This is a genomic window from Bacillus sp. 5B6 (genome assembly GCF_000259405.1).
Lineage (GTDB): Bacteria > Bacillota > Bacilli > Bacillales > Bacillaceae > Bacillus > Bacillus velezensis.
Window position 1 is genome coordinate 3,742,501 of sequence record NZ_AJST01000001.1, and the last position, 57,671, is coordinate 3,800,171.

A 57,671-nucleotide genomic window follows, 5' to 3' on the forward strand; every position below is an offset into this window, starting at 1 on the left:
GCGCTCACTGTTCTTAAACGCATATCGTTTTGGTTCTTCCATGCCGCTTTCTGTATAGACTTTATTTAGAAATTTCTGGGAAGATTCTACAGAATAAAATAATGATAACTCTTTCCACTCATGATCTCTCATATGTATTTTTAAACCCTTTCCTTTATCTAAATATTTCAACTCTTTTTCGCTTCCTTGACATGCTGTTTTCTAGTTGATAATCTACATATAATATTTTGCCGAAAAGAGGGGGATTTACTAATGTGGGAAAGTAAATTTTCAAAAGAAGGCTTAACGTTCGATGATGTACTGCTCGTACCGGCTCAATCAGACGTACTTCCGCGTGATGTGGATTTATCTGTTGAACTGACAAAGACGTTAAAGCTTAACATTCCTGTCATCAGTGCGGGAATGGATACAGTAACAGAATCAGCTATGGCGATTGCGATGGCCAGACAGGGCGGCTTGGGCATTATCCATAAAAACATGTCCATCGAACAGCAGGCTGAACATGTTGACAAAGTCAAACGTTCTGAACGGGGCGTTATTACAAATCCCTTCTTTTTAACACCTGATCATCAAGTATTCGATGCGGAGCATTTGATGGGGAAATACAGAATTTCCGGTGTTCCGATCGTAGATAATAAAGACGATCAAAAGCTTGTCGGTATCATTACAAACCGTGATCTTCGCTTTATCTCTGATTATTCAATGAAAATCAGTGATGTCATGACAAAAGAAGAGCTGGTTACGGCTTCTGTGGGAACCACATTAGACGAAGCAGAAAAAATCTTACAGAAACATAAAATTGAAAAACTTCCGTTAGTGGATAACCAAAACAAATTAAAAGGTCTTATCACGATCAAAGATATTGAAAAGGTTATCGAATTCCCGAATTCATCTAAAGATGAACACGGACGCCTTATTGTCGGCGCTGCGGTAGGCGTGACAGGCGATACAATGACACGCGTCAGCAAGCTTGTTGAAGCGAATGTCGACGTTATCGTGGTTGATACGGCTCACGGACATTCCAGAGGCGTACTGAACACAGTTGCGAAAATCCGTGAAACATATCCTGAACTGAACATTATCGCAGGAAATGTTGCAACGGCTGAAGCGACAAAAGCTCTGATTGAAGCCGGAGCAAATATTGTCAAAGTGGGAATCGGACCTGGTTCTATCTGTACGACACGCGTCGTTGCAGGTGTAGGCGTACCGCAGATCACTGCCATTTATGATTGTGCCACTGAAGCGAGAAAACACGGCGCGACAATTATCGCAGACGGCGGTATTAAATTCTCCGGAGATATTACAAAAGCGTTGGCTTCAGGCGGACATGCCGTAATGCTCGGAAGCCTGCTTGCAGGTACTTCAGAAAGCCCGGGAGAGACTGAAATCTATCAAGGCAGAAGATTTAAAGTGTATCGCGGTATGGGTTCTGTCGCTGCCATGGAAAAAGGCAGTAAAGACCGATATTTCCAAGAAGAAAATAAGAAATTCGTCCCTGAAGGTATCGAAGGACGGACTCCGTACAAAGGTCCTGTAGAAGAAACAGTGTATCAGCTTGTCGGCGGTCTTCGTTCAGGTATGGGATATTGCGGTTCAAAAGACTTGCGCGCTTTAAGAGAAGAGGCTCAATTCATCCGTATGACAGGTGCCGGTCTTCGCGAAAGTCATCCGCATGATGTCCAAATTACGAAAGAATCACCAAACTACACAATCTCATAATTGTTACAAATAAAAAACATTTGACAGGGTCGCTGACTCTGTCTATTTTTTTTATATCGAGTGTGATAAAATTTATACTGTTGTGTTTTGAATTTGAATATGTCCTTAACGGCTTAATTATAGATTTAAAATGAATGACGGAGGTCGTAAGATTGAACATCACGAAATGGAAACAGCTGTTGGTGTCATTAGTGGTACTGGCACTGGCCGCAACTTGCTTTGTTCCAATGTCTAAAGCGGAGGCAGCCGGCAATGACCCGATTGATGTCAACGCATCAGCTGCGATAATGATTGAGGCTTCATCAGGAAAAATTTTATACAGTAAAAATGCAGACAAAAGACTGCCGATTGCCAGTATGACAAAAATGATGACTGAATATCTGCTTCTGGAAGCTATTAAAGAAGGAAAAGTGAAATGGGATCAAACGTATACTCCTGATGATTATGTCTATGAAATTTCTCAAGACAACAGTTTATCAAACGTCCCCCTTCGAAAAGACGGCAAATACACGGTTAAAGAACTGTATCAGGCTATGGCGATTTACTCTGCCAACGGAGCCGCGATTGCAGTTGCCGAAATTCTTGCCGGAACTGAAACGAAATTTGTCGCTGAAATGAATGCGAAAGCCAAAGAATTAGGCATGACAAACTATGATTTTAAAAATGCCACCGGGCTTGTGAATGAAGACCTTCACGGCAAGCAGCCGCAAGGAGAAGGCGTTAAAGAAGAGAGTGAAGTTTCTGCTAAAGACATGGCGCTTCTTGCAGACCGCCTGATCACTGATTATCCGGAAGTTCTCAAAACAACAAGCATTGCTAAGACGAAATTCAGAGCCGGCACTGATGATGAAATGGACATGCCGAACTGGAACTTCATGTTAAAAGGTCTTGTTTCTGAATACCCTGGCGTTGACGGCTTAAAAACGGGTTCTACCGATTCTGCGGGATCTTGTTTTACAAGCACAGCACAGCGGAACGGAATGCGGGTCATCACCGTTGTATTAAACGCAAAAGGCAACCTGCATACCGGACGTTTTGATGAAACAAAAAAAATGCTCGATTACGCATTTAAAAGCAATTTCTCAATGAAAGATCTTTACCCTGAAGGCTCTCAAGTAAAAGGGCACGAAACGATTGACGTTGAAAAAGGGAAAGACAAGCAAGTCGATATTGTTACTGACAAGGCGCTTTCTATTCCTGTGAAAAGCGGGGATGAAAAGAATTATAAAGCCGAAGTGACTTTAGATAAAAAAGAAATCACGGCTCCTGTGAAAAAGGGAACGAAAGTCGGAACGCTGACAGTTACATACAAAGGCAGTGACAAAGACTATGGCTTCCTCAAATCCAAAGAGTTCAGCGTGAATCTTGTAACGAAAAATGATGTTGATAAAGCAAACTGGTTTGTTCAGATGATGCGCGGCATCGGCGGATTCTTCTCCGGAATCTGGAACAGCGCCGTTGACACGGTAACAGGCTGGTTTTAAGAAATAAGAAAGAGCTCTGATGAAAGTTAGGGCTCTTTTGCTTAATATACTGAAAAAACCAAATTATTAGTAAAAAATGATATCTATCTTATTCATCTCGCTGTAAAATAAGAATACCCATATGAAATATTGTATTTCTGGGATACAATAAGAGATAGAAATTATCTAACTATACATTGACTAGGGGGACCAAATAATGGCTCAAACAGGTACTGATCGTGTAAAACGCGGCATGGCGGAAATGCAAAAAGGCGGCGTCATCATGGACGTTGTAAATGCTGAACAAGCGAAGATTGCGGAAGAGGCGGGAGCTGTTGCCGTAATGGCGTTAGAACGCGTTCCGGCTGATATTCGCGCTGCCGGCGGTGTTGCCCGCATGGCTGATCCGACAATCGTTGAAGAAGTAATGAATGCTGTATCCATTCCCGTAATGGCAAAAGCGCGTATCGGACATATCGTTGAAGCGCGTGTCCTTGAAGCAATGGGAGTAGATTACATCGATGAAAGTGAAGTTCTGACTCCGGCTGACGAAGAATTTCATTTAAATAAAAATGAATATACAGTCCCGTTCGTATGCGGCTGCCGTGATCTCGGCGAAGCAACGCGCCGTATCGCCGAAGGAGCTTCCATGCTTCGTACAAAAGGCGAACCGGGAACAGGAAACATTGTGGAAGCTGTCCGCCATATGAGAAAAGTAAACGCGCAAGTGCGCAAAGTTGTTGCGATGAGCGATGATGAGCTGATGACTGAAGCTAAAAACCTCGGCGCTCCTTATGAACTGCTTCTTCAAATCAAGCGTGACGGCAAACTGCCTGTAGTGAACTTTGCTGCCGGCGGAGTAGCGACGCCTGCTGACGCGGCATTGATGATGCAGCTTGGCGCTGACGGCGTATTTGTCGGTTCAGGTATTTTCAAATCAGACAACCCTGCTAAATTCGCCAAAGCAATTGTTGAAGCAACGACTCATTACACAGACTACAAACTGATCGCTGAGCTTTCTAAAGAATTAGGCACAGCAATGAAAGGCATCGAAATCTCAAATCTATTGCCGGAACAGCGTATGCAAGAACGCGGCTGGTAAAACCATAGGAGAGTTGGAAGCATGTTAACAATTGGTGTACTTGGACTTCAAGGAGCAGTAAGAGAACATATTCGTTCAATTGAAGCATGTGGTTCAAAAGGTGTCGTCATTAAGCGTCCTGAACAGCTGAATGACATCGACGGCTTAATCCTGCCGGGCGGGGAAAGCACGACGATGCGGCGTTTAATGGATACGTATCATTTTATGGAGCCGCTTCGCGAGTTTGCCGCCCAAGGCAAGCCGATGTTCGGCACATGCGCCGGTCTGATTATTTTAGCCAAAGAGATAGCGGGAACGGATAACGCTCATCTAGGGCTGTTGAACGTTGTCGTCGAGCGTAATTCCTTTGGCCGTCAGGTCGACAGCTTTGAAGCTGATCTGACGATTAAAGGCCTTGATGAGCCGTTTACGGGTGTATTTATTCGCGCGCCGCATATTTTAGAAGCCGGAGAAGATGTTGAAGTGCTCTGTGAGCATAACGGACGCATCGTGGCTGCAAAGCAGGGGAATTTCCTCGGCTGCTCGTTCCATCCTGAACTGACGGATGATCACCGGGTGACAGAGCTGTTTGTGAAGATGGCGGAAAAGCATAAGCAGGAAACAGCTGTATAAAACAGTTGAAAACCGCTGATACTTATAGTACATTATAAACACAAATAAAGATCGAAAAGCGTTGACAGGAAGCAGTAGGGAGCCCCTCTTTCAAAGAGAGCCGATGGGTGGTGCGAATCGGTGAAAGATGCTGTCCGAATCCGTCCTTGAGCGAAATGCTGAAAACAAGTAGGCATTTACGGGAAAACCGTTATGTGTTAAAGCGGGAAGCAAGTGTGAGCTTGTTTTCAATCAGGGTGGCAACGCGAGAGCTCTCGTCCCTTCTAGGGGATGAGGGCTCTTTTTTATTTTCGATAAAAACAGATAGGAGTTGTTAGGCATGATTGATACGAAGGTGCTGAGAGCCAATTTTCAAGAGGTAAAAGCGAAGCTCATTCCAAAAGGCGAAGACTTATCTGACTTTGACAAGTTTGAAGAGCTGGACGAAAAGAGAAGAGAGCTTATCGGTAAAGTAGAAGAACTGAAGGGAAAACGCAATGAAGTGTCTCAGCAGGTCGCCGTTTTGAAACGGGAGAAAAAAGACGCTGATCATATTATTAAAGAGATGCGTGAAGTGGGCGAAGAAATTAAGAAGCTTGATGAAGAGCTTCGTACTGTCGAAACGACGCTCGAAACCATCCTTCTGTCTATTCCGAACATCCCGCACGATTCAGTGCCCGTCGGGGAAACGGAAGATGATAACATTGAAATTCGCAAGTGGGGAGAGGCGCCGGCATTTTCATATGAGCCGAAACCGCATTGGGATATCGCAGACCATTTAAACATTCTTGATTTCGAACGCGCTTCAAAAGTAACAGGCAGCCGGTTTGTGTTTTATAAAGGATTAGGCGCCCGCCTCGAACGCGCGCTCTACAACTTTATGCTGGATCTTCACGTTGATGAATATGATTACACAGAAGTCATTCCTCCTTATATGGTAAACCGTACGAGCATGACAGGTACGGGACAGCTTCCTAAATTTGAAGAGGATGCTTTTAAAATCAGAGAAGAGGATTATTTCTTAATTCCGACGGCGGAAGTGCCGATTACAAATATGCACCGCGATGAAATCTTATCCGGTGAGAACCTGCCGATCAATTATGCCGCATTCAGCGCCTGCTTCCGTTCAGAAGCGGGATCTGCCGGCCGTGATACACGCGGTTTGATCCGCCAGCATCAGTTCAACAAGGTTGAGCTTGTGAAATTCGTGAAGCCGGAAGATTCTTATGAGGAACTTGAAAAACTGACAAATCAAGCCGAGCGGGTGCTTCAGCTGCTCGAACTGCCGTATCGTGTCATGAGTATGTGTACCGGTGATCTCGGCTTTACAGCCGCGAAAAAGTACGATATTGAGGTATGGATTCCGAGCCAAGACACATACCGTGAAATTTCTTCTTGCAGTAACTTTGAGGCCTTCCAGGCGAGACGCGCAAACATTCGATTCAGACGCGAAGCGAAAGGCAAGCCGGAGCATGTGCATACATTAAACGGTTCAGGCCTTGCAGTCGGCAGAACAGTAGCTGCCATCTTAGAAAACTACCAGCAGGAAGACGGAAGTGTCATCATTCCGAAAGTGCTTCGTCCTTATATGGGAAATAAAGAAGTCATCAAACCGTAAAAGGTGCGCCCTAGAGGCGCGCCTTTTTTGCTGCCCGGTATAGAGCGGCGGTATTCCGGGCTGTGCTTTCAAGGTTAAAACGGCCGGATGCTAAGGCGTCTTCAAGACTTACAGCGCCGGGCACGATAGAAAATACAGCTGTTATTCCTGCGCTGTAAACATGCTCGAAATTTTTGCCTAAGGAGCCTGCCAATGCGATAACGGGAATTTCTTGAGCAGATGCGCGTGCGGCGATCCCGGCGGGGGTTTTGCCGAATATCGTTTGTCCGTCTATCTGCCCCTCTCCGGTAATGACAAGGTCAGCGCCTCTTATCTGATCTGAGAAGGACAGTGTATCTAATACAACATCAATCCCGCTTTGGAGTTCTGCCTGTAAGAAAGCGATCAGTCCGGCGCCCAAACCTCCCGCGGCGCCCGCGCCTTTTACGGTATCCGCTTCGATATCGTGCTGACGTCTCAATACATCAGCGAAATGGCGTAAGTTGCGATCCAATACAACTTTAGTCTTCTCGGACGTCCCTTTTTGCGGGCCGAAGACAAATGACGCACCGTTTTCGCCGGTCAGGGGATTTTCGACATCACATGCGGCACGGATACGGATATGTTTCAGTTCAGGGGAGAGACCGCTTATATCAATAGAAGCTAGGGTGTGCAGAGCGCCTCCGCCGTCAGGTATCTCCTGACCTTCCTCATTTAAGAAACGCACACCGAGCGCGCTCGCCATTCCTGTTCCGCCGTCATTGGTTGCGCTCCCGCCAAGCCCGATGATGATCTCACCCGCCCCGCGGGAAGCTGCATCTGCTATCAGTTCACCCGTTCCTCTTGTCGTTGTGTTCAACGGATCTCTGAGATGGCGGGGAACGAGATGAAGCCCCGATGCTTCTGCCATTTCAATGACTGCCGTGCGTCCGTCTCCCAGAAGTCCATATGCGGCATTTACCGGTGTTCCCAACGGACCGGTCACAGTTTTTTTGATGATGCTTCCGCCAGTGGCATCCGTCAAAGCCTGAACGGTTCCTTCTCCGCCGTCGGCCGCGGGTATCTTAATATATTCCGCGTCAGGGAAGACCGCTTTGAATCCTTTTTCTATGCTGTCAGCGGCTTCTTTTGATGTCATGCTTTCTTTGAAAGAATCCGGTGCAATAATGATTTTCATTATGTTCTCCACCTTTATGAGCAGGTTATCTGTTTGAATCTATTCTTGATTTTTACTGTGATTTCCTGCCCGTATGGCATACTGAGGTTGAATTGGACGCAAGACTTTTGTATGATAGTAAAGCTGACGGACAAGCCGTTTAAGAAAAAGAAATAAAAAATATGAAAAAGCGCTTGACTGAAATTTAGGTCATGTGGTATATTATTAAATGTCGATACGGAGGAATACCCAAGTCTGGCTGAAGGGATCGGTCTTGAAAACCGACAGGGGTGTCAAAGCCCGCGGGGGTTCGAATCCCTCTTCCTCCGCCATATTGATTTTAAACCTAATGAAACTCGAGCATATAATGGAGATTGTTTTGTCCGCTGCATGTGATGCAGCGGATTTTTTATATGCAAAAAAAGCGATTTTCTCTGTTCGGGGAAAATCGCTTTGCTATTTTCATTTATTTCTGTTTTCGTTGATCACGTGACTGATTTTTTCGATCAAAGGTTCCAGTGACTGTTCATCAGCTTCAAGGTCATAATCTTCAATGCGTACTTTCAGCACAGGGCAGGCGTTAAAACCGCTGATCCAGTCTTCGTACCGTGTATACATCTCTTCCCAATAAGAGCGGTTTGTCTGCAGCTCCATCTCGCGGCCCCGCTTTTCAATCCGGTTTATAATGTTTTCAAGGTCGCCTTCTAAATAGATCAAAACATCAGGATGCGGGAAGTACGGCGTCATGACCATCGCTTCAAATAGGCTTGTGTATGTTGTGTAATCTGTCAGCGACATGGTTCCTTTATCGGCATGCATTTTTGCGAATATGCCTGTATCTTCATAAATCGAACGATCCTGCACGAATCCGCCGCCTGATTCAAACATGTTTTTCTGCTCTTTGAACCGCTCAGCCAGAAAATAAATTTGCAAATGGAAGCTCCAGCGTTCAAAATCGTGATAAAACTTCTCTAAATAAGGGTTTTCATCCACTTCCTCAAGTGAGGTATGAAACCCGAGCCGTTTTGCTAAAGCTTTGGTCAAAGTCGATTTTCCGACTCCTACCGTTCCTGCTACTGTTATAATGGCGTTGTTTGGAATATGAATGTCTTTCATTTAATAAGCTCCTTTACCTGACGGGCAATTCTTTCATAGTCTGTCTTATTCAAAACAAAGTCTTCAGTATCACCGTCAATGGTCAGTACAGATATATCCGGATTTTCTTCCTGAAGCTGTCTGATGGCTGTGTCGTAATCTGCAATGAGACGTTCCAGATATTGATGTTCGATATTTTTCTCAAACGGGCGCCCGCGTTTTTCAATGCGTTGAAGCAATGTCGGCAGGCTTGCCTTTATGTATACAATAACATTCGGTTTCGGCAGGTCGTGAGTAAGCAGATGATAAATCTGCTTATATTTCTCAAGCTTTTGGCCGTGCAATGTACGCTCTGCGAAAATAACATTTTTATAAATATGATAATCGGACAAAACGGGCTGTCCTTGTTTTAAATAATCTCGGTCGGTGTCTTCAAGCTGTTTATACCTGTGACATAGAAAAAACATTTCAAGCTGGAAACTCCACTCCTCGATATTGTCATAAAACTTATCGAGATAAGGGTTGTCTTCCACAATCTCATTAATCATAGGAAAACCGAGCTCTTCAGAAAGCATCGTAGCGAGTGTCGTTTTTCCTGCCCCGATAGGACCTTCTACCGCGATAAAAGGGGCTCTGTTCATTGAAAATCCTCCTTAATTCTGCAAACATCCGTCAGCTGCCGGCCTTTATATTGTATCACACTCTCAGAAAAGCCCATGAAAAAAGACGCTTCCAATTAACGAAACGTCTCTTTCACAATATGAAATTGATCACCGAGCAAAAGCCAGTTTTGCGGGAAGGAGAGGCCGAGTTTCCAATAGCTGATTCCTCTTAAATGAAGTTCTTTAATTAAATTGAATTTCGCTTGAATGGATCGTGCGTCTTCAAACCATACTTCATGCCGTCTCTGATTTTCATCCGTGTAACGAAAGAATGGAGCCTGGGCGGTTTCGTCATATTGAATGTCGACTTTATGGCGTGCTGCCAGAGCGATTGCCTGCTGAGGACTGACGGCTTTGGCTGTCGTTCCCTGTTTAAAAGGCAGTGTCCAATCGTAGCCGTACATGTTCTGGCCCATGACGATTTTTGAAGAAGGCATTTCCGTCAGCGCGTACTCAATGACATTTCTTACAGGGCCGATAGGTGATACGGCCTGAGCCGGGCCTCCGCTGTATCCCCACTCATATGTCATGATTACGACAAAATCGACGATTTCTCCATGTGCCCTATAGTCATGTGCTTCGTACCATTTGCCGGCCTGAGTCGCGCTCGTTTTCGGAGCAAGCGCCGTTGAAATCTTCCAGCCTTCCCGATGAAAAATCGTCCTCGCTTCACGTAAAAAACGATTGTAGGCTTCTCTGTCCTGTGGACGTAAATATTCGAAATCAAAGTGAATATCACGAAAGCCGTACTTTTTAGCCGTGGAGACGATTTCCTGGAAGAGTTTTGTTTTCACTGTATTGTCATTCAAGATGAGCCGCCCGAGTTCATCGCTGAATGCGTCATTTTCAAGGTTGGTGATGATCATCATCAGTGTGGTGTTGTGCCTGTCACTGATGCTTTTTAAATTGGTCAGGGGCGGTTCCTTTAAAGTCCCGTTCCGCTGCACTTGAAAACTGAATGCGCCGAGGTATGTTAAATAAGGAGAGGCCTCCCTTGCCGCCTGCTGCAGATTAGCGCTTACGCTCGTTCCCCGCGGTTCTATATATGCATTTGATTCGATATCGGGCTTATTCGCCTGCTGCGGAATGTAAAGGCGGGTTCCGACTCTCAATGTGGTGCCGGGCTGAATTCCGTTCACCCTCGCAAGCTCCGCGGCCGATATATGAAAACGGCCGGCGATTGCCGCGAGAGTATCACCTTGTTTCACTTCGTAATATTGACCCTCAATCGGGATGACAAGGGTTTGTCCGACAACCAATGTATTTGGATTAGGCAGTTTATTTGCTTCCGCAATGACATTTGCGGCTGTCCGGTAGCGCGCCGCAATAGCGGAAAGTGTGTCGCCCCGTTTCACTATATAGATCTGAATGAAAAACGCCTCCTTTCATATCCGCTATCAAATATATGAAAAAAGGAGGCTGATCATGTTTATTTTTCGGCGGTAATTTGTTTTTCCGTGGTTATTTCTGCGAAGAGAACATTCTCCATCATGGTCAAAGCGAAATCATTGTCTTCGTCGTTATTGGAAGCGGTGCAGTCTTTCGGAATGATGATGTTGTATTCTCTCATATAGGCGTCGTTGGCCGTGAACAGCACACAAATGTTCCCGGCAATCCCTGTGATGATTAATCGGTTCACTTGTAATTCGGTCAAAAGGGTGTGAAGCGCCGTTTCGTAAAAAGCGGAATGCTTCGGTTTAATAAGAAAATAATCATCAGGCTGAGGCGAAATATCTTTTATAATGGGGGCGCTTCTGTCGTTGCTGCATTCCTCCCTGATGGCATCAATATCAGCCTTCCAGAGCCCGTAATGATCATTAATATAAATAATCGGCCAGTTGCTTTGTTTTGCATGCTTCTTTAATGATAAAATACGGGGAACAATTTGTTTGGTTTTTTCAGCAAGACGTTCGCCCATATCAAATTGAAAATTGTTGATCATATCGACAATCAGAAGGGCTGTGTTGTTAGGTTCAGACAATACCGGCAACTCCTTTCTGCTGGGGTATTCCTATTTTAACCTTTATGAGACATGAAAAAACTTAAGAAGAGAGCTTGAACCGATGAATGATGAATATTATATGAGAGAAGCCATAAAAGAAGCGAAGAAAGCCGAAGCGAAAGGTGAAGTGCCGATCGGAGCAGTTCTTGTTCTGCATGATGAGATCGTGGCGCGGGCGCATAATCTGCGGGAGACTGAACAGAGGTCGCTTGCCCATGCCGAAATGCTGGCGATTGATGAAGCGTGCCGTAAGCTGGGGACATGGAGACTTGAGGATGCCGTTCTTTATGTCACTTTGGAGCCGTGTCCGATGTGCGCGGGAGCCGTCGTGCTTTCGAGAGTCGATAAGGTCGTATTCGGCGCATTTGATCCCAAGGGGGGATGTACAGGAACGCTGATGAACCTCTTGCAGGAAGAGCGGTTCAACCACCAAGCGGAAGTGGTGAGCGGCGTGCTCGGAGAAGAGTGCGGAGAAATGCTCAGCGCTTTTTTCAGAAAGCTGCGCCGGCAAAAGAAAGACATGAGGAAAAAGTTGTCTGAGTAGTACGGTTGCATTTTCTGCCTGAAGCAGATATACTTATGTGTGCATCATGAATGGTGCGCATATAAAAATTTGATATTTATTTTGCCGTGCTAAGCGGGGAGGTAGCGGTGCCCTGTACCCGCAATCCGCTCTAGCGGGGCCGAATCCCTTCTCGAGGTTCGTTTACTGTAAGGTCTGCCTTAAGTAAGTGGCGTTGACGTCTGGGTCCTGCGCAATGGGAATTCATGAACCATGTCAGGTCCGGAAGGAAGCAGCATTAAGTGAAACCTCTCATGTGCCGCAGGGTTGCCTGGGCTGAGCTAACTGCTTAAGTAACGCTTAGGGTAGCGAATCGACAGAAGGTGCACGGTAAATCAATCATCAAATTTCAGACTCACCTGTTTATGGCAGGTGAGTTTTTTCGTATATGAAAAACGGGTTTTGGCGTTAAAAGCACGTTCATGTATAATAAACATGATGAATAACAGAGGAGGGCGCATCCTGTGGGTTACCAAGCTTTATATCGAGTATTTAGGCCTCAGCAGTTTGAAGATGTGGTCGGACAGGAACACATTACGAAAACGCTGCAAAATGCCCTTTTGCAAAAGAAATTTTCTCATGCATATCTGTTTTCTGGACCGCGGGGAACGGGAAAAACCAGTGCAGCTAAAATATTTGCGAAAGCAGTCAACTGTGAGCACGCCCCCGTAGAAGAACCGTGCAATGAATGTGCGGCGTGCAAGGGGATTACAAACGGCTCTATATCAGATGTGATTGAAATAGATGCGGCGTCGAATAACGGCGTAGACGAAATCCGCGACATCCGTGACAAAGTAAAATTCGCCCCGTCGGCCGTCACCTACAAGGTATATATTATAGATGAGGTGCATATGCTCTCTATCGGCGCATTCAATGCGCTTCTGAAAACGCTGGAAGAACCGCCGGCACATTGCATTTTCATATTAGCTACGACTGAGCCTCATAAGATTCCTTTAACCATTATCTCCAGATGTCAGCGTTTTGACTTCAAACGGATTACATCCAAAGCAATTGTCGGACGAATGAAGACAATCGTCGATGCAGAGCAGCTGAAGGTGGAAGAAGGAGCCCTTGATATCATAGCGAGTGCTGCGGACGGAGGAATGAGGGACGCGCTGAGCCTGCTCGATCAAGCCGTATCATTCAGCGGCGAGGAACTGTCGGTGGATGACGCATTGCTCATTACCGGAGCCGTTTCTCAGCACTATATTGGGAAACTGGCATCTGCTCTTCACCGCAAACAGGTTTCCGAGGCACTGGAAACATTGAATGAATTGCTCCAGCAGGGGAAAGATGCGGCCAAACTGATTGAAGATATGATTTTCTATTTCAGGGATATGCTCTTGTACCAGGCCGCTCCCGGTTTAGAAGGAGTCCTGGAGAAGGTGAAGGTCGATGAAACGTTCCGGAATCTGAGCGGTGATATACCGGCCCCCGCTTTATATGAGATGATTGATATCCTGAATAAAAGCCATCAGGAAATGAAGTGGACGAACCACCCAAGAATCTTTTTTGAAGTGGCTGTCGTGAAAATATGCCAGACGGCACAGCAATCCGCGGGAGATATCCCTGAGGTCGGCATGCTGATGAATAAGATTCAGCAGCTTGAGCAGGAAGTGGAAAGGCTGAAAACCTCCGGTGTGAAGGTTCAGATGGAAAGCGCTCCGAAAGAAGCTCCGCGTCCTCAAAAAGGCGGAAAAAGCCATTATAAAGCTCCAGTCGGAAGAATTCATGAGATATTGAAGGAAGCCACAAGACCTGATCTTGAACAGCTTAAAAGCAGCTGGGGCAAGCTGCTGGCACACCTGAAACAGCAGAATAAGGTGTCTCATGCAGCTCTTTTGAATGACAGTGAACCGGTGGCTGCTGCTCAAAAGGCATTTGTGCTTAAATTTAAATACGAAATCCATTGTAAAATGGTTGCAGAAGACAATAACGGAGTCCGTACGAATCTTGAACAGATTCTCGAATCAATGCTCGGGAAAAGAATGGATTTGATTGGCGTTCCGGAAGCACAATGGGGTAAAATAAGAGAAGAATTTTTAAATGATCACCAGCAGGAAAGTGAAGGATCAAACGAACCGGCTGAAGAAGATCCGCTGATTGCAGAGGCGAAAAAACTTGTCGGAGCGGATTTAATCGAAATAAAAGACTAATAAGATGAAAGAGAGTGATGAATATGCGTGGCGGAATGGGAAACATGCAAAAAATGATGAAACAAATGCAAAAAATGCAAAAGGATATGGCGAAGGCTCAGGAGGAGCTTGCTGAAAAAGTGCTTGAAGGCACAGCGGGCGGCGGAATGGTGACTGTAAAAGTCAACGGCCAAAAAGAAGTTGTAGACGTTGCCATTAAAGAAGAAGTCGTTGATCCGGAAGATATCGAAATGCTTCAGGACCTGATTCTTGCCGCAACAAACGACGCCCTCAAAAAAGTGGATGACATGACGAATGAGACAATGGGACAATTTACAAAAGGAATGAACATACCGGGTTTATTCTAGGGGGATAAATAAACATGCAGTATCCTGAACCAATATCAAAGCTGATTGACAGCTTTATGAAATTGCCAGGGATCGGACCGAAAACAGCGGTTCGTCTGGCTTTTTTTGTTCTAGGTATGAAAGAAGACGTGGTATTAGATTTCGCGAAAGCATTAGTAAATGCGAAGCGCAACCTGACATATTGTTCGATTTGCGGACATATTACAGATCAGGACCCTTGTTATATATGTGAGGACACAAGAAGGGATAAGTCTGTTATTTGTGTCGTGCAGGACCCTAAGGATGTTATCGCAATGGAGAAAATGAAGGAATATAACGGCCAGTATCATGTTCTTCACGGCGCGATTTCACCAATGGACGGCATCGGCCCGGAGGATATTAAGATTCCGGAGCTGCTGAAACGTCTTCAGGATGATCAAGTGACAGAAGTCATTCTCGCAACCAACCCTAATATTGAAGGGGAAGCAACAGCGATGTATATATCAAGGCTGTTAAAGCCCTCAGGCATCAAGCTCTCCCGTATTGCCCACGGTCTGCCCGTCGGCGGTGATTTGGAATATGCTGATGAGGTCACTCTTTCAAAAGCTCTTGAAGGAAGACGTGAATTGTAAGGGAGGAAAAGGCAAGGCATGGGTTTTCTTCGCAGAAATACATTAAGAAAAGAGTTTGACGAGAAGCTGATAGAACAGCTCTTTAAACAAAAAGAAGAATGGAACAGGCAGAAGAGTCTGGTCGAGAAAAGTCTCGAGCCCTCCGCTGAGGTGTTGTTTGAGCTGAAAGTCGCTGAATCTAAATACTTTTTCTATTTAAAAGAAGCGAAGCAGCGGAATTTGAAAATGAGCAGATGGAAGTAAAAGGTCTATTCTCCGGGGTCTTCTCATAAGCTTGTACTAAACAAGCGAGGGGGAAGATTCATGGAGCCTTTTTTCATTATCGGTTTGATTGTCGGTCTGGTTGCTTTGCTTTTTTTATGGGGAGTATCTTCAAAACCTTTAAGATGGATTGGTGTGACTGCGATTAAGTTTATTGCCGGCGCGATTTTGCTGGTGGGTGTGAACTTGTTCGGAGGCAGTCTCGGTATTCATATCCCTGTTAACCTGATTACAACGGGCATCAGCGGGATTCTGGGGATTCCCGGCATCGCTGCTTTGATAGTCATTAAACGCTTCATCATTTAATTTGTCGATTATTGTTGACATGTCGGATTAAGGGTGGTATTCTAATATACGTCGCTGATGACGAAACGATTTTTTTGAAAAAGAAATTTTAAAAAGTTGTTGACGGCACTAACACTGATGTGTTAAGATAATTAAGTCGCTTCAAGAGCGGCGGACAAAGTTCTTTGAAAACTAAACAAGACAAAACGTACCTGTTAATTCAAAGTTTTAAATAAATCGCACAGCGATGTGCGTAGTCAGTCAAACTACTTTATCGGAGAGTTTGATCCTGGCTCAGGACGAACGCTGGCGGCGTGCCTAATACATGCAAGTCGAGCGGACAGATGGGAGCTTGCTCCCTGATGTTAGCGGCGGACGGGTGAGTAACACGTGGGTAACCTGCCTGTAAGACTGGGATAACTCCGGGAAACCGGGGCTAATACCGGATGGTTGTTTGAACCGCATGGTTCAGACATAAAAGGTGGCTTTGGCTACCACTTATAGATGGACCCGCGGCGCATTAGCTAGTTGGTGAGGTAACGGCTCACCAAGGCAACGATGCGTAGCCGACCTGAGAGGGTGATCGGCCACACTGGGACTGAGACACGGCCCAGACTCCTACGGGAGGCAGCAGTAGGGAATCTTCCGCAATGGACGAAAGTCTGACGGAGCAACGCCGCGTGAGTGATGAAGGTTTTCGGATCGTAAAGCTCTGTTGTTAGGGAAGAACAAGTGCCGTTCAAATAGGGCGGCACCTTGACGGTACCTAACCAGAAAGCCACGGCTAACTACGTGCCAGCAGCCGCGGTAATACGTAGGTGGCAAGCGTTGTCCGGAATTATTGGGCGTAAAGGGCTCGCAGGCGGTTTCTTAAGTCTGATGTGAAAGCCCCCGGCTCAACCGGGGAGGGTCATTGGAAACTGGGGAACTTGAGTGCAGAAGAGGAGAGTGGAATTCCACGTGTAGCGGTGAAATGCGTAGAGATGTGGAGGAACACCAGTGGCGAAGGCGACTCTCTGGTCTGTAACTGACGCTGAGGAGCGAAAGCGTGGGGAGCGAACAGGATTAGATACCCTGGTAGTCCACGCCGTAAACGATGAGTGCTAAGTGTTAGGGGGTTTCCGCCCCTTAGTGCTGCAGCTAACGCATTAAGCACTCCGCCTGGGGAGTACGGTCGCAAGACTGAAACTCAAAGGAATTGACGGGGGCCCGCACAAGCGGTGGAGCATGTGGTTTAATTCGAAGCAACGCGAAGAACCTTACCAGGTCTTGACATCCTCTGACAATCCTAGAGATAGGACGTCCCCTTCGGGGGCAGAGTGACAGGTGGTGCATGGTTGTCGTCAGCTCGTGTCGTGAGATGTTGGGTTAAGTCCCGCAACGAGCGCAACCCTTGATCTTAGTTGCCAGCATTCAGTTGGGCACTCTAAGGTGACTGCCGGTGACAAACCGGAGGAAGGTGGGGATGACGTCAAATCATCATGCCCCTTATGACCTGGGCTACACACGTGCTACAATGGACAGAACAAAGGGCAGCGAAACCGCGAGGTTAAGCCAATCCCACAAATCTGTTCTCAGTTCGGATCGCAGTCTGCAACTCGACTGCGTGAAGCTGGAATCGCTAGTAATCGCGGATCAGCATGCCGCGGTGAATACGTTCCCGGGCCTTGTACACACCGCCCGTCACACCACGAGAGTTTGTAACACCCGAAGTCGGTGAGGTAACCTTTTAGGAGCCAGCCGCCGAAGGTGGGACAGATGATTGGGGTGAAGTCGTAACAAGGTAGCCGTATCGGAAGGTGCGGCTGGATCACCTCCTTTCTAAGGATTTTAACGGAATATAAGACCTTGGGTCTTATAAACAGAACGTTCCCTGTCTTGTTTAGTTTTGAAGGATCATTCGATTCTTCGAGATGTTGTTCTTTGAAAACTAGATAACAGAAGTAATTCACATTCAATTAGTAATGCAAGATATCACGTAGTGATTCTTTTTAACGGTTAAGTTAGAAAGGGCGCACGGTGGATGCCTTGGCACTAGGAGCCGATGAAGGACGGGACGAACACCGATATGCTTCGGGGAGCTGTAAGCAAGCTTTGATCCGGAGATTTCCGAATGGGGAAACCCACCACTCGTAATGGAGTGGTATCCATATCTGAATACATAGGATATGAGAAGGCAGACCCGGGGAACTGAAACATCTAAGTACCCGGAGGAAGAGAAAGCAAATGCGATTCCCTGAGTAGCGGCGAGCGAAACGGGACCAGCCCAAACCAAGAGGCTTGCCTCTTGGGGTTGTAGGACACTCTGTACGGAGTTACAAAGGAACGAGGTAGATGAAGAGGTCTGGAAAGGCCCGCCATAGAAGGTAACAGCCCTGTAGTCAAAACTTCGTTCTCTCCTGAGTGGATCCTGAGTACGGCGGAACACGTGAAATTCCGTCGGAATCCGGGAGGACCATCTCCCAAGGCTAAATACTCCCTAGTGACCGATAGTGAACCAGTACCGTGAGGGAAAGGTGAAAAGCACCCCGGAAGGGGAGTGAAAGAGATCCTGAAACCGTGTGCCTACAAGTAGTCAGAGCCCGTTAACGGGTGATGGCGTGCCTTTTGTAGAATGAACCGGCGAGTTACGATCCCGTGCAAGGTTAAGCAGAAGATGCGGAGCCGCAGCGAAAGCGAGTCTGAATAGGGCGAATTGAGTACGTGGTCGTAGACCCGAAACCAGGTGATCTACCCATGTCCAGGGTGAAGTTCAGGTAACACTGAATGGAGGCCCGAACCCACGCACGTTGAAAAGTGCGGGGATGAGGTGTGGGTAGGGGTGAAATGCCAATCGAACCTGGAGATAGCTGGTTCTCTCCGAAATAGCTTTAGGGCTAGCCTCAAGGTAAGAGTCTCGGAGGTAGAGCACTGATTGGACTAGGGGCCCCTACCGGGTTACCGAATTCAGTCAAACTCCGAATGCCGATGACTTATCCTTGGGAGTCAGACTGCGAGTGATAAGATCCGTAGTCGAAAGGGAAACAGCCCAGACCGCCAGCTAAGGTCCCAAAGTATACGTTAAGTGGAAAAGGATGTGGAGTTGCTTAGACAACCAGGATGTTGGCTTAGAAGCAGCCACCATTTAAAGAGTGCGTAATAGCTCACTGGTCGAGTGACTCTGCGCCGAAAATGTACCGGGGCTAAACGTATCACCGAAGCTGCGGACTGTTCTTCGAACAGTGGTAGGAGAGCGTTCTAAGGGCTGTGAAGCAAGACCGGAAGGACTTGTGGAGCGCTTAGAAGTGAGAATGCCGGTATGAGTAGCGAAAGAGGGGTGAGAATCCCCTCCACCGAATGCCTAAGGTTTCCTGAGGAAGGCTCGTCCGCTCAGGGTTAGTCGGGACCTAAGCCGAGGCCGAAAGGCGTAGGCGATGGATAACAGGTTGATATTCCTGTACCACCTCCTCACCATTTGAGCAATGGGGGGACGCAGGAGGATAGGGTAAGCGCGGTATTGGATATCCGCGTCCAAGCAGTTAGGCTGGGAAATAGGCAAATCCGTTTCCCGTGAAGGCTGAGCTGTGATGGCGAGCGAATTATAGTAGCGAAGTTCCTGATTCCACACTGCCAAGAAAAGCCTCTAGCGAGGTGAGAGGTGCCCGTACCGCAAACCGACACAGGTAGGCGAGGAGAGAATCCTAAGGTGATCGAGAGAACTCTCGTTAAGGAACTCGGCAAAATGACCCCGTAACTTCGGGAGAAGGGGTGCTCTGTTAGGGTGCAAGCCCGAGAGAGCCGCAGTGAATAGGCCCAGGCGACTGTTTAGCAAAAACACAGGTCTCTGCGAAGCCGTAAGGCGAAGTATAGGGGCTGACGCCTGCCCGGTGCTGGAAGGTTAAGAGGAGCGCTTAGCGTAAGCGAAGGTGCGAATTGAAGCCCCAGTAAACGGCGGCCGTAACTATAACGGTCCTAAGGTAGCGAAATTCCTTGTCGGGTAAGTTCCGACCCGCACGAAAGGCGCAACGATCTGGGCACTGTCTCAACGAGAGACTCGGTGAAATTATAGTACCTGTGAAGATGCAGGTTACCCGCGACAGGACGGAAAGACCCCGTGGAGCTTTACTGCAGCCTGATATTGAATGTTGGTACAGCTTGTACAGGATAGGTAGGAGCCTTGGAAACCGGAGCGCCAGCTTCGGTGGAGGCATCGGTGGGATACTACCCTGGCTGTATTGACCTTCTAACCCGCCGCCCTTATCGGGCGGGGAGACAGTGTCAGGTGGGCAGTTTGACTGGGGCGGTCGCCTCCTAAAAGGTAACGGAGGCGCCCAAAGGTTCCCTCAGAATGGTTGGAAATCATTCGCAGAGTGTAAAGGCACAAGGGAGCTTGACTGCGAGACCTACAAGTCGAGCAGGGACGAAAGTCGGGCTTAGTGATCCGGTGGTTCCGCATGGAAGGGCCATCGCTCAACGGATAAAAGCTACCCCGGGGATAACAGGCTTATCTCCCCCAAGAGTCCACATCGACGGGGAGGTTTGGCACCTCGATGTCGGCTCATCGCATCCTGGGGCTGTAGTCGGTCCCAAGGGTTGGGCTGTTCGCCCATTAAAGCGGTACGCGAGCTGGGTTCAGAACGTCGTGAGACAGTTCGGTCCCTATCCGTCGCGGGCGCAGGAAATTTGAGAGGAGCTGTCCTTAGTACGAGAGGACCGGGATGGACGCACCGCTGGTGTACCAGTTGTTCTGCCAAGGGCATCGCTGGGTAGCTATGTGCGGACGGGATAAGTGCTGAAAGCATCTAAGCATGAAGCCCCCCTCAAGATGAGATTTCCCATTCCGCAAGGAAGTAAGATCCCTGAAAGATGATCAGGTTGATAGGTCTGAGGTGGAAGTGTGGCGACACATGGAGCTGACAGATACTAATCGATCGAGGACTTAACCAATTTGAATGTATGCTTACTGTTATCTAGTTTTGAGAGAACACTCTCAATGGTTTGGTGGCGATAGCGAAGAGGTCACACCCGTTCCCATGCCGAACACGGAAGTTAAGCTCTTCAGCGCCGATGGTAGTCGGGGGTTTCCCCCTGTGAGAGTAGGACGCCGCCAAGCTATATTATGGTAAAGGCAGCTCATTATGAGTTGCCTTTTTTGTTTTTGAATAAAAACAAAACAAACACCGAAATACGGAAACGCCCATATACTAATTGCAAACTTCAAAAAGGTCCAAATTGTGTATACAATCAACAGCTTAAGGGAAGGCTATTCATACGGAGGTGGGCAAAATGAATGAAACGTCCAGCCATGAAGAAACATGTATTGTGTGTGAAACCAAAAAAAGCAGGGGAATCCATATTTATACGAAATTTATATGTTTAGAGTGTGAGAAGAAAGTAGTTTCCACTCCGACCTCTGATCCAAATTATGAATTTTTCGTTCGTAAACTGAAAAGCCTTCATACACCGACGTTATATTCTTAACCCTGAAAAGGGTCTTTTTTTTGCCTGAAATCAGAGGAGTTTTTACACTTTTTATAAAAGAACTGATACGATAAGAAGAGGAACTTGTTTAGACATGGAATGTAATAGATAATACTGATAAAAGTGAATAAATAGGAGTCGATCAAGTATGAAACCGTTTATTCAATATATGAAATGGACGCTTTGCGGCAGCACAGTTTTTGTATTAGCAGGGATAACCTTCTTTACGATAGGGCATCAGCCTTTTCTGTATTCGCTTTTATACGGGGCAGCCGGCGGAGCCGCTGTCAGTGCGGCCGGCCTGTGGAATGCGAAGCGTCTCTTTTTGAAAAAACACCGGCTGACAAGAAAAGAATATGTTTATATCAAGGAAAATCTTGAGGAAGCAAGGGGTAAAATCATCCGATTACGCAGGGCGCTTTTTCGCTCTAAAAGTATACAAATGCTGAAGCAGAATGCAGAGATACTGCGTATAACCCGACGAATATATCTGCTCACAAAGCAAGAGCCGAAGCGTTTTTATCAGGCAGAGCGTTTCTATTATCAAACGCTTGATTCTGTTGTGGAACTGACGGAAAAGTATGCTCTGCTCTCCTCACAGCCGCGAAAAAATAAAGATTTATCAATGTCCTTGAGTGAGACGAGGATGACTCTAGCAGAGCTTTCCAGAAGGCTGGAAGAAGATCTTCATGAACTGATGAAGGAGGACATCGACGACCTGCACTTTGAATTAGATGTGGCAAAGCATTCACTGAGAAAATAAGAAAGGAAGAAGGAAATGGCCAAAGACCGTTCCGACGACAGCATGGGCGCCCAAAATGACCAGACCCCTCTAAAGCTTGCAGATACGCTGCCGGAAGAAAAAAGAGAAGCGGCACTTCGGCTCGCTGAAAAACTGGACCCTGAGAACATGCAAAGCATTGTTCTGTTTGGTTCACAGGCGCAGGCGAATCTTCTGGAATTTTCCCACACGATGATAGAGCACGTGCAAAGAAAAGATGCAGGAGAGATGGGACAGATACTGGCTGATTTGATGCTGAAGCTTGACCAGGTCAACCCTGATGATCTGCAGATGAAGAACAAAGGGTTTATCGCCCGGCTGTTTAAAAGGATGTCCGGTTCTGTACAGGAAGTGCTTTCGAAATATCAAAAGACAAGTGTGCAGATTGACCGTATCAGCAGAAGGCTGGAACATTCTAAAAATGTGCTGTTGAGTGACAATAAATTGTTAGATCAGCTGTACGCCCAAAATAAACAATACTTTTCTGATTTAACTATGTATATAGCAGCGGGGGAATTAAAAATAGATGAGCTGAAAACAAAGCTGATACCCGAAGCGGCAAGAAAAGCCGAATTACAAGAACACAATCAAATGGCCGCGCAGGAAGTGAATGATCTTCGCCAGTTTGCTGACCGTCTGGATAAGAGGGTGCATGATCTGCTGCTGAGCAGGCAGATTACGCTTCAGAGTGCGCCGCAAATCCGCCTGATTCAAAACACGAATCAGGCACTGGCAGAGAAAATTCAGTCCTCCATTGTTACAGCTATTCCTTTATGGAAGAATCAAGTCGCCATCGCGCTGACGCTTATGAGGCAGCGGAGTGCGGCAGATGTGCAGCAGAAGGCGGCGGATACGACAAATCAATTGCTGCTGAAAAACGCCGAACTTCTGAAAACAAGTACAGTCGAGACCGCCAAAGCCAATGAGCGCGGACTTGTTGAGGCAGAAACCCTCAAAAAAGTGCAGGAAAGCTTAGTCAGCACACTTGAAGAAATCATGTCTATTCAAGAAGAAGGCAGGATGAAACGCAGGCGTGCCGAGGAGGAGCTTGTTATCATGGAAGGCGATTTAAAAAAGAAGCTGCTTGATATGAGGTCCGGCCGGGATAACGGCTAGATGGCAAAAGTCTTAGCTTTAAGTTGGCTCGCAGTCACGATATAATAAGAAAGACAGGCAAAGGATTTGTTTAAAAATGGACACACCTTTATATACAGCGCTGATGAAGCATGCGCACCGAAATACGTATTCTTTTCATGTTCCGGGACATCACAATGGAGATGTCTTTTTTGATGAAGCCAAATCTGTATATCAATCTCTTTTATCTATTGATATGACTGAGATCACGGGTCTTGATGACTTGCATCACCCGACGGGGGTCATTAAGGAAGCGCAGGAATTGGTGAGCAGATTTTGCGGCTCTCAGGAAAGTTTCTTTCTCGTCAATGGAACGACCGCCGGCAATCTGGCGATGATTTTAGCTGTTTGTGAACCGGGGGAACCCATTCTGATCCAGCGTAATTGTCACAAGTCTGTTTTCCATGCGGCGGCATTGGCCGGAGCCAAGCCGGTTTATTTGTCGCCGGAAATCGATGAAAACATGCATGTGCCGGCACATGTATCCCTTTCAGTTATCGAAAAAGCGCTGGCATCATATCCGAACGCGAAAGGACTTGTTCTGACCAATCCGACTTACTACGGGCATGCTGCCGATTTGACTGCGGCAGTTAAAAAAGCCCATTCATACGGCGTTCCTGTACTGGTGGATGAGGCTCATGGGGCTCACTTTGTGTTAGGCCAGCCTTTCCCGCCTTCATCATTGGCTATGGGGGCGGACGCCGTTGTTCAATCGGCTCATAAAACGCTTCCGGCTATGACAATGGGGTCTTACTTTCATTTGAACAGCACCAGAATTGACAGAGATCGATTAACTTATTATATAAGCAGTTTGCAAAGCAGCAGCCCGTCATACCCGATTATGGCATCTTTAGATACGGCGCGCGCTTATGTGCAGGATATTGCTGAAAAAGGGACACTTCCCGTTCATATGGAGCACATTGAGAAAATCAAACGAAGATTCGCATCAATTTCTTCTATTGAAATAATCGAGCCTTCCGGATATGGACTGCGGGCGGACCCGTTAAAATTAATTCTTCGGTCAAAGCTCGGACATTCCGGCTATTCATTACAACGCATTTTGGAGAGTGAAGGCATTGTTGCCGAGCTGGCTGATGAGTACCAAGTATTGCTCGTGCTGCCGATAGGCGGCCGGCGGATGATAGAACAGGCAGCCGTAAGAAACATACAGCAGAAACTGGAGAATACACCGCCCGATAAATTGCCGGATGCCGTGAGATGGACATTTCCGTCCATATCGACACTTGAATACCCGCAAAATGAGATGCGGAAGTTTAAAAAAGAGCTTACAGATATAAATAAGGCTGCCGGGCGCTTGCATGCGGGGAACATTATTCCTTATCCGCCGGGAATTCCGCTGATCATGGACGGAGAACGGATAACAGAAGAGATCGTACAAAAGCTTTCCCGTTTAATCGGCATGGACACGCATATTCAAGGCTTGTTAAACGGGGAACAATTACTTGTCTATATAGAAGAGGAGAAATCATGAGCGGTTTATTTATAACATTTGAAGGTCCTGAAGGTGCAGGGAAAACGACTGTGCTTCAGGAAATGAAAGAGATTCTGTCGGCAGAGGGGCTCCCGGTGACAGCGACAAGAGAACCGGGCGGCATCGACATTGCGGAACAGATCAGAGAAGTGATCTTAAATAAAAACAATACACTGATGGATGCAAAAACGGAGGCGCTGCTTTACGCTGCGGCGAGAAGACAGCATTTAGCCGAAAAGGTGCAGCCTGCATTGAAAGAAGGCCGCATTGTGCTGTGCGATCGTTTCATCGACAGTTCGCTGGCTTATCAAGGCTATGCGAGAGGGCTCGGCATTGATGAAGTCCTTTCTATTAATCAGTTTGCAATCGGCGATACGATGCCTGATGTCACCATCTATTTTTCTATTGAGCCGGAAGAAGGGTTGAAACGGATTACGTCGAATGATTCAAGAGAGAAGAATCGTCTCGATCTTGAGGCCCTGCACTTTCACACAAAAGTACGGGAAGGATACCAAAAGGTCATGCAGCGTTTTCCGGAAAGATTTCATACAATCGACGCTTCGAAAAAGAAGGAACTCGTCATTCAGGACGCACTTCAAGTGATAAATGAAGCATTGAAAAAAATTCAGTTGTGACCTGTTTCTCATAAGTTGCTATAATGAATGTAACGACAATGTTCTTTCCAACCTAAAGGGGGCCTAGAGAATGAAACTAATAGTGGCAGTGGTGCAGGATCAGGACAGCAACAGGCTTTTGAAAGTATTAACCGACCACAACTTCCGGGTGACGAAGCTTGCGACAACAGGCGGATTCCTTAAATCAGGCAATACGACGTTTATGATCGGGGTGGAAGATATCCGTGTCGATAAAGCGCTCAGCCTTATTAAAGAGAATGGCTGTAAACGTGATCAGATGATTGCCCCGGTATCCCCGATGGGCGGGAATGCGGATTCCTACGTTCCATATCCCGTCGAAGTGGAAGTCGGCGGAGCGACGGTCTTTGTCCTCCCGGTCGATGAATTTCATCAATTTTAAGGATTTGACGACGTGAAAATAAATTCTGACTTACGTACATTTATTGAGAAAAAGCAGCAGCCTGCTTATAAAGCGGCAGAGCTTTCCGGAACATTTAAAAGTTCAATGGACAGCCAAAGCAGCAAGCTGAAATTTGATCAGCTGAGCAGGTTCTTAACGGATATAGAAACGTTCGGGAAAAGGCTGACGAAGTCGAGAAACTTCAAAGACTTAGCGAAATTCAAAGGATTGGTAAAACGTTTTGTAAAAGAGGCCGTAGACAGCGGATTATCGCATGAGACGGAGAAAAGCTTTGACCTGTACGGCAGCAGCCGGACTCTGGGGCTTGTGAAAGAAATAGATGAAAAACTGCTTCAGCTGACAGAAGAAATGTTAGATCAGGAAAAACCGGCAATTGATTTGCTGGATCGAATCGGAGAAATAAAAGGTTTATTGATTAACCTTTACACATAGAGAGTGATACAATGGCAATATCATGGAAGGAAATGACCGGGCAGCAGCCCAGAGTAATGCGGCTTTTGCATAACAGTATTGAAAAGAAAAGGCTTTCTCACGCCTATCTGTTTGAAGGCAAAAAAGGTACGGGCAAATTGGATGCCGCACTGCTTCTCGCAAAAAGCTTTTTTTGCCTTGAAGGCGGGACTGAGCCTTGCGGGAAATGCCGGAACTGTAAGCGTATTGAATCCGGAAACCATCCCGACCTGCATGTGGTTCAGCCCGACGGATTATCCATTAAAAAGGCTCAGATCCAATCGCTTCAGGAAGAGTTTTCTAAAACAGGACTGGAATCGCATAAAAAGCTGTACATTATATCCCATGCGGATCAAATGACGACAAATGCGGCAAACAGTCTGCTGAAATTTTTAGAGGAGCCGAGTCAAGACACCATCGCAATTCTGATTACTGAGCAGCTCCACCGAATACTGGATACCATCGTTTCGAGATGTCAGGTTCTTCCGTTCCAGCCGCTTCAGCCGAAAGCCATAGAAGAAAGGCTGATTGAACAGGAAGTGAGCCTTCACATGGCCCGGCTCTTAGCAAATATGACAAATAATATTGCGGAAGCAGTCGAATTAAGTCGAAATGATGAGTTTGCAGAGTCCAGAGCGAAAGTGATAAAATTGTATGAAGTCTTACATCAGCGGAAAGGACATGCCTTTTTCTTCATTCAGGATCAGTGGGTGCCCTTTTTCAAAGAAAAAACCCATCAAGAAATGGGTCTTGATATGCTCTTATTGATATACCGTGATGTATTATCCATCCAAATTGGAAATGAAGATAAACTGATTTATCAAGACTTATTCCAATCAATAAAACAGCATGCGCTGCAATTTACACAACAAAGCGTTACGAACCAAATTCTCGCTGTTTTAGAAGCAAAAAAACGGCTTCATTCCAATGTGAATGTGCAGGGATTAATGGAGCACTTGGTGTTAACGTTGCAGGAGGGATAAGCTTGTACAACGTAATAGGCGTCCGCTTTAAAAAAGCGGGAAAAATTTATTATTTTGATCCGAACGGATTTGATATAGAACAAGACAGCTGCGTCATTGTTGAAACCGTAAGAGGTGTCGAATACGGGCAGGTTGTCATCGCAAATAAACAAGTGGACGAGCATGATGTTGTGCTTCCGCTTCGAAAGGTCATACGCGTTGCTGATGAACGCGATCTTCTCATTGTAGAAGAAAACAAACAGGAGGCCCTGTCCGCTTTTGAAGTCTGTCAGAAAAAAGTGGCTGACCACGGCTTAGATATGAAGCTGGTTGATGTTGAGTTTACATTTGACCGCAATAAAGTCATTTTTTACTTTACAGCAGACGGACGGGTTGATTTCAGGGAATTGGTCAAAGACTTGGCTTCTATCTTTAAAACGAGAATCGAATTGCGCCAAATCGGGGTGAGGGACGAGGCGAAAATGCTCGGCGGTATCGGACCATGCGGGAGAATGCTTTGCTGCTCCACGTTCCTCGGTGATTTTGAACCGGTGTCCATCAAAATGGCGAAGGATCAAAATTTATCGTTGAACCCAACGAAGATTTCCGGTCTGTGCGGCCGTTTGATGTGCTGTTTGAAGTACGAAAATGATGAGTATGAGACGGCAAAAGAACAGCTGCCGGATTTAGGCGAAATGATTACGACGGCAAACGGCCCCGCAAAGGTTGTCGGTCTTAATATTCTGGAACGGGTGCTTCAGGTGGAACTGAAGAATCGTGAAAAAGTGATAGAATATACTTGGGAAGAGCTCTTGGAAGAGGGCGTCGTATCCGCACAAACCACAGATTAACGAGGTGTGGAACCTTGGATAAAAAAGAGTTATTTGATACTGTCATAAACCTGGAGGAACAAATCGGTTCGCTGTACCGTCAGCTGGGTGACTTAAAGCAGCATATCGGCGAAATGATTGAAGAGAATCATCATCTTCAGCTTGAAAATAAGCATTTGCGTAAGCGGCTTGATGACACGACAGAGCAAATTGAGAAATTCAAAGCCGATCAGAAAGAAACAAAAACACAGAAGGCAGAGCAGAGTGATATAGGAGAAGGGTACGACAATCTGGCCCGGCTGTATCAAGAAGGCTTTCATATTTGCAACGTCCATTATGGGAGCGTCCGCAAGGGAGATTGCCTTTTTTGTCTGTCCTTCTTAAATAAAAAATAAGGAAAAGGCTTCCGCTGATGTCGGAAGCCTTTTTCAAAGAGTGCCGAAAGGAATAAGATTATGGTTTCATTACGTGATGATGAAAGATTGGATTACTTATTAGCAGAGGATATGAAAATAGTACAGAGTCCGACGGTTTTCGCTTTTTCATTAGATGCCGTGCTGCTGTCTAAGTTTGCATACGTTCCGATTCAAAAGGGGAACATCGTTGATTTATGCACGGGGAACGGCATTGTGCCGCTTTTGCTCAGCACAAGGTCAAAAGCCGATATCACCGGGGTTGAAATTCAGGAACGCTTGTATGATATGGCGCTCCGAAGCGTGGAATACAACGGGCTGGGCGGTCAGATCAGTCTCATTCATGATGATCTGAAAAATATGCCGGAAAGACTCGGACATAATAAATATGATGTTGTCACCTGCAATCCGCCTTATTTTAAAACACCGAAAGAGGCGGAGCAGAACCTGAACGAGCATCTCAGAATCGCAAGGCACGAAATCCTTTGCACGCTTGAAGATGTGATTTCCGTCAGCAGCAAACTGCTGAAGCAAGGCGGAAAAGCGGCTCTCGTTCATCGGCCGGGGAGGCTTTTGGAAATCTTTGAATTAATGAAAGCGTACCGAATAGAACCGAAACGGGTTCAGTTTATTTATCCGAAACAAGGTAAAGAAGCGAATACCATTTTGGTTGAAGGAATTAAAGGCGGCCGCCCTGATCTCAAAATTCTTCCCCCGCTGTTCGTATACAATGAACAAAATGAATATACGAAAGAGATCCGCACGATTTTATATGGAGACAAATAGTCATTTCTTTTATGTGCTGCTGTGCAATGACAACAGTCTGTATGCCGGTTATACAAATGATCTGCAAAAACGGCTGAAAACCCACAATGAGGGAAAGGGCGCAAAGTACACAAGAGCGCGGAGGCCGGTTTTGTTATGCCATGCGGAATCATTTGAAACAAAACGGGAAGCGATGCAGGCGGAATACCGTTTTAAACAGCTGACCCGAAAGAAAAAAGAGCAATATATAGAAGAAAAACGACGCAGCAAGGAGGCTGTATATGCTAAGACGCCAGATGAGTTTTAACGGAAAATCTGAAATGGGAACTCTGTACCTTGTTCCTACACCGATCGGCAATTTGGAGGACATGACCTTCCGTGCAGTAGAGACGCTGAAATCGGCCGATGTCATAGCTGCCGAAGATACGAGACAGACGAAAAAGCTGTGCCATGTTTATGAGATAGAAACATCTCTCATCAGCTATCATGAACATAATAAAGAAAGCAGCGGCCATAAAATCATTGAATGGCTGAAAAGCGGAAAGAATGTGGCATTGGTCAGTGATGCCGGTATGCCGACAATTTCCGACCCGGGGGCTGAGATTGTGAGAGATTTCACCCAAATCGGCGGATATGTCGTTCCGCTTCCGGGTGCAAATGCGGCATTAACCGCGCTGACCGCATCAGGCATCACCCCGCAGCCGTTTTTCTTCTACGGATTTTTAAACAGACAGAAAAAAGAAAAGAAGAAAGAACTCGAACTCCTGAAAAAACGGCAGGAAACGATGATATTTTACGAAGCGCCGCACAGATTAAAAGAAACATTAACAGCAATGCATGACGTTTTGGGTAATCGAACCATCGCCGTCACGAGAGAATTAACGAAAAAGTATGAGGAATTCATCAGAGGAACCATCGCCGAGGTGATTGAATGGGCAAATGAAGATCAAATCCGCGGTGAGTTCTGTCTCGTTGTCGAAGGAAATCAAACCGCTGAACCAGATGAAGAGGAAAAGCCTTGGTGGACGGAGCTTTCTGAGAAAGAGCATGTGGAGCATTACATAAACGAAGGAGCATCTTCCAAACAGGCCATAAAACAAACAGCGCTAGATCGGGGCGTTCCGAAACGCGAGATTTATGACGCTTATCACATTCAATCATAAAAAAAACCGTTCTTGTATCGTAACAAGAACGGTTTTTGTATGAAATAGCTTATTTTTGGTTTTGAAGCTGGTTTTGAATTTCAGAGATGATTTGCTCAGCGCCTTCTTTGCTGAGTACCAATTTGCCGCCGGCAAGTTTAAGGTTATCATCAGAAACTTCACCAGTTACTTGGCAAGTCATGTTTGGTTTATATTTTTTAAGGATGATTTTTTCATCATCAACATAAATTTCAAGAGCGTCTTTTTCTGCGATGCCCAGTGTACGGCGAAGTTCGATAGGGATAACTACGCGTCCAAGTTCATCAACTTTACGTACGATACCAGTAGATTTCATTAACAGTCTCCTCCCGAGAGATAATTATTTTGTAGTTTATATTTTTCTTCGTCATTATTCGACAAAATTCCTTACATTCCTAGCATAACAAGGTTTCCAATAATCGTCAATCTTTTTGTTTACTATTGATTGTAAGAATTAGTTCTTATAGTAAGTAAAGCCTTGGAAATCCTGAAATAACAGGCTTTTTGACTGCTTTTTCGAACCTATTATCCTACTGAAAATCCTTTTAAATCAAGACTTTCGAACCAAGATGTTTTATATTAGTAGATTATATACGACAAATTTCGACATGTTAAGACTTTTTTTAATTTCAATAAAAATTTTTAATTTTATTTACTCTTTTACGCGCAGTACGTATATATCCTTGATCTTAAAGGCTAAGATGGTATCATAGATAGAGGACAAATATCAATATTGTATATCAAATAAAACCGCTCTCGTCCTTTGGGCGTGAGCTTTTCGACATTCTGAATGGGAGGTTGCAACATGCCGCAAGACAATAATACTTTTTATATTACAACCCCGATATATTATCCGAGCGGAAAATTACATATCGGCCATGCTTATACTACCGTGGCCGGCGATGCGATGGCGCGTTACAAAAGATTAAAAGGATTTGACGTACGCTACTTAACCGGAACGGATGAGCACGGACAGAAAATCCAGCAGAAAGCGGAGGAAGAGAATATCACGCCTCAAGCTTATGTGGATCGTGCAGTTGCTGAAATCCAAAAACTATGGAAGCAGCTCGACATTTCTCACGATGATTTCATCCGGACGACGGAAAGCCGGCACAAAGAAATTATCGAGAAAGTGTTTCAAAAACTTCTTGATAATGGTGACATTTACCTGGATGAGTATGAGGGCTGGTACAGCATCCCTGATGAAACATTCTATACGGAAACACAGCTGGTGGATGTGGAAAGAAATGAGAAGGGTGAGGTTGTCGGCGGAAAAAGCCCTGACAGCGGCCACCCGGTCGAATTAATCAAAGAGGAGTCATACTTCTTCCGCATGAGCAAATACGCAGACCGCCTGCTGAAGTTTTATGAGGAAAATCCTTCTTTCATCCAGCCTGAATCACGCAAAAATGAAATGATTAACAACTTCATTAAACCGGGGCTTGAAGATTTGGCCGTTTCCAGGACGACGTTCGACTGGGGCGTAAAAGTGCCGGGAAATCCGAAGCATGTCGTGTATGTATGGATTGACGCACTGTTCAACTATATTACAGCGCTCGGTTACGATACGGAAAATGATGAGCTTTACAAAAAGTACTGGCCGGCTGACGTCCATCTTGTCGGTAAAGAAATTGTCCGTTTTCATACCATTTACTGGCCGATTATGCTGATGGCGCTTGATCTCCCGCTGCCTAAGCAAGTATTCGCGCATGGCTGGTTATTGATGAAAGACGGAAAAATGTCGAAATCAAAAGGAAATGTCGTTGATCCGGTAACGTTAATTGAACGCTACGGCTTGGATGAACTTCGCTATTACCTGCTTCGCGAAGTACCGTTCGGTTCAGACGGTGTCTTTACGCCGGAAGGTTTCGTAGAACGGATTAATTATGACTTGGCGAACGACTTAGGAAACCTTCTGAATCGTACAGTCGCAATGATCCAAAAATATTTTGACGGCGAGATTGGTTCATATGAAGGAAATGTGACTGATTTTGATTCAGAGCTTTCTTCTGTAGCCGGTGAAACGGTTAAAGCTTATGAAAAGGCAATGGAAAAGATGGAGTTTTCAGTCGCCTTATCAACGCTATGGCAATTAATCAGCCGTACGAACAAATATATTGATGAAACTGCTCCGTGGGTGCTTGCTAAAGACCAGGAAAAAGAAAAAGAATTACGTTCTGTCATGTATCATTTAGCTGAATCTTTACGTATCTCAGCCGTATTGCTCCAGCCTTTCTTGACACAAACGCCTGAAAAAATGTTTGCCCAGCTCGGAGTTGAGGATCAGTCTCTTAAAGCATGGGAAAGCATTCAGACATTCGGCCAATTGAAGAACGCGAAAGTGAAAAAAGGGGAACCGCTTTTCCCTCGTCTTGAAGCTGAAGAAGAAGTAGCTTACATCAAGCAAAAAATGCAAGGAACTGCTCCTGCTAAAGAAGAAAAGGCGGAAGAGCCGCAAGAAGCAGAGCGTCTTCCTGAAATTACGTTTGATCAATTTATGGATACAGAACTTCGCGTCGCAGAGGTCTTGTCCGCAGAGCCGGTGAAAAAAGCAGATCGGCTGCTGAAATTGCAAATTGATCTGGGCTTTGAACTGCGCCAAGTTGTATCAGGTATCGCGAAGCATTACACACCGGATCAGCTTGTGGGAATGAAGATCATTTGTGTAACGAATCTAAAACCGGTAAAACTGAGAGGCGAGCTTTCTCAAGGAATGATACTGGCAGGAGAATCAGACGGCGTTCTCAAAGTAGTAGCTGTCGACCAGTCATTACCGAAAGGCACTCGAATTAAATAAATAGATGCAAAAGGTGTTTCACGTGTAACATTCCGTCGAACACCTTTTGTTTTTCAACAAGAAAGGAGTTTTTATGATGCTTTTTGATACACATGCGCACTTAAATGCCGAGCAATTTGACACAGACTTAGAGGAAGTCATTGCGCGTGCAAAGGCTGAAGAAGTTGAACGGATCGTCGTTGTCGGATTCGACAAACCCACTATCACGCGTGCGATGGAGCTGATTGAGGAATATGACTTTATATACGCTGCGATCGGCTGGCATCCGGTAGACGCAATTGACATGACAGAGGAAGATTTATCATGGATTAAGGAACTGTCCTCTCACGAAAAAGTCGTGGCAATCGGAGAGATGGGCCTTGATTACCACTGGGATAAATCACCAAAAGACGTTCAGAAAGAAGTATTCCGGAAACAAATCGCTCTCGCCAAAGAAGTGAACCTTCCAATTATCATTCATAATCGTGATGCAACGGAAGATGTTGTCACGATTTTGAAAGAAGAGGGGGCGGAAGAAGTCGGCGGTATTATGCACTGCTTTACGGGGAGCGCGGAGGTTGCGCGGCAGTGTATGGATATGAATTTTTATATTTCATTCGGCGGACCGGTTACCTTCAAAAATGCGAAGAAACCAAAAGAAGTAGCAAAGGAAATTCCGAATGACCGTTTGCTGATTGAAACGGACTGCCCTTTCCTGACACCGCATCCTTTCCGCGGCAAACGAAATGAGCCAAGCTACGTAAAATATGTTGCTGAACAGCTCGCCGAATTAAAAGGACTGACGTATGAGGAAATTGCCTCAATTACAACCGAAAACGCAAAAAGACTTTTCCGCATGAACTGACAGAATGCGCTGTCATAACGTGTAAAAGCTTGTCCGATTCAGTGGATATGTAAAACGGTTCTACAAGCTTCCTTCTCCTCATAAGATAGGTTGTCGATATGTCTCTCTTCCTTTTTTTGCTTTGTTTTTGCATAATGAGGGATACGCTGAAGGTTTTTCATCTTCGAGATGGGAGGGTTGACAGCATTTTAGATACTCTATATAATCTCTCCGAGGAGAAGGAGGCGTTTTTCATCACACAAAAAATGAAAAAACTGTTTTCCGTAAAGCTTGGTAAAAGCAAGGTTATTCTTATTGCAGCTATTATTCTGCTGGGCGGAACCGGGACTGCATACGGGGCACATGAGCTCTCAAAACAATCAGTTTCTGTTTCCATCAACGGCAAGAAAAAGCAAATACGCACTCATGCAAAAACGGTTGGGGAACTTCTGGAAGATTTACATATAGAGACGAGAAACGAAGACCGGATTACCCCGTCTAAGCAGACAGCATTGGCAGACAACATGAATGTCGTGTATGATGCTGCAAAGCAGATCCGTGTGACAAGAGGCGGAGAAGAAAAGACTTTATGGTCAACGGCAAAAACAGTCGGCGCATTTCTGAACGAACAGCATACACCTGTGAATCAGCACGATAAAATAGATCCAGCAGCAGATACGAAAGTGACAAACGGCATGAAAGTCACGGTCGACCCGGCTTTTCAGGTCACTGTAAATGATGCGGGAAAGAAAAAGAAAATATGGACGACTTCGACTACGGTCGCTGACTTTTTAACGCAGCATAAGATGGACATGAAAGACGAAGATAAAGTAAAACCGGCATTACACGAAAAGCTCACAAAAAATCAGGCCGGCATACAAATCACTCGTATCGAAAAAGTCACCGATGTAGTTGAGGAAAAAATAGCGTATCAAGTGAAAGAAAAAGAAGATGCGTCTCTCGACAGCGGGAAAGAAAAGATCGTTCAAAAAGGAAAAGAAGGCAAACTTAAAAAGCATTTTCATGTTGTCAAAGAAAATGGAAAAGAAGTTTCAAGAAAGCTAGTTAAAGAAGAAACATCTGAAAAAAGCAAAGATCAGATCATTGCGGTCGGCACAAAGCGGCACAGTCCCAAGATTGAGCAGCTCAGTGCACCTGTGAAGGCATCTTCGGGCGAAACCGGATCTTCCGGTAAAGTGATTACCGTGTCTTCCACGGCTTATACCGCAAGCTGCAGCGGCTGTTCCGGCCATACGGCTACAGGCGTTAACCTGACAAGCAATCCGAATGCCAAAGTCATTGCGGTAGACCCAAGCGTCATCCCGCTCGGCACAAGAGTCCACGTAGACGGATACGGGGAAGCCGTGGCCGCTGATACAGGTTCAGCCATTAAAGGAAGACGGATTGATGTCTTTTTCCCTGAAAAATCTTCAGCTTACCGCTGGGGAAAGAAACAGGTCAAAATAAAAATCTTAAATTAATTCCGATTCACTCAGAGGGTTTTGCGCCCTCTGTTTTTTTCGTTATAATAGGTAAAGTGTATTTTCAGTATATTAGACGTGACATGCAAGCAAAGGTTTCGTTTTGGATATAAAAAGTTTTTTTTGGAGGAAGTAATGAAAATTAAAGAAATTATTGTAGTCGAGGGACGGGATGACACTGCGCGCATAAAACTTGCCGTTGATGCGGATACGATCGAGACAAACGGTTCCGCAATCGGAGACGAAGTCATCAGGCAGATTCGGCTGGCGCAGGAAACGAGAGGGGTCATCGTGCTGACGGACCCGGATTTTCCGGGGGAAAAGATCCGGAAAACCATTTCTGAAGCAGTACCCGGCTGTAAACACGCATTTCTGCCCAAACATCTTGCCAAACCGAAAAACAAGCGCGGCATTGGCGTTGAGCACGCATCCATTGAAAGCATCAGAGCATGTCTGGAAAATGTGCATGAAGAGATGGAGGCAAAGCCGAGTGAGATTTCAGCTGAAGATGTCATACAGGCCGGTCTGATCGGCGGACCGGCTGCCAAAAGACGCCGCGAACGATTGGGCGACCTGCTGAAGATCGGCTATACAAACGGCAAGCAGCTTCAAAAACGGCTGCAAATGTTTCAAATCAAAAGAAGTGATTTTATTGATGCGCTCGATGCTATGAGGCAGGAGGAACAGGATGAACAATAAAGATATCGCGACACCTATCAGAACGAAGGAAATTCTGAAAAAGTACGGTTTCTCTTTTAAAAAGAGTCTGGGACAGAATTTCTTAATTGATACAAATATATTGGACAGAATTGTGGACCATGCGGAAATTACGGATCGGACCGGGGTCATTGAAATCGGGCCCGGAATCGGCGCGCTGACAGAGCAGCTTGCCAAACGGGCGAAAAAGGTCGTCGCGTTTGAAATTGATCAGCGCCTGCTGCCCATTCTCAATGATACGCTGTCTCCATATGACAATGTAACGATCATTCATCAAGATGTGCTGAAAGCAGACGTTAAATCCGTCATTGAAGAGCAGTTTCAGGATTGTGATGAAATTATGGTGACGGCGAATCTCCCATATTATGTGACAACGCCGATCATCATGAAGCTCTTGGAAGAACATCTACCGTTAAAAGGGATTGTCGTGATGCTGCAAAAAGAGGTCGCTGAGCGGATGGCCGCTGATCCTTCCTCTAAGGAGTACGGATCGCTTTCCATTGCGGTTCAGTTCTATACGGAGGCCAAAACCGTCATGACCGTCCCGAAAACGGTGTTTGTGCCTCAGCCTAATGTTGATTCAGCCGTCATCCGTCTCTTGCTTCGTGACGGCCCGGCGGTTGACGTCGATAATGAATCGTTTTTCTTCCAGCTGATTAAAGCAAGCTTCGCACAGCGCCGGAAAACCTTGCTGAACAACCTTGTGAACAATCTTCCGGGCGGAAAAGAGAAAAAAGCTCAAATTGAAGAAGTTCTTCAAGAAACGAATATTGACGGAAAGCGGCGCGGTGAATCCCTGTCCATAGAAGAATTCGCGCTCCTGTCCAACGGATTGCATAAAGCCCTTTTCTAAGAGGGCTTTTTGTTTTGCGTCACCACTTGGACTGCCGCTACATAGGCTAGAGGAGAACCTTATTCATTCAACTGCAAGAAAAGCTTGAAACATCAAGCGCCGCAGCGGAAAGAGGTGTATTTGCCAAGACTTCTTTCATGATGAGGCTTAGTCTATTTGTGGAGTGGGTAACGTGCAATTTCAAATAGGAGATATGGTAGCCAGGAAATCCTATCAAATGGATGTTTTATTTCGCATTATCGGTATAGAGCAAACAAGCAACGGAAATTCAATTGCCATCCTGCATGGTGACGAAGTCAGATTGATTGCGGATGCTGATTTTTCTGATTTGGAGCCTGTCAGAAAAGACGAACAGGCCATGAGAAAGAAAAGAGATGAAAGCAGGATGAATGAATCTCTCGAGCTGCTCCGCCAGGATTATAAGCTGCTTCGGGAAAAACAGGAATATTATGCGACAAATCAATATCAGCATCAGGAGCACTACTTTCATATGCCCGGAAAGGTATTGCATCTGGACGGCGATGAGGCCTATTTGAAAAAGTGCCTGAACTTTTATGAAAAAATCGGTGTGCCGGTATACGGAATTCATTGCCATGAGAAAAAAATGCCGGCATCAATTGACGAGCTGCTTGATAAATACAGGCCGGATATTTTAGTCATCACCGGCCATGATGCATATTCCAAGCATAAGGGAGGCGTGAACGATTTAAGCGCCTACAGGCATTCCAAACACTTTGTCGAAACCGTTCAAAAAGCGAGGCGTAAAGTCCCTCATTTGGATCAGCTGGTTATATTCGCGGGGGCCTGTCAATCTCATTTCGAGTCTTTAATCAGAGCAGGCGCGAATTTTGCAAGTTCGCCGTCACGCGTCAATATCCATGCGCTTGACCCGGTATATATTGTCGCGAAAATCAGCTTCACCCCGTTTATGGAGCGGATCAATGTATGGGATGTCCTGAGAAATACGCTGACGAGAGAGAAAGGGCTGGGAGGAATTGAAACGAAGGGTGTGCTGCGTGTCGGTATGCCGTATAAATCAAATGGATGAGTGATAAAACCCGCATATATTTCGCTATGCGGGTTAATTATTTTACATATTGATACATAAATTTCCGGAACTTGTGAAAAATAACGCAGAAATCAATAGAATTTTGTCAAAATAATTTTGTTGACAATGACTTATTAACGTTGATATAATTTAAATTTTATTTGACAAAATTGGGCTCTTGTTGTACAATAAATGTAGTGAGGTGGATGCAATGGCGAAGACGTTGTCCGATATAAAAAGATCGCTTGATGGGAATTTAGGTAAACGGCTTACGTTAAAAGCAAACGGCGGCCGCCGAAAAACGATTGAGCGTTCGGGCATTTTAGCTGAGACGTACCCTTCTGTTTTTGTGATACAACTAGATCAAGACGAGAATTCGTTTGAAAGAGTTTCATACAGTTATGCTGATATTCTGACTGAGACTGTTGAATTGACATTCAATGACGATACGGCAAGCTCAGTAGCATTTTAATGGGCAGTGAACCTTTTGTTTACTGCTTTTTGTTTTGCCTTCCAAAGCTCTTCTAATTATTCCCTCGAAAGTTTCAGCCGATTAAACGGAAGCTATAGGTGTCACATGTTTTATCGTGGCGTGCACGAATGGTGATCAATTCTATAAAAGGGGTTGTTTCGTTTGGGCAGACGTCGTGGAGTTATGTCAGATGAGTTCAAATATGAGCTGGCGAAGGACCTTGGTTTTTACGATACGGTGAAAAACGAGGGCTGGGGAGGCATTCGGGCGCGTGACGCCGGGAATATGGTAAAGCGCGCGATTGAGATTGCCGAACAGCAGATGGCGGCTCAGAACCAAAATAACCGATAATGCAGTGGCCCGGGGGACAATCCGTTCCCCGGTTTTTTCTATCGGCTGTCAAAACCGGCGTCAATTTCGGATAAGTACCTCCGGGTCTCCAAATGTGATACAATGTTCATACTTATGTTTAGATGGAGAAGTAGGTGAAAGCTATGCGTATTTTAGAAAAAGCGCCGGCCAAAATCAATCTGTCCCTCGATGTGACGAGTAAACGCCCGGATGGTTATCACGAAGTGGAGATGATCATGACGACAATTGATTTGGCAGATCGGATTGAACTGACAGAACTGCCCGAAAACGTTATCAGAGTGGCGTCGCATAACCGCTTTGTTCCGGATGATCAAAGGAATCTGGCTTATCAGGCAGCCAAACTGCTTAAAGAACGGTTTCAAGTCAAAAAAGGCGTTTCCATTATGATTACAAAAGTGATCCCTGTTGCGGCAGGGCTTGCCGGCGGAAGCAGCGATGCGGCAGCCACGCTCAGAGGGCTGAACAGGCTTTGGGATTTAAAGCTTTCTGTCGAAGAGCTCGCGGAGCTTGGAGCTGAAATCGGTTCAGACGTGTCCTTCTGTGTATACGGAGGCACTGCCCTGGCAACCGGACGCGGTGAGAAGATCAGGCACATCAGTGCTCCGCCTCATTGCTGGGTCGTGCTCGCCAAACCGACGATCGGGGTATCGACTGCCGAAGTGTACCGCCGGCTGAACTTACAGCAGGTTCGGCATCCTGATGTGCAGGCGATGATTGACGCGATTGAAGAAAAAAGCTTCCAAAAGGTATGCGGACAATTAGGAAACGTATTGGAGTCGGTTACGCTCAGCCTCCATCCCGAGGTGGCGATGATTAAAAATCAAATGAAACGCTTCGGCGCTGATGCGGTGTTAATGAGCGGAAGCGGACCGACTGTATTCGGTTTGGTTCAATACGAATCGAAGGTGCAGCGGATTTATAACGGGTTAAGAGGTTTCTGTGATCAAGTGTACGCGGTGCGGATGATCGGCGAACAGAATGCTCTTGATTAAATCCGTATATTAAGTTATATTATTTTTAAATTATTCGGATTTTGGGGGTAAGTTCATGAAGTTTCGTCGCAGCGGCAGATTGGTGGACTTAACAAATTATTTGTTAACCCATCCGCATGAATTAATACCGTTAACGTTTTTCTCAGAACGGTATCAATCAGCAAAGTCATCAATCAGTGAAGATTTAACGATTATTAAACAGACCTTTGAACAGCAAGGCATTGGGACGCTGCTTACAGTGCCGGGAGCTGCCGGAGGCGTCAAATACATTCCGAAAGTGAAACAGGCTGAAGCAGAAGCGTTTATACAGGAGCTGGGACAGTCCTTAGTAAATCCTGAGCGTATCCTTCCGGGCGGTTATGTATATTTAACGGATATCTTAGGAAAACCCTCTGTCCTCTCTCATGTAGGCAGGCTTTTTGCTTCCGTTTTTGCGGAGCGGGAGATTGATGTGGTGATGACCGTTGCGACAAAAGGAATCCCTCTTGCTTACGCAGCGGCCAGTTATCTGAACGTTCCGGTTGTCATCGTGCGAAAGGACAATAAAGTGACGGAAGGCTCCACGGTGAGCATCAATTATGTATCAGGGTCATCTAACCGCATTCAAACGATGTCGCTTGCGAAAAGAAGTTTGGCTACGGGTTCGAACGTTTTGATTATTGACGACTTTATGAAAGCCGGCGGCACCATTAACGGCATGATCAGTTTGCTTGATGAGTTTAATGCAAACGTCGCGGGAATAGGTGTCTTGGTTGAAGCCGAGGGAGTGAATGAACGGCTTGTCGATGAATACATGTCACTGCTCACGCTTTCAACCATCAATATGAAAGACAAAACGATTGAGATTCAAAACGGCAATTTTCTGCGATTTTTTAAAGAACAGCATTTAAAGAATGGGGAGACAGAAAAATGACAAAAGCAATCCATACAAAACACGCGCCGGCAGCGATCGGGCCATATTCACAGGGAATCATCGTAAACAACATGTTTTACAGCTCAGGCCAGATTCCTCTTACTGCTGAAGGAGAAATGGTAAACGGTGATATCACAGAACAAACGCATCAGGTGTTCAGCAATTTAAAAGCTGTGCTGAAAGAAGCGGGCGCTTCTCTCGAGACGGTTGTCAAAGCAACGGTGTTTATTGCTGATATGGAGCAGTTTGCGGAAGTGAATGAAGTGTACGGACAATACTTTGATGTACATAAGCCGGCAAGGTCTTGTGTGGAAGTGGCGAGACTGCCGAAAGACGCTCTCGTGGAAATTGAAGTCATTGCGCTGGTGAAATCTTAAATCTCAGAAAAGTGGTTCCGGTCTCCGGGATCACTTTTTTTATGCAGTATATGATCCCCAAATATGGTTTATCACCTAATTGTGTATGTATATCCTATATTTTCAAAAAAACTTTTTGAAACGTGCAGGAATTTAAAAAGAATCGTGGAATTGTTAGACTAATGCTTTTATATAGGGAAAAGGTGGTGAACTACTGTGGAAGTTACTGACGTAAGATTACGCCGCGTGAATACCGATGGTCGCATGAGAGCGATTGCATCCATCACGCTGGATCACGAATTTGTTGTACATGATATTCGTGTGATTGATGGAAACAATGGTCTTTTCGTTGCGATGCCGAGTAAACGCACCCCTGATGGAGAATTCCGCGATATTGCTCATCCTATTAATTCCAGCACGCGGGGCAAGATCCAGGATGCTGTTTTAAATGAGTATCATCGTTTGGGTGATTCTGAAGCATTAGAATATGAAGAAGCCGGGGCTTCTTAAACATAACAAAATGTAAGGACTGCTGATAAAGGCTGACACAAGGCCTTTTCCGGCAGTCCTTTTTTAAATCTGATTTTTCAGTAATAAAGCGATTACATAGAAAATTCTTGCACTTTTTGATGTCTTCTTGAAATCAACAGCTATTTAGGATATATTTTTCTATGGATAAAAGGGATATTGGAGGCCATTAAATGGATAAGCGGTTTGCAGTGATTTTAGCTGCCGGAAAAGGAACGAGAATGAAATCGAAGCTTTACAAGGTCCTTCATCCGGTATGCGGAAAGCCTATGGTAGAGCACGTCGCAGACGAAGCTCTGAAATTATCTTTAGCGAAGCTTGTCACCATCGTAGGACACGGCGCCGAAGATGTGAAGAAGCAGCTCGGACAGAAAAGCGATTACGCTCTCCAAGCAGAACAGCTCGGTACGGCTCATGCGGTCAAACAGGCAAAACCATTTCTTCACGGAGAAAAGGGTGTCACGATCGTTATTTGCGGCGATACACCGCTTCTGACGGCGGAGACGATGGAAGCCATGCTGAATGAACATACAGACAAAGGTGCAAAAGCCACGGTGTTAACGGCCGTTGCCGACGATCCCGCCGGATACGGAAGAATCATCCGCAGTGAAGACGGCGCCGTTCAAAAAATCGTGGAGCACAAGGATGCTTCGGAACAAGAACGTCTTGTGAAAGAAATTAACACGGGAACGTACTGTTTTGATAACGAGGCTCTTTTTCGTGTCATCGAACAGGTTTCGAATGAAAATGCCCAAGGCGAGTATTATCTGCCGGATGTGATCGAAATCCTCAAAGACGAAGGCGAAACTGTTGCCGCTTACCAGACTGGTAACTTCCAAGAGACGCTCGGAGTGAATGATAGAGTCGCTCTTTCTCAGGCTGAAATGTATATGAAAGAGCGTATTAACAAACGGCATATGCAGAACGGAGTCACTTTAATCGATCCGATGAATACGTACATCTCACCTGACGCACGTATCGGACAAGATACAGTTATTTATCCCGGAACTGTGTTAAAGGGACAAGCTGAAATCGGCGATGAATGTGTCATCGGCCCTCACACTGAGATAGAGGACAGCTCAATCGGCAGCCGCACTGTGATTAAACAATCCGTTGTCAATCGCAGCAAAGTTGGGAATGATGTAAATATCGGTCCTTTTGCTCACATCAGACCCGATTCCGCAATCGGCAATGAAGTGAAGATCGGAAACTTTGTTGAAATCAAGAAAACACAATTCGGCGACCGGAGCAAAGCATCTCATTTAAGCTATATCGGTGATGCCGAAGTGGGCACGGATGTGAATCTGGGCTGCGGCTCCATCACGGTCAATTATGATGGGAAGAAAAAGTATTTAACCAAAATTGAAGACGGCGCCTTTATTGGCTGCAACTCCAATCTGGTCGCTCCTGTTACAGTAGGAGAAGGCGCGTACGTCGCTGCGGGTTCAACCGTAACTGAAGATGTGCCGGGCGAAGCGCTTGCCATTGCCAGAGCAAGACAAGTAAATAAAGAAGATTATGTGAAAAATATTCATAAAAAATAATCCTAAAATCGGAGGTTTACCATGTCTAACGAATACGGAGATAAGAATTTAAAGATTTTTTCTTTGAATTCAAATCCAGAACTTGCAAAAGAAATCGCGGATAATGTAGGGGTTCAATTAGGAAAGTGCTCTGTTACAAGATTCAGTGACGGAGAGGTCCAGATCAACATAGAAGAAAGTATTCGCGGCTGTGATTGCTATATCATTCAGTCTACAAGTGCGCCGGTTAATGAGCACATTATGGAATTGCTGATTATGGTTGACGCTTTAAAGCGCGCTTCCGCGAAAACAATCAACATTGTCATTCCGTACTACGGTTATGCGCGCCAGGACAGAAAAGCAAGATCACGTGAACCGATTACGGCAAAACTTTTTGCAAACCTGCTTGAAACAGCGGGTGCGACACGCGTGATCGCGCTTGATTTACACGCGCCGCAAATTCAAGGTTTCTTTGATATTCCGATTGACCACTTAATGGGTGTTCCGATTTTAGGCCATTACTTTGAAGGTAAAGACTTGAAAGATATCGTCATTGTTTCTCCTGACCACGGCGGTGTGACGCGCGCCCGCAAACTTGCGGACCGTCTGAAAGCGCCGATCGCGATTATCGACAAACGCCGTCCTAGACCGAATGAGGTAGAAGTGATGAACATCGTCGGTAACGTGGAAGGTAAAACAGCGATTCTGATCGATGATATTATTGATACGGCCGGCACAATCACACTTGCCGCTAACGCGCTGGTTGAAAACGGAGCTGCAGAAGTGTATGCATGCTGTACGCACCCTGTACTGTCAGGCCCTGCCGTTGAGCGGATCAATAACTCTAAAATCAAGGAGCTTGTCGTAACGAACAGCATTAAGCTTCCTGATGAGAAAAAAATCGACCGCTTTAAGCAGCTTTCTGTCGGACCGCTTCTGGCTGAAGCGATTATCCGCGTTCACGAGAAACAATCTGTCAGCTATTTATTCAGCTAAACCGAAACTTTAAGGTTTAAATCCCAGTTATTGTGGGTATTGTTCTAATAGGACGATAAAACGATAATTAGGATGGTGCTGAATATGGCAACTTTAAAAGCAAATGAAAGAACAGATTTTAAACGTTCGACGCTTCGGAAAATCCGTCATTCAGGACATGTTCCAGGGATTATATACGGTAAAGAAACAACGAATACGCCTGTCTCTTTAGACAGTGTCGAATTGCTTAAAACATTGCGGGACGAAGGAAAAAACACGATTATCACAATTGATGTCAACGGAAATCAGCAATCGGTTATGGTGACGGATCTTCAGACAGACCCGCTCAAAAACGAATTGACGCACGCCGATTTTCAAGTCGTGAATATGAGTGAGGAGCTGGAGGCCGAGGTGCCGATTCAGCTGACGGGAGAGGCGAAGGGAGTCAAAGACGGAGGCGTCATCCAGCAGCCGCTGCATGAGCTTTCGATCAAGGCTAAGCCGAAGGACATCCCTCAGACAATCAATGTTGATATTTCAGGACTTGAGATGAATGATGTGCTGACCATCGCAGATCTGACTGCTGACGGCAATTATACATTTACAAACGATCCGGAAGAAGTCGTGGCTTCCATCCTTCCTCCTAAGCAGGAAGCTTTCGAAGAAGATGCAGAACCGTCTCCTGGGGAAGAGCCCGAAGGAGAAAATCAATAAGCGCTTTAAGACGTAACCCGCCCGAGGTTACGTCTTTTGTGCTAGAATGAGAAGAATTACAGCGATGTTGAGGGAGGATTTACGATGCTTGTGATTGCCGGTCTCGGTAACCCCGGGAAAACCTACGAGAACACGAGACATAATGTCGGCTTTATGGCCATTGACGAGCTTTCTAAAGAATGGAATATTGAACTGAATAAAACGAAATTCAACGGACTTTACGGAATGGGGTTTGTTTCCGGAAAAAAAGTTCTACTTGTTAAACCGCTTACATATATGAATTTATCAGGGGAATGTTTGCGGCCGCTACTGGATTATTATGATGCCGATCATGAAGATCTGAAAGTCATATACGACGACCTTGATCTTCCGACGGGGAAAATCAGGCTCCGGACGAAGGGGAGCGCAGGCGGGCATAACGGAATTAAATCGCTTATACAGCACCTCGGAACCCCTGAATTTGACCGGGTCAGAATCGGAATCGGCCGCCCCGTCAACGGAATGAAAGTCGTTGACTATGTACTGGGAGCTTTTACGAAGGAAGAAGCGCCGCATATCAATGATGCCGTCTCAAAAACCGTAAAAGCCTGCGAAGCTTCCTTAACGAAACCATTTTTAGAAGTCATGAACGAATTTAATGCAAATGTATAAGATAAATAATGGGAGACCATACTAGGGAAAAATGATTTTTTTACATCAGGAGGTCCAACGTATGGCTTTGCATTATTTCTGCCGCCACTGCGGCTTTAAGGTAGGGAGCCTGGAATATTCGACGGTGCCGACACAGTCACTTGGATTTCAGCACTTAACAAATGAGGAAAGAAACGATATGATTTCATATAAAGACAATGGAGATGTCCATGTTCTTACAATTTGTGAAGACTGCCAAGAGGCGCTGGAGCGCAATCCGCACTACCATGAACACAATACATTTATTCAATAAGAAGCTTTGGTGTAGATTCTAGACCAAAGCGTTTTTCTGTTCTTGCAGAAAATAGAGAGGAGGGCCCATATGGACAACATTCAAACCTTTATTAAAGAAAGCGATGATTTTAAATCCATTGTCAACGGTTTACATGAGGGGCTGAAGGAACAGCTGCTTGCGGGTCTGTCAGGTTCCGCGCGTTCTGTTTTTACCTCCGCCCTTGCACAGGAAACGAAAAGGCCGATTTTCTTTATCACCCATAATTTATATCAGGCCCAAAAAGTGACGGAAGATCTGACGGCGCTTCTCGGGGATCAATCTGTTTTTTTATACCCCGTGAATGAATTGATTTCTTCAGAAATTGCTGTAGCGAGCCCTGAACTGCGCGCTCAGCGGCTTGATGTCATTAATAGATTAACAAACGGAGAAGCGCCGGTCGTTGTGGCGCCCGTTGCGGCAGTGAGAAGAATGCTTCCGCCGAAGGAGCTGTGGAAAAGCAGCCAGCTCGTCATTTCACTCGGAGACGAAATAGAACCGGATCAGCTGTCCGCGCGCCTTGTAGAGGTGGGGTATGAGCGTTCCGATATGGTTTCTGCACCCGGTGAATTCAGTATTCGCGGCGGAATTATCGACATTTATCCGCTGACGTCGGAGCATCCGGTGCGAATTGAACTGTTTGATACGGAGGTCGATTCCATCAGAAGCTTCAATTCTGATGACCAGAGATCAATTGAGACGCTCAAACATGTGGCGATCGGACCGGCGAAGGAATTGATCATCAGGGCGGAAGAAAAAGCCCGGGCAATGGAAAGGCTCGATAAAGGGCTTGCCGACAGTCTGAAAAAGCTGAAGCAGGACAAACAAAAGGAAATGCTTCATATCAATATCTCACATGATAAAGAACGGTTATCAACGGGACAGACTGATCAGGAACTTGTGAAGTATCTCTCGTACTTTTACGAAAAACCTGCTAGTTTGCTAGATTATACACCGGCAGACACGTTGTTACTGTTAGACGAGGTCAGCCGCATTCATGAAATGGAGGATCAGCTGCAAAAAGAAGAGGCCGAATTTATGACAAGTCTGCTCGAGGAAGGGAAAATTCTGCATGACATTCATTTATCCTTCAGCTTTCAGGAGCTTATGAGCGAAAAGCGGCGCCCGTCTATTTATTATTCATTATTTTTGCGTCATGTCCAGCATACAAGCCCTCAGAATATCGTGAATGTGACAAGCCGGCAGATGCAGAGTTTTCACGGGCAGATGAATGTGCTCGCAGGTGAAATGGAGCGCTTTAAGAAATCAAACTTCACCGTCGTCTTTTTAGGCGCAAATAAGGACAGAACCGACAGATTGGCATCCGTGCTGGCTGATTACGAAATTGAAGCCGCAAAAACGGACAGCTCCAAAGCGCTTGTGCAAGGACAGGTCTATGTCATGGAAGGCGAGCTGCAATCCGGTTTTGAACTGCCGCTGATGAAGCTGGCCGTCATTACGGAGGAAGAACTGTTCAAAAACCGAATTAAGAAAAAGCCGAGAAAGCAGAAGCTGACAAATGCCGAACGGATCAAAAGCTATTCCGAGCTTCAGGTCGGTGACTATGTCGTCCACGTCAACCACGGGATCGGTAAGTATTTGGGGATCGAAACACTAGAAATCAAAGGCATTCATAAAGATTACCTCAACATTCATTATCAGGGTAGCGATAAGCTGTACGTCCCTGTAGAACAAATCGACCAGGTGCAGAAGTACGTCGGCTCTGAAGGAAAAGAACCGAAGCTTTATAAACTGGGCGGCAGTGAATGGAAACGGGTGAAGAAAAAAGTTGAAAACTCCGTTCAGGATATTGCCGATGATCTGATTAAGCTTTATGCGGAACGGGAAGCAAGCAAAGGCTATGCGTTCTCGCCGGATCATGAAATGCAGCGGCAGTTCGAATCTGCTTTCCCTTATCAGGAAACAGAGGACCAGCTCCGTTCCATTCAGGAGATTAAAAAGGACATGGAAAGAGAGCGCCCGATGGACCGTTTGCTTTGCGGTGATGTGGGTTACGGGAAGACGGAGGTAGCCATCCGAGCGGCCTTTAAAGCGATCGCAGACGGAAAGCAGGTCGCGCTTCTTGTGCCGACGACAATACTCGCGCAGCAGCATTATGAAACCATTATGGAGCGTTTCCAGGACTATCCGATTAACATCGGTCTTCTCAGCCGATTCAGAACGAGAAAAGAATCCAATGAAACGATTAAAGGCCTGAAAAACGGAACGGTAGACATCGTAATCGGAACCCACAGGCTCTTATCTAAAGACGTCGTCTATAAAGATCTCGGCTTGCTCATCATTGATGAAGAGCAGCGCTTTGGCGTAACGCATAAGGAAAAAATCAAACAGATCAAAGCTAATGTCGATGTGCTGACTCTTACAGCGACGCCGATACCGCGTACGCTTCATATGTCCATGCTCGGTGTGCGGGACTTATCTGTTATTGAAACGCCGCCTGAAAACCGTTTCCCTGTTCAGACATATGTCGTGGAATACAACGGCGCGCTTGTGCGGGAAGCTATCGAAAGAGAACTGGCGCGCGGAGGACAGGTATATTTCTTGTACAACCGCGTGGATGACATCGAGCGGAAGGCTGATGAAATTTCCATGCTTGTTCCCGATGCGAAAGTGGCATATGCTCACGGAAAAATGACCGAAAATGAATTGGAAAGCGTCATGCTCAATTTTCTGGAGGGGGAATCAGACGTCCTTGTCAGCACGACTATTATTGAGACAGGCGTAGATATACCAAATGTCAATACCTTGATTGTGTTCGACGGAGACAAAATGGGGCTGTCTCAGCTGTATCAGCTGAGAGGACGGGTCGGCCGTTCTAACCGCGTCGCTTACGCGTATTTTACGTACCGCAGAGACAAAGTGCTCACTGAGGTGGCGGAAAAACGGCTGCAGGCGATTAAAGAATTTACCGAGCTGGGATCAGGCTTTAAAATCGCCATGCGTGACTTGACGATCAGGGGAGCGGGGAACCTTCTCGGCGCCCAGCAGCACGGCTTTATCGACTCAGTCGGTTTTGACCTGTACTCGCAAATGCTCAAGGAAGCGATTGAAGAGCGGAAAGGCGATATTCCGAAAAGCGAACAGTTTGAGACAGAAATCGATATCGAGCTGGACGCGTATATTCCTGAAAACTATATACAAGACGGCAAGCAAAAAATCGACATGTACAAACGCTTCAGGTCGATCGCCACAATTGAGGAGAAAAATGAGCTTCAAGATGAAATCATTGACAGGTTCGGCAGCTATCCTAAAGAGGTTGAATGGCTGTTTACGGTTGCTGAGATGAAGGTATACGGAAAATATGAACGCGTCGAACTCATCAAGCAGGATAAAGACGCGATCAGATTTACCATTTCTGAAGAGGCCAGCGCACAGATTGACGGCCAGAAATTGTTCGAACTCGGCAATAAATACGGCCGGCAGATCGGACTGGGAATGGAAGGGAAAAAGCTGAAAATCTCAGTACAGACGAAAGGCCGCAAAACGGAAGAGTGGCTGGAGACCGTGCTCGGCATGCTGAAAGGCCTTCAGGATGTGAAGAAAGAAACAATCGCATCTTCATAAAAATTGTTACTCTCTGGTGTATATTACATTTGATGTGACGGATACTAATTTCAAGCGAGTGGCGGAAGCTACATAAAGTAAAGAGCTTTAGTACTTTCCCTTAAATATCATCACATGAAAGAGAGGCACCAGAGAGATGAAAGCTACAGGTATCGTACGTCGTATTGATGATCTAGGACGGGTCGTCATCCCTAAAGAAATTCGGAGAACACTGCGGATCAGGGAAGGAGACCCGCTTGAAATATTCGTTGACCGCGACGGAGAAGTTATATTGAAAAAATATTCTCCTATCAGTGAGCTTGGCGATTTTGCGAAAGAATATGCAGATGCATTGTATGACAGTCTCGGCCATTCCGTCTTGATTTGCGACCGTGACGCGTATATTGCCGTTTCAGGCAGTTCGAAAAAAGAATTTCTGAACAAAGCCATCAGCGATTTGCTCGAAAAAACGATGGATCAGCGCAGCTCAGTGGTAGAAAACGACGTGAAGTCCGCGCAGCTTGTTAATGACATTGATGAAGATATGAGCTCCTATACAATAGCCCCGATCGTGGCAAATGGCGATCCTATCGGCGCCGTGGTCATCTTTTCCAAGGAACAGGCGCTTGGAGAAGTAGAACATAAAGCAGTAGAAACGGCAGCCAGTTTTTTGGCGAGACAAATGGAGCAGTAGGTCTTATTACCATTATTGAAATAAGAAAACGGAGAAAGAGCAGCTCTTATACAAGTGCTGTTCTTTTTCATATTCATATGTGCTCTCTATCGGTTCGGCCGTTAGGATTGTGATATAATAAGCTCGTTTTATAGACGTAATTTTCTAGCGGCTGGAAGGAGCTTTTGGATGAACGATTCAGTTGGCGCCAAGCGGCAATCGGCATGGAAAGGTGCTTTTGTGCTCGTCGTTGCGGGTATCGTGACGAAGATATTAAGCGCCGTGTACAGGGTTCCTTTTCAGAATATTGTCGGTGACGTCGGATTTTACATTTATCAGCAGGTGTATCCGTTTTTAGGGATTGCGGTCATGCTGTCAACATCCGGTTTTCCGGTAATCATCTCAAAATTAATGAACGATTATAGCAATCATAAACAAAAAATAATGAAAATTTCCGCCCTTTATGTCACGGCGGCCGGACTTGTTCTGTTTGCGCTCATGTATGCTGGCGCGGCGCCGTTGGCCGGTTTTATGGGTGACGCCCGCCTTGTGATGCTGATAAGGGTCGCGGCGTTCGGTTTCATACTGTTTCCGTTTACGGCGGTTTTCAGGGGGTATTTCCAAGGTGTGCATGATATGATGCCGTCAGCCTTATCCCAGATTACGGAACAGCTTCTTCGCGTGGCGGTGCTTCTCGGTTTATCCTTCTGGCTTTTGAAAAGCGGCCGTTCATTATACGCGGCGGGTGCGGGGGCGGCCTCGGGATCAATTGCCGGAAGCTTGGCGGCCCTTTGTGTATTGGCTGTTTTCTGGTATAAGCGGGAAGAAACCAAGAAAGACGGCGGACATATCGAAACGGCCGTCATTGTAAAAAAGCTGCTGCTTTATTCAGTCACCATCTGTATCAGCAGTGTACTCATGCTTTTGATTCAGCTTGTAGACGCCTTAAACTTATATTCACTGCTTTCAGACGGGACGGAGAGCCATGCCGCGAAACGGCTGAAAGGCATATATGACCGCGGACAGCCGCTCCTTCAGCTGGGAACCGTGTTTGCCGTCAGTATCGCCGCGTCATTGGTTCCTTCAATTTCAAAAGCGGTGCATGAGAATAAGCCGTTTATCATAAAAGAGAAAGCAACATCAGCCGTCAAGCTCTGCCTTGCGGTAGGGATCGGTGCATCAGCCGGGCTTTTTTGCATTTTAGAGCCGGTGAATATCATGCTTTTCCAAAACAGTGAGGGGACGCAGACCTTACAAATATTCAGCTTATCTATCTTTTTTGCCTCAATTGCGCTTACGGCAGCCGCGATTCTGCAAGGAGCGGGACATACCGTTTTCCCCGCCGTATCCGTTTTGGCGGGAGGGGCGCTGAAATGGGTGCTGAATGTTTGGCTGGTCCCCGGCTGGGGTATTACAGGAGCGGCACTGGCGACCGTCTTGGCATTTGCCGCAGTTGCGTGCCTGAATCTCCGGAGAATTTGGTCGAGGGGCTGGCTGACGAATATCGGAGGCGTGATTGCCCGTCTGTGCTGGTGCAGTCTGCTGATGGTCTTCTTTCTGCTCGTATATATGAAGCTATGGCAGTTATTTGTTCCTGTCAGCAGGGTCGGAGCTGTATGTGCGAGTCTGTCTGCGTCAGTCATCGGAGGGCTATTGTTTATTTATTGTATGATAAGAATGAAGATTTTCACGGACGAAGAGCTGAGCGGCCTTCCTTTCGGCAGTGCTTTAAGCAAATTGAAAAAGAGGAGAGAAAAACATGGCAGGTAACATTACGGTCGTCGGCCTCGGCGCCGGAGACATGGATCAGTTGACAGTGGGCGTACATAAGCTGCTGACTCAGGCGAAGCATTTATATATAAGAACGAAAGACCACCCTTTGATTCCGGAATTAGAGCAAGAGACGGAAGCGGACATCCGGTATTTTGATGATATTTATGAAAAACATGATCAGTTTGAAGCGGTCTATGAAGAGATCGCGGATATTCTGTTTGAAAAAGCGAAGCAAGAGGATGTCGTCTACGCTGTGCCCGGGCATCCGTTTGTCGCTGAGAAAACCGTTCAGCTGTTATTTGAACGCCGGGAAGAACAACAGGTCGCTGTTCATACTGCCGGAGGGCAAAGCTTTTTGGATGCCACTTTTAATGCATTGCGAATTGATCCGATTGAAGGGTTTCAATTTACGGATGCGCAAACAATGACGCCGGATGAGCTCGAACTCCGCCATCACCTGATCATTTGCCAGGTTTATGACCAAATGACGGCCTCTGAGGTGAAGCTGACGCTTATGGAGAAATTGCCTGACGACTATGAAGTGGTCATCGTCACGGCAGCCGGAAGCAAGGGAGAAAAGATGACCAAGGTGCCTTTGTTTGAACTTGACCGCAATGTAGAAATAAATAACTTAACAAGCGTGTATGTTCCGCCGATTAAAAAAGAAGAACTCCTTTACCAGGAATTTTCTGCATTCCGAAGTATTATTCGCGAGCTTCGCGGGCCGAACGGCTGTCCGTGGGATCAAAAGCAGACACACCAGTCATTAAAGAAATATATGATTGAGGAATGCTACGAACTGCTTGAGGCCATTGACGAAGAGGACACGGATCACATGATAGAAGAACTCGGGGACGTCATGCTTCAGGTTATGCTGCACGCCCAGATCGGAGAAGACGAGGGGTATTTCTCAATTGATGATGTCATCAGAGACATCAGTGCGAAGATGGTCAGACGGCACCCGCATGTGTTTAAGGATGTTAAGGTTCAGGATGAACATGATGTCGTCGCCAACTGGGAAGAAATCAAAAAGGCGGAAAAGCAAACAACATCCTCTTCATTGCTGGATGCAGTGCCGAAAACACTGCCTTCTCTTGCAAAAGCGGCCAAGCTTCAGAAAAAAGCCGCGAAAACCGGCTTTGACTGGGATGACGTTCAGGATATATGGGATAAAGTAAATGAAGAGCTGAAGGAATTTTCTGCAGAGGCTTCCGCCGAATCAGCAGATGAAATCAGCTTAAAAGCTGAATTCGGCGATGTTTTATTTGCATTGGTCAATATCGGCCGATACTATAAAATTGAGCCTGAGGAAGCGCTCGCCATGACAAATGACAAATTCCGCAGACGCTTTGCTTATATTGAGAAAGAAGCGGCAGCAAAGGGACTTGAATTGACCGCAATGTCACTTGAGGAAATGGACAAATTGTGGGATGAAGCAAAAGAAATGGAGAGGAGATTCTGATATGAGACTTGATAAGTTTTTAAAAGTATCCAGATTAATTAAACGCCGCACATTGGCGAAAGAGGTCGCCGATCAAGGGAGAATCACCGTTAACGGGAATCAGGCGAAAGCCAGCTCAGACGTAAAAGCCGGTGATGAACTGACGGTCCGCTTCGGCCAGAAGCTTGTCACCGTGAAGGTAAACGAATTGAAAGAAACAACGAAAAAAGAAGAAGCCGCGGGCATGTATACAATCGTCAAGGAAGAAAAACTCGGCGAATAGGCTTGTTCTAAACAAGGCTCCCGCCTCATACAATGCAGTAATAATGCTAAAAGTATCGAGGATATGGGGGCTGAATAGATGAATTCATATTATGAGCAAAAAGGTTCTTCTTCTGTTCCGGAACAGCATGATGTAACGATGAAAGGGAGAAAGCATTTAGACATTTCGGGCGTCAAGCATGTAGAAAGTTTTGACAACGAAGAGTTTTTGCTGGAAACAGTTATGGGAATGCTTTCCGTCAGAGGCGAGAACCTGCAGATGAAAAATCTTGATGTGGAAAAAGGGATTGTATCTATAAAAGGCAGGGTGTTTGACCTTGTATATTTAGACGAGCAGCAAGGGGATAAAGCTAAAGGGTTTTTTAGCAAGTTGTTTAAATGACGCTGACGACCCAATTTTATACGATGCTGGCAATGACCGGTATGGGCGCCTGGCTCGGAGCGTCGCTTGATACATACAGGCTGTTTGTCAGCCGCGCCAAAACGGCCAGATGGCTGTTATTCATTCATGACATTCTCTTTTGGATTGTACAAGGTCTGCTGTTTTTCTATGTGCTGCTCAACGTGAATGAAGGAGAACTCAGGGTATACATTTTCTTGGCTGTCTTACTGGGTATTGCGACGTACCAAAGCCTGTTTAAACGAATGTATATAAAAATACTGAAATTTGCCATTCATCTTGCGGTGTCTCTTTACCAATTCGCAAAAAAGCTCATTCAGCACGTGCTGTTCCGTCCGGTGCTTCTGCTCTTTAAGCTGCTCATCGGGCTGATCACGGCTATTTCTTTATACTCCTATCGGGTGAGTGCCTTTTTTGCGAAGTGTCTTTTTAAGATCGTAACGTTTTTGCTGTATCCGCTGTTTTTCCTGTTGAAACAATTATTGAAACTTCTTCCTGAAAAGTGGCGTCTTACTTTCAAACGATATTTTCAAAAAAGTGCAGGATTTTTACAAAAGAGCAAGAAACTAATCATAACAATCAGATCGACCATGATACGTATTTTGAAAAGGTGAAAGGAGGACCGTCTGATTTGAATCTATCTAGAGAACGTACAATAACTGAAATTCAAAACGACTATAAAGAGCAGGTTGAACGGCAATCCCAGCTTATGAAAAGAAGGCGGAAAGGGCTTTTCAGACGGTTGATCGTATTCGGCGCCCTTGTGTTGTTGACGGCTATTGTCTTAGCGGGTTCTCTTTGGTCGCAGACCTCTTCCCTTAGCGCAAACGAAGAAAAGAAAGCTCAGCTGGAAAAACAAGTGAAAAAATTGAACGCAAAACAGGCTGATTTAAAAGATGAAATTTCCAAATTAAAGGATGAGGATTACGTCACAGAGCTTGCCAGAAGAGACTTGTTTATGTCAGGAAATGGTGAGATTCTCTTTAATGTAGAGAAGAAGAGCAAGTAGCCTTGTTGACACTTAAATTTTTATTTAGGTATAATTAAACAAACGATCTTTTTATAAGCCTAAGGAGGAGCACTTTTTTTATGTCGATTGAAGTTGGCAGCAAGTTGCAAGGGAAAATAACAGGTATTACAAATTTCGGAGCATTTGTTGAATTGCCTGGAGGCTCAACCGGTCTCGTTCATATCAGTGAGGTAGCCGATAATTATGTAAAAGACATTAACGAGCATTTAAAAGTCGGCGATCAAGTTGAAGTGAAAGTCATCAACGTTGAAAAAGACGGGAAAATTGGTTTATCAATTAAAAAAGCTAAAGACCGTCCGCAAGCCAGACCTAGAAATGATTTCCGTCCGAAAGAATCTTTTGAACAGAAAATGAACAAGTTTCTTAAAGATAGCGAAGACCGCTTATCATCTTTAAAACGAAACACGGAATCAAAACGTGGAGGGCGCGGAGCAAGAAGAGGATAACTTGCTGCTTTCTATAAATACATGGAGCATCCGTCTATCCCAGCGGGTGCTTTTTTTTTATACGCCCGTTTAGTCAGAAAATTAAAACTTTAAAGTTTCTGTTGACGGAATGAAGAAACCTTTGTATTATATAACTTGTGCTTATAAGCACCTATATGGCGGTGTAGCTCAGCTGGCTAGAGCGTACGGTTCATACCCGTGAGGTCGGGGGTTCGATCCCCTCCGCCGCTACCATATATATCCGGCCCGTTGGTCAAGCGGTTAAGACACCGCCCTTTCACGGCGGTAACACGGGTTCGAATCCCGTACGGGTCATCAAGCGAATCGGCTTCTGTTGCAGAAGCCGATTTTTTCATATTTAGACAACTTTTTGAGAAATGTCGGAGGAAATACGAAAGGAAAGGGGAACAAGGGAGAAAGCGTCGAAGAGTTCTTTGGAATTGTTACCTTCTTTTGACAAAATCCTATCTGGGCTTTCATTTATAATGACAAGCAACGAATAAAACAGGTGGGGGATGAGAGCAATGGAAAAAGCGGAAAGAAGAGTGAACGGGCCGATGGCGGGACAAGCTCTGGAAAAACTGCAATCGTTTTTTGAAAAGGCGGCAAAGCTTACAGTCCATCAAGCGCATTCACTTTTTTTCTATAAGGGTTTCATTTATGTCGTGATCGGTTTTTTACTTGGACGGGCTTTCATATTATCTGAGGTTCTTCCGTTTGCGCTGCCGTTTTTCGGAGCGATGCTTTTGATCAGAAGAGATAAAGCCTTCTATGCTTGTCTGTCTTTACTTGCGGGCGCTTTAACCATTTCGCCGAAACACTCTTTATTGATTCTCACAGCTTTGGCCGTCTTCACTCTATTTTCAAAAATCGGTACATATATCGTGCAGGACCGGGTGAAGATGCTGCCGATCGTGGTGTTTTTCTCTATGGCTGCCGCGAGAATCGGATTTGTTTATTTTGAGAGCGGCGTTTTTACCACCTATGATTATGTGATGGCTGTTGTCGAGGCGGGCCTGGCCTTTATTTTGACGCTGATCTTTTTGCAAAGCCTGCCGATCTTCACGATCAAAAAAGTGAAGCAATCGTTAAAAATAGAAGAAATCATCTGTTTTATGATTTTGATCGCATCCGTTTTAACCGGGCTTGCCGGTGTTTCATTTCAGGGAATGCAGGCTGAGCATATCCTGGCCCGCTATGTCGTGCTGAGTTTTTCCTTTGTCGGCGGGGCAAGCATCGGCTGTACGGTCGGTGTTGTGACCGGACTGATCCTCGGGCTTGCGAATATCGGGAATCTCTATCAAATGAGTCTGCTTGCGTTTTCCGGGCTTCTTGGCGGGCTGCTGAAAGAAGGAAAGAAAGCCGGCGCCGCAGTCGGGTTAGTGATCGGCTCACTGCTGATTTCATTATATGGAGAAGGGTCTGCCGGATTAATGACCACTCTTTATGAATCTTTGATTGCCGTTGTTTTGTTTTTGATTACACCCCAATCGATTACGAAAAAGGTGGCGCGATACATACCGGGCACTGCTGAGCACAGTCAGGAACAGCAGCAGTACGCGAGGAAAATCAGAGATGTCACCGCCCAGAAAGTAGACCAGTTCTCCAATGTGTTTCATGCCTTGTCGGAGAGCTTCGCCACCTTTCATCAGACGTCTTCTGATGAGCAGGCGGAAGAAGGGGAAGTGGATCTCTTTTTAAGCAAAATCACCGAGCATTCCTGCCAATCCTGCTATAAGAAAAGCAAATGCTGGGTTCAAAACTTTGATAAAACATATGACTTAATGAAACAAGTTATGCATGAAACAGAAGAAAAACAGTATGCCTCAAACCGCAGATTAAAAAAGGAGTTTCAACAGCACTGTTCCAAATCCAGACAGGTGGAAGAGCTGATTGAGGACGAACTTGCCCACCATCACGCCCATCTGACACTGAAGAGAAAAGTTCAGGACAGCAGAAGGCTTGTTGCCGAGCAGCTGTTGGGGGTTTCTGAGGTCATGGCGGACTTTTCTCGGGAAATAAAACGGGAGAGGGAGCAGCATTTTATTCAGGAAGAACAAATGATAGAGGCGCTTCAGCATTTCGGAATCGAGATTCAGCATGTCGAGATATACAGCTTGGAGCAGGGTAATATTGATATCGAAATGACAATCCCGTTCAGCGGAGGACACGGCGAGAGTGAGAAAATTATCGCTCCGATGCTGTCTGACATTCTTGAGGAGCAGATACTTGTCAAAAGCGAACAGCACTCGACTCATCCGAATGGCTACAGCCATGTCGCGTTCGGTTCGACCAAGTCGTACCGGGTATCGACAGGCGCGGCTCATGCGGCAAAAGGCGGCGGCCTTGTCTCCGGAGACAGCTACAGCATGATGGAACTGGGGGCGAGAAAGTATGCGGCCGC

The 57,671-nt window shown here is 45.8% G+C and carries 58 protein-coding genes, 3 tRNA genes, 3 rRNA genes, 1 other RNA gene and 1 other annotated feature (2 of these 66 only partly in view); of the genes, 58 read left to right on the top strand and 7 right to left on the bottom strand.

Translation table 11 applies throughout. The annotated features are described in order from the left end of the window. Positions 1–132, bottom strand: the start of a protein-coding gene (locus MY7_RS17965) for a YaaC family protein (protein ID WP_007615119.1). Its footprint begins 819 nt before the window's first position; the window shows 132 of its 951 coding nt (coding positions 1–132); its start codon is at positions 130–132; its stop codon lies off the left edge, out of view. A gap of 120 nt (positions 133–252) precedes the next feature. On the opposite strand from MY7_RS17965, the gene guaB reads away from it, so the two are divergent. The 5 genes from guaB (at position 253) to serS (ending at position 6,493) form a co-directional block, all read left to right on the top strand. Further along, positions 253–1,719 (top strand): IMP dehydrogenase, encoded by a 1,467-nt coding sequence (gene guaB, locus MY7_RS17970; protein ID WP_007615121.1) that lies wholly within the window; start codon positions 253–255, stop codon positions 1,717–1,719. 152 nt (positions 1,720–1,871) lie between these two features. Next, positions 1,872–3,203 (top strand): D-alanyl-D-alanine carboxypeptidase, encoded by a 1,332-nt coding sequence (gene dacA / locus MY7_RS17975; RefSeq protein WP_029326157.1) that lies wholly within the window; start codon positions 1,872–1,874, stop codon positions 3,201–3,203. 196 nt (positions 3,204–3,399) lie between these two features. After that, positions 3,400–4,284 (top strand): pyridoxal 5'-phosphate synthase lyase subunit PdxS, encoded by an 885-nt coding sequence (gene pdxS / locus MY7_RS17980; RefSeq protein WP_003150714.1) that lies wholly within the window; start codon positions 3,400–3,402, stop codon positions 4,282–4,284. 21 nt (positions 4,285–4,305) lie between these two features. Beyond that, positions 4,306–4,896, top strand: a complete 591-nt coding sequence (gene pdxT, locus MY7_RS17985) for a pyridoxal 5'-phosphate synthase glutaminase subunit PdxT (RefSeq protein WP_007615126.1) — start codon at positions 4,306–4,308, stop codon at positions 4,894–4,896. A 52-nt stretch (positions 4,897–4,948) separates the two neighbouring features. Then, positions 4,949–5,161 (top strand) — a binding site (T-box leader). A 54-nt stretch (positions 5,162–5,215) separates the two neighbouring features. Then, on the top strand, positions 5,216–6,493 hold the full coding sequence (gene serS / locus MY7_RS17990; protein ID WP_007408744.1) for a serine--tRNA ligase: 1,278 nt from the start codon (positions 5,216–5,218) through the stop codon (positions 6,491–6,493). A gap of 10 nt (positions 6,494–6,503) precedes the next feature. On the opposite strand, the gene MY7_RS17995 is transcribed toward serS, so the two are convergent. After that, a complete protein-coding gene (locus MY7_RS17995; protein ID WP_007615128.1) occupies positions 6,504–7,649 on the bottom strand; it encodes a glycerate kinase in 1,146 nt (381 codons plus the stop codon). Between the two features lie 218 nt (positions 7,650–7,867). Between MY7_RS17995 and MY7_RS18000 the strand changes: the two genes are divergently transcribed. Further along, positions 7,868–7,960: transfer RNA gene (locus tag MY7_RS18000), tRNA-Ser, on the top strand. A 130-nt stretch (positions 7,961–8,090) separates the two neighbouring features. Here MY7_RS18000 and dck read toward each other — a convergent pair. The 4 genes from dck to MY7_RS18020 all read right to left on the bottom strand — a co-directional run bounded on the left by dck (position 8,091) and on the right by MY7_RS18020 (position 11,366). Further along, a complete protein-coding gene (gene dck, locus MY7_RS18005; protein ID WP_007615132.1) occupies positions 8,091–8,744 on the bottom strand; it encodes a deoxyadenosine/deoxycytidine kinase in 654 nt (217 codons plus the stop codon). Further along, positions 8,741–9,364, bottom strand: coding sequence for a deoxynucleoside kinase (locus MY7_RS18010; RefSeq protein WP_007615135.1), 624 nt, complete (start codon positions 9,362–9,364; stop codon positions 8,741–8,743). The genes dck and MY7_RS18010 overlap by 4 nt, the downstream gene beginning before the upstream one ends. A gap of 95 nt (positions 9,365–9,459) precedes the next feature. Beyond that, the gene (locus tag MY7_RS18015; protein ID WP_029326156.1) at positions 9,460–10,743 is read right to left on the bottom strand and encodes a LysM peptidoglycan-binding domain-containing protein; all 1,284 of its coding nucleotides are present in this window, start codon (positions 10,741–10,743) and stop codon (positions 9,460–9,462) included. Positions 10,744–10,814: 71 nt separating this feature from the next. Then, a complete protein-coding gene (locus tag MY7_RS18020) occupies positions 10,815–11,366 on the bottom strand; it encodes an isochorismatase family cysteine hydrolase (protein WP_007615139.1) in 552 nt (183 codons plus the stop codon). Between the two features lie 82 nt (positions 11,367–11,448). On the opposite strand from MY7_RS18020, the gene tadA reads away from it, so the two are divergent. The 23 genes from tadA (at position 11,449) to rsmI (ending at position 30,115) form a co-directional block, all read left to right on the top strand. Continuing rightward, positions 11,449–11,931 carry a tRNA adenosine(34) deaminase TadA gene (gene tadA / locus MY7_RS18025; RefSeq protein ID WP_007615141.1) on the top strand — a complete coding sequence of 161 codons (483 nt, stop codon included), beginning with the start codon at positions 11,449–11,451 and terminating at the stop codon, positions 11,929–11,931. Between the two features lie 84 nt (positions 11,932–12,015). Then, an RNA gene (ffs, locus tag MY7_RS19460) (signal recognition particle sRNA large type) lies at positions 12,016–12,280 on the top strand. A 133-nt stretch (positions 12,281–12,413) separates the two neighbouring features. Continuing rightward, positions 12,414–14,105, top strand: a complete 1,692-nt coding sequence (dnaX, locus tag MY7_RS18030) for a DNA polymerase III subunit gamma/tau (protein WP_003150701.1) — start codon at positions 12,414–12,416, stop codon at positions 14,103–14,105. A 23-nt stretch (positions 14,106–14,128) separates the two neighbouring features. Continuing rightward, positions 14,129–14,452: a YbaB/EbfC family nucleoid-associated protein gene (locus MY7_RS18035; RefSeq protein ID WP_029326155.1), complete on the top strand. Its 324-nt coding sequence runs from the start codon at positions 14,129–14,131 to the stop codon at positions 14,450–14,452. Between the two features lie 14 nt (positions 14,453–14,466). Next, complete coding sequence (gene recR / locus MY7_RS18040; protein WP_007615147.1) at positions 14,467–15,063, top strand: recombination protein RecR; 597 nt, start codon at positions 14,467–14,469, stop codon at positions 15,061–15,063. A gap of 18 nt (positions 15,064–15,081) precedes the next feature. Then, on the top strand, positions 15,082–15,306 hold the full coding sequence (locus MY7_RS18045) for a YaaL family protein (protein WP_007408755.1): 225 nt from the start codon (positions 15,082–15,084) through the stop codon (positions 15,304–15,306). A 60-nt stretch (positions 15,307–15,366) separates the two neighbouring features. Further along, positions 15,367–15,630: a pro-sigmaK processing inhibitor BofA family protein gene (locus MY7_RS18050; RefSeq protein ID WP_003150686.1), complete on the top strand. Its 264-nt coding sequence runs from the start codon at positions 15,367–15,369 to the stop codon at positions 15,628–15,630. A gap of 250 nt (positions 15,631–15,880) precedes the next feature. After that, positions 15,881–17,430, top strand: a 16S ribosomal RNA gene (locus MY7_RS18055). 175 nt (positions 17,431–17,605) lie between these two features. Continuing rightward, positions 17,606–20,535, top strand: a 23S ribosomal RNA gene (locus tag MY7_RS18060). Between the two features lie 50 nt (positions 20,536–20,585). Further along, positions 20,586–20,701 (top strand): 5S ribosomal RNA (gene rrf, locus MY7_RS18065). The 16S, 23S and 5S rRNA genes sit together here, the layout of an rRNA operon. A gap of 173 nt (positions 20,702–20,874) precedes the next feature. Continuing rightward, on the top strand, positions 20,875–21,069 hold the full coding sequence (locus MY7_RS18070; RefSeq protein WP_007409914.1) for a sigma factor G inhibitor Gin: 195 nt from the start codon (positions 20,875–20,877) through the stop codon (positions 21,067–21,069). A gap of 148 nt (positions 21,070–21,217) precedes the next feature. Beyond that, entirely contained in the window at positions 21,218–21,832 is a 615-nt protein-coding gene (locus MY7_RS18075) for a 5-bromo-4-chloroindolyl phosphate hydrolysis family protein (protein ID WP_007615149.1), read from the top strand. Between the two features lie 15 nt (positions 21,833–21,847). Then, positions 21,848–22,966, top strand: a complete 1,119-nt coding sequence (locus MY7_RS18080) for a toxic anion resistance protein (protein ID WP_007615151.1) — start codon at positions 21,848–21,850, stop codon at positions 22,964–22,966. Between the two features lie 76 nt (positions 22,967–23,042). Next, complete coding sequence (locus tag MY7_RS18085; protein ID WP_007615153.1) at positions 23,043–24,476, top strand: aminotransferase class I/II-fold pyridoxal phosphate-dependent enzyme; 1,434 nt, start codon at positions 23,043–23,045, stop codon at positions 24,474–24,476. Further along, positions 24,473–25,111 (top strand): dTMP kinase, encoded by a 639-nt coding sequence (gene tmk, locus MY7_RS18090; RefSeq protein WP_007615155.1) that lies wholly within the window; start codon positions 24,473–24,475, stop codon positions 25,109–25,111. Before MY7_RS18085 ends, tmk begins: the two co-directional genes overlap by 4 nt. A gap of 70 nt (positions 25,112–25,181) precedes the next feature. Then, positions 25,182–25,511 (top strand): cyclic di-AMP receptor DarA, encoded by a 330-nt coding sequence (gene darA, locus MY7_RS18095; protein WP_004264734.1) that lies wholly within the window; start codon positions 25,182–25,184, stop codon positions 25,509–25,511. 12 nt (positions 25,512–25,523) lie between these two features. Further along, positions 25,524–25,964 carry a YaaR family protein gene (locus MY7_RS18100; protein ID WP_004264730.1) on the top strand — a complete coding sequence of 147 codons (441 nt, stop codon included), beginning with the start codon at positions 25,524–25,526 and terminating at the stop codon, positions 25,962–25,964. Positions 25,965–25,975: 11 nt separating this feature from the next. Next, positions 25,976–26,965 (top strand): DNA polymerase III subunit delta', encoded by a 990-nt coding sequence (gene holB / locus MY7_RS18105; protein WP_007615157.1) that lies wholly within the window; start codon positions 25,976–25,978, stop codon positions 26,963–26,965. A 2-nt stretch (positions 26,966–26,967) separates the two neighbouring features. Then, positions 26,968–27,795 carry a competence/sporulation regulator complex protein RicT gene (gene ricT, locus MY7_RS18110; RefSeq protein WP_004264723.1) on the top strand — a complete coding sequence of 276 codons (828 nt, stop codon included), beginning with the start codon at positions 26,968–26,970 and terminating at the stop codon, positions 27,793–27,795. Between the two features lie 14 nt (positions 27,796–27,809). Then, a complete protein-coding gene (yabA, locus tag MY7_RS18115; RefSeq protein WP_004264720.1) occupies positions 27,810–28,169 on the top strand; it encodes a replication initiation-control protein YabA in 360 nt (119 codons plus the stop codon). 60 nt (positions 28,170–28,229) lie between these two features. Then, the gene (locus MY7_RS18120) at positions 28,230–28,973 is read left to right on the top strand and encodes a tRNA1(Val) (adenine(37)-N6)-methyltransferase (protein ID WP_004264717.1); all 744 of its coding nucleotides are present in this window, start codon (positions 28,230–28,232) and stop codon (positions 28,971–28,973) included. After that, positions 28,960–29,259: a GIY-YIG nuclease family protein gene (locus tag MY7_RS18125; protein ID WP_007615158.1), complete on the top strand. Its 300-nt coding sequence runs from the start codon at positions 28,960–28,962 to the stop codon at positions 29,257–29,259. The genes MY7_RS18120 and MY7_RS18125 overlap by 14 nt, the downstream gene beginning before the upstream one ends. Continuing rightward, positions 29,234–30,115: a 16S rRNA (cytidine(1402)-2'-O)-methyltransferase gene (rsmI, locus tag MY7_RS18130; RefSeq protein WP_007615166.1), complete on the top strand. Its 882-nt coding sequence runs from the start codon at positions 29,234–29,236 to the stop codon at positions 30,113–30,115. Before MY7_RS18125 ends, rsmI begins: the two co-directional genes overlap by 26 nt. A 49-nt stretch (positions 30,116–30,164) precedes the next feature. Here the strand turns inward: rsmI and abrB are convergent, their stop codons facing one another. Then, complete coding sequence (gene abrB, locus MY7_RS18135) at positions 30,165–30,455, bottom strand: transition state genes transcriptional regulator AbrB (protein ID WP_169510469.1); 291 nt, start codon at positions 30,453–30,455, stop codon at positions 30,165–30,167. A gap of 483 nt (positions 30,456–30,938) precedes the next feature. Between abrB and metG the strand changes: the two genes are divergently transcribed. The 29 genes from metG to spoIIE form a co-directional block, all read left to right on the top strand. After that, positions 30,939–32,930, top strand: a complete 1,992-nt coding sequence (metG, locus tag MY7_RS18140) for a methionine--tRNA ligase (RefSeq protein WP_029326249.1) — start codon at positions 30,939–30,941, stop codon at positions 32,928–32,930. A gap of 76 nt (positions 32,931–33,006) precedes the next feature. Further along, positions 33,007–33,774, top strand: coding sequence for a TatD family hydrolase (locus MY7_RS18145; protein WP_029326250.1), 768 nt, complete (start codon positions 33,007–33,009; stop codon positions 33,772–33,774). A gap of 134 nt (positions 33,775–33,908) precedes the next feature. Beyond that, positions 33,909–35,234, top strand: coding sequence for a G5 and 3D domain-containing protein (locus tag MY7_RS18150; protein ID WP_139325691.1), 1,326 nt, complete (start codon positions 33,909–33,911; stop codon positions 35,232–35,234). Between the two features lie 135 nt (positions 35,235–35,369). Further along, the gene (gene rnmV, locus MY7_RS18155) at positions 35,370–35,933 is read left to right on the top strand and encodes a ribonuclease M5 (RefSeq protein WP_004264696.1); all 564 of its coding nucleotides are present in this window, start codon (positions 35,370–35,372) and stop codon (positions 35,931–35,933) included. After that, complete coding sequence (rsmA, locus tag MY7_RS18160; protein WP_007615171.1) at positions 35,923–36,804, top strand: 16S rRNA (adenine(1518)-N(6)/adenine(1519)-N(6))-dimethyltransferase RsmA; 882 nt, start codon at positions 35,923–35,925, stop codon at positions 36,802–36,804. The genes rnmV and rsmA overlap by 11 nt, the downstream gene beginning before the upstream one ends. 172 nt (positions 36,805–36,976) lie before the next feature. Beyond that, the gene (gene yabG, locus MY7_RS18165; RefSeq protein WP_025284083.1) at positions 36,977–37,852 is read left to right on the top strand and encodes a sporulation peptidase YabG; all 876 of its coding nucleotides are present in this window, start codon (positions 36,977–36,979) and stop codon (positions 37,850–37,852) included. Between the two features lie 211 nt (positions 37,853–38,063). Continuing rightward, positions 38,064–38,324, top strand: a complete 261-nt coding sequence (gene veg, locus MY7_RS18170) for a biofilm formation stimulator Veg (RefSeq protein WP_007615173.1) — start codon at positions 38,064–38,066, stop codon at positions 38,322–38,324. Between the two features lie 162 nt (positions 38,325–38,486). After that, a complete protein-coding gene (locus MY7_RS18175) occupies positions 38,487–38,675 on the top strand; it encodes a small, acid-soluble spore protein, alpha/beta type (protein ID WP_011996172.1) in 189 nt (62 codons plus the stop codon). Between the two features lie 143 nt (positions 38,676–38,818). Next, positions 38,819–39,688: a 4-(cytidine 5'-diphospho)-2-C-methyl-D-erythritol kinase gene (gene ispE / locus MY7_RS18180; protein ID WP_007409927.1), complete on the top strand. Its 870-nt coding sequence runs from the start codon at positions 38,819–38,821 to the stop codon at positions 39,686–39,688. A 55-nt stretch (positions 39,689–39,743) separates the two neighbouring features. Next, a complete protein-coding gene (purR, locus tag MY7_RS18185; protein ID WP_004264666.1) occupies positions 39,744–40,601 on the top strand; it encodes a pur operon repressor in 858 nt (285 codons plus the stop codon). Beyond that, positions 40,598–40,978 (top strand): 2-iminobutanoate/2-iminopropanoate deaminase, encoded by a 381-nt coding sequence (gene ridA / locus MY7_RS18190; protein WP_004264663.1) that lies wholly within the window; start codon positions 40,598–40,600, stop codon positions 40,976–40,978. The genes purR and ridA overlap by 4 nt, the downstream gene beginning before the upstream one ends. Positions 40,979–41,173: 195 nt before the next feature. Further along, a complete protein-coding gene (gene spoVG, locus MY7_RS18195; protein WP_004264660.1) occupies positions 41,174–41,467 on the top strand; it encodes a septation regulator SpoVG in 294 nt (97 codons plus the stop codon). A 191-nt stretch (positions 41,468–41,658) separates the two neighbouring features. Beyond that, positions 41,659–43,029, top strand: a complete 1,371-nt coding sequence (gene glmU, locus MY7_RS18200; RefSeq protein ID WP_004264658.1) for a bifunctional UDP-N-acetylglucosamine diphosphorylase/glucosamine-1-phosphate N-acetyltransferase GlmU — start codon at positions 41,659–41,661, stop codon at positions 43,027–43,029. A 21-nt stretch (positions 43,030–43,050) separates the two neighbouring features. Next, complete coding sequence (locus MY7_RS18205) at positions 43,051–44,004, top strand: ribose-phosphate diphosphokinase (protein WP_004264656.1); 954 nt, start codon at positions 43,051–43,053, stop codon at positions 44,002–44,004. Between the two features lie 84 nt (positions 44,005–44,088). Next, positions 44,089–44,697 (top strand): 50S ribosomal protein L25/general stress protein Ctc, encoded by a 609-nt coding sequence (locus tag MY7_RS18210; protein ID WP_029326252.1) that lies wholly within the window; start codon positions 44,089–44,091, stop codon positions 44,695–44,697. Between the two features lie 84 nt (positions 44,698–44,781). Next, positions 44,782–45,348: an aminoacyl-tRNA hydrolase gene (gene pth / locus MY7_RS18215; RefSeq protein ID WP_004264652.1), complete on the top strand. Its 567-nt coding sequence runs from the start codon at positions 44,782–44,784 to the stop codon at positions 45,346–45,348. Positions 45,349–45,409: 61 nt separating this feature from the next. After that, complete coding sequence (locus MY7_RS18220) at positions 45,410–45,640, top strand: anti-sigma-F factor Fin family protein (RefSeq protein ID WP_004264650.1); 231 nt, start codon at positions 45,410–45,412, stop codon at positions 45,638–45,640. A 69-nt stretch (positions 45,641–45,709) separates the two neighbouring features. Beyond that, positions 45,710–49,243 (top strand): transcription-repair coupling factor, encoded by a 3,534-nt coding sequence (gene mfd / locus MY7_RS18225; RefSeq protein WP_007615178.1) that lies wholly within the window; start codon positions 45,710–45,712, stop codon positions 49,241–49,243. Between the two features lie 136 nt (positions 49,244–49,379). Next, positions 49,380–49,916 carry a stage V sporulation protein T gene (gene spoVT / locus MY7_RS18230; RefSeq protein ID WP_004264646.1) on the top strand — a complete coding sequence of 179 codons (537 nt, stop codon included), beginning with the start codon at positions 49,380–49,382 and terminating at the stop codon, positions 49,914–49,916. A 168-nt stretch (positions 49,917–50,084) separates the two neighbouring features. Next, entirely contained in the window at positions 50,085–51,665 is a 1,581-nt protein-coding gene (locus tag MY7_RS18235; RefSeq protein WP_007615179.1) for a putative polysaccharide biosynthesis protein, read from the top strand. Continuing rightward, positions 51,655–53,130, top strand: a complete 1,476-nt coding sequence (gene mazG / locus MY7_RS18240; protein WP_007615180.1) for a nucleoside triphosphate pyrophosphohydrolase — start codon at positions 51,655–51,657, stop codon at positions 53,128–53,130. The genes MY7_RS18235 and mazG overlap by 11 nt, the downstream gene beginning before the upstream one ends. A gap of 1 nt (position 53,131) precedes the next feature. Continuing rightward, positions 53,132–53,392, top strand: a complete 261-nt coding sequence (locus tag MY7_RS18245; protein WP_007409934.1) for an RNA-binding S4 domain-containing protein — start codon at positions 53,132–53,134, stop codon at positions 53,390–53,392. 78 nt (positions 53,393–53,470) lie between these two features. Next, on the top strand, positions 53,471–53,773 hold the full coding sequence (gene yabP, locus MY7_RS18250; RefSeq protein ID WP_004264638.1) for a sporulation protein YabP: 303 nt from the start codon (positions 53,471–53,473) through the stop codon (positions 53,771–53,773). Beyond that, positions 53,770–54,405, top strand: a complete 636-nt coding sequence (yabQ, locus tag MY7_RS18255; protein ID WP_007615182.1) for a spore cortex biosynthesis protein YabQ — start codon at positions 53,770–53,772, stop codon at positions 54,403–54,405. The genes yabP and yabQ overlap by 4 nt, the downstream gene beginning before the upstream one ends. Positions 54,406–54,422: 17 nt before the next feature. Then, positions 54,423–54,800: a cell division protein DivIC gene (divIC, locus tag MY7_RS18260; protein WP_014416730.1), complete on the top strand. Its 378-nt coding sequence runs from the start codon at positions 54,423–54,425 to the stop codon at positions 54,798–54,800. A gap of 80 nt (positions 54,801–54,880) precedes the next feature. Next, the gene (locus tag MY7_RS18265) at positions 54,881–55,267 is read left to right on the top strand and encodes a S1 domain-containing RNA-binding protein (protein WP_004264630.1); all 387 of its coding nucleotides are present in this window, start codon (positions 54,881–54,883) and stop codon (positions 55,265–55,267) included. Positions 55,268–55,424: 157 nt separating this feature from the next. Then, positions 55,425–55,501, top strand: a tRNA-Met gene (locus MY7_RS18270). Positions 55,502–55,510: 9 nt separating this feature from the next. Continuing rightward, positions 55,511–55,582 (top strand) — tRNA-Glu (locus tag MY7_RS18275). Positions 55,583–55,791: 209 nt separating this feature from the next. Next, positions 55,792–57,671, top strand: the 5' portion of a protein-coding gene (gene spoIIE / locus MY7_RS18280; RefSeq protein WP_029326253.1) for a stage II sporulation protein E. The gene runs 610 nt beyond the window's last position; only the first 1,880 of its 2,490 coding nucleotides appear in the window; its start codon is at positions 55,792–55,794; the stop codon falls past the right edge of the window.

What these genes read in the sequence shown, in the direction of transcription:
- guaB (WP_007615121.1), top strand. Translation starts at nt 253, where the DNA reads ATGTGGGAAAGTAAATTTTCAAAAGAAGGCTTAACGTTCGATGATGTA.
- pdxS (WP_003150714.1), top strand. Translation starts at nt 3,400, where the DNA reads ATGGCTCAAACAGGTACTGATCGTGTAAAACGCGGCATGGCGGAAATG.
- pdxT (WP_007615126.1), top strand. Translation starts at nt 4,306, where the DNA reads ATGTTAACAATTGGTGTACTTGGACTTCAAGGAGCAGTAAGAGAACAT.
- serS (WP_007408744.1), top strand. Translation starts at nt 5,216, where the DNA reads ATGATTGATACGAAGGTGCTGAGAGCCAATTTTCAAGAGGTAAAAGCG.
- MY7_RS17995 (WP_007615128.1), bottom strand. Translation starts at nt 7,649, where the DNA reads ATGAAAATCATTATTGCACCGGATTCTTTCAAAGAAAGCATGACATCA.
- dck (WP_007615132.1), bottom strand. Translation starts at nt 8,744, where the DNA reads ATGAAAGACATTCATATTCCAAACAACGCCATTATAACAGTAGCAGGA.
- MY7_RS18010 (WP_007615135.1), bottom strand. Translation starts at nt 9,364, where the DNA reads ATGAACAGAGCCCCTTTTATCGCGGTAGAAGGTCCTATCGGGGCAGGA.
- tadA (WP_007615141.1), top strand. Translation starts at nt 11,449, where the DNA reads ATGAATGATGAATATTATATGAGAGAAGCCATAAAAGAAGCGAAGAAA.
- MY7_RS18035 (WP_029326155.1), top strand. Translation starts at nt 14,129, where the DNA reads ATGCGTGGCGGAATGGGAAACATGCAAAAAATGATGAAACAAATGCAA.
- recR (WP_007615147.1), top strand. Translation starts at nt 14,467, where the DNA reads ATGCAGTATCCTGAACCAATATCAAAGCTGATTGACAGCTTTATGAAA.
- MY7_RS18045 (WP_007408755.1), top strand. Translation starts at nt 15,082, where the DNA reads ATGGGTTTTCTTCGCAGAAATACATTAAGAAAAGAGTTTGACGAGAAG.
- MY7_RS18050 (WP_003150686.1), top strand. Translation starts at nt 15,367, where the DNA reads ATGGAGCCTTTTTTCATTATCGGTTTGATTGTCGGTCTGGTTGCTTTG.
- MY7_RS18070 (WP_007409914.1), top strand. Translation starts at nt 20,875, where the DNA reads ATGAATGAAACGTCCAGCCATGAAGAAACATGTATTGTGTGTGAAACC.
- MY7_RS18075 (WP_007615149.1), top strand. Translation starts at nt 21,218, where the DNA reads ATGAAACCGTTTATTCAATATATGAAATGGACGCTTTGCGGCAGCACA.
- MY7_RS18080 (WP_007615151.1), top strand. Translation starts at nt 21,848, where the DNA reads ATGGCCAAAGACCGTTCCGACGACAGCATGGGCGCCCAAAATGACCAG.
- MY7_RS18085 (WP_007615153.1), top strand. Translation starts at nt 23,043, where the DNA reads ATGGACACACCTTTATATACAGCGCTGATGAAGCATGCGCACCGAAAT.
- tmk (WP_007615155.1), top strand. Translation starts at nt 24,473, where the DNA reads ATGAGCGGTTTATTTATAACATTTGAAGGTCCTGAAGGTGCAGGGAAA.
- darA (WP_004264734.1), top strand. Translation starts at nt 25,182, where the DNA reads ATGAAACTAATAGTGGCAGTGGTGCAGGATCAGGACAGCAACAGGCTT.
- holB (WP_007615157.1), top strand. Translation starts at nt 25,976, where the DNA reads ATGGCAATATCATGGAAGGAAATGACCGGGCAGCAGCCCAGAGTAATG.
- MY7_RS18120 (WP_004264717.1), top strand. Translation starts at nt 28,230, where the DNA reads ATGGTTTCATTACGTGATGATGAAAGATTGGATTACTTATTAGCAGAG.
- MY7_RS18125 (WP_007615158.1), top strand. Translation starts at nt 28,960, where the DNA reads ATGGAGACAAATAGTCATTTCTTTTATGTGCTGCTGTGCAATGACAAC.
- rsmI (WP_007615166.1), top strand. Translation starts at nt 29,234, where the DNA reads ATGCTAAGACGCCAGATGAGTTTTAACGGAAAATCTGAAATGGGAACT.
- metG (WP_029326249.1), top strand. Translation starts at nt 30,939, where the DNA reads ATGCCGCAAGACAATAATACTTTTTATATTACAACCCCGATATATTAT.
- MY7_RS18145 (WP_029326250.1), top strand. Translation starts at nt 33,007, where the DNA reads ATGCTTTTTGATACACATGCGCACTTAAATGCCGAGCAATTTGACACA.
- MY7_RS18150 (WP_139325691.1), top strand. Translation starts at nt 33,909, where the DNA reads ATGAGGGATACGCTGAAGGTTTTTCATCTTCGAGATGGGAGGGTTGAC.
- rnmV (WP_004264696.1), top strand. Translation starts at nt 35,370, where the DNA reads ATGAAAATTAAAGAAATTATTGTAGTCGAGGGACGGGATGACACTGCG.
- rsmA (WP_007615171.1), top strand. Translation starts at nt 35,923, where the DNA reads ATGAACAATAAAGATATCGCGACACCTATCAGAACGAAGGAAATTCTG.
- veg (WP_007615173.1), top strand. Translation starts at nt 38,064, where the DNA reads ATGGCGAAGACGTTGTCCGATATAAAAAGATCGCTTGATGGGAATTTA.
- ispE (WP_007409927.1), top strand. Translation starts at nt 38,819, where the DNA reads ATGCGTATTTTAGAAAAAGCGCCGGCCAAAATCAATCTGTCCCTCGAT.
- purR (WP_004264666.1), top strand. Translation starts at nt 39,744, where the DNA reads ATGAAGTTTCGTCGCAGCGGCAGATTGGTGGACTTAACAAATTATTTG.
- ridA (WP_004264663.1), top strand. Translation starts at nt 40,598, where the DNA reads ATGACAAAAGCAATCCATACAAAACACGCGCCGGCAGCGATCGGGCCA.
- glmU (WP_004264658.1), top strand. Translation starts at nt 41,659, where the DNA reads ATGGATAAGCGGTTTGCAGTGATTTTAGCTGCCGGAAAAGGAACGAGA.
- MY7_RS18205 (WP_004264656.1), top strand. Translation starts at nt 43,051, where the DNA reads ATGTCTAACGAATACGGAGATAAGAATTTAAAGATTTTTTCTTTGAAT.
- MY7_RS18210 (WP_029326252.1), top strand. Translation starts at nt 44,089, where the DNA reads ATGGCAACTTTAAAAGCAAATGAAAGAACAGATTTTAAACGTTCGACG.
- pth (WP_004264652.1), top strand. Translation starts at nt 44,782, where the DNA reads ATGCTTGTGATTGCCGGTCTCGGTAACCCCGGGAAAACCTACGAGAAC.
- MY7_RS18220 (WP_004264650.1), top strand. Translation starts at nt 45,410, where the DNA reads ATGGCTTTGCATTATTTCTGCCGCCACTGCGGCTTTAAGGTAGGGAGC.
- mfd (WP_007615178.1), top strand. Translation starts at nt 45,710, where the DNA reads ATGGACAACATTCAAACCTTTATTAAAGAAAGCGATGATTTTAAATCC.
- spoVT (WP_004264646.1), top strand. Translation starts at nt 49,380, where the DNA reads ATGAAAGCTACAGGTATCGTACGTCGTATTGATGATCTAGGACGGGTC.
- MY7_RS18235 (WP_007615179.1), top strand. Translation starts at nt 50,085, where the DNA reads ATGAACGATTCAGTTGGCGCCAAGCGGCAATCGGCATGGAAAGGTGCT.
- mazG (WP_007615180.1), top strand. Translation starts at nt 51,655, where the DNA reads ATGGCAGGTAACATTACGGTCGTCGGCCTCGGCGCCGGAGACATGGAT.
- MY7_RS18245 (WP_007409934.1), top strand. Translation starts at nt 53,132, where the DNA reads ATGAGACTTGATAAGTTTTTAAAAGTATCCAGATTAATTAAACGCCGC.
- yabP (WP_004264638.1), top strand. Translation starts at nt 53,471, where the DNA reads ATGAATTCATATTATGAGCAAAAAGGTTCTTCTTCTGTTCCGGAACAG.
- yabQ (WP_007615182.1), top strand. Translation starts at nt 53,770, where the DNA reads ATGACGCTGACGACCCAATTTTATACGATGCTGGCAATGACCGGTATG.
- MY7_RS18265 (WP_004264630.1), top strand. Translation starts at nt 54,881, where the DNA reads ATGTCGATTGAAGTTGGCAGCAAGTTGCAAGGGAAAATAACAGGTATT.